Raw genomic sequence first — 54,862 nt, 5'->3', positions numbered from 1 at the left:
CGATCTGTGTCCGTTGCCGCCCGAGACGAAATTGCTGGCGCTTGTCGACCAAAGGCCGAGAATGAAGCCGTCATCGAATTCGAAGCACTGGTATGTCGGAAAACCTTGGGCAGGCTTTCCAAGAAGCCCTTCATAGAATTTCGCGCTTTCGAGCGGGTCGGAAACATAGAGGATGATCAGGTTCGGCGTAATCATGGGATTGACCTCGTTGGTTGTTGACCAGTCTTTCCTAATCGTTGCCTGTGACAGAAAATGGCAGTATGTGCAGGTCATGCGAACGGCCCGGCTCCTTAATCTGCTTCAGATTCTCCGACAGTCCCGAACGCCGGTCAGCGGCCATGATCTTGCGCGGGGACTGGGGACAAGCATTCGCACTCTCTACCGGGACATTGCCACGCTTCAGGCAGAAGGCGCGGATATCGAGGGGTCACCGGGCGTCGGCTATGTTCTGAACAAGGGCTTCTTCTTGCCTCCCCTGATGTTTTCCGAAGAGGAGATGCTCGCCCTCATGCTGGGTATGAAATGGGTTTCAGGCTACGGCGACAAGCAGCTCTCTCAGGCCTCGAAGCAGGTGCTCGCCAAAGTCGAGCGCGTGGTGCCCGAGGCTGCTCTGGACGCGGCCTCGGCAATACCCTTTGGAATTGGTGAGGCGCATTCGGACAGGCGCGCCGAGGAAGACCTGAGCGACCTTCGGGACGCAATCCGGCGGGAACGAAAACTGCGGATCATCTATGAAAAGCCGGACCAGACGGTTTCGGAACGGATCATCTGGCCGATAGCCATTGGTTACTTTGCCAGCGGACACGTCCTTGTCGGTTGGTGCGAGACCAGTCGCGGCTTCCGGCATTTCAGAACGGACCGGATACGGGACCGCGAGTTGCTGCACGACAGGATCTCAAAACGGCGCGCCGATCTGATGAAAGAATGGCGATCGCGACGCCAATCCTGACTCCCGACATCCCGGCATTGATCGGTTGGTTTCCATCATATTTTGCAATCTCCGGCAGGAGGTGGGCGCTTGATGAGCAAGATCTTTTGCCGATTGGCCCCGTGCCTTTTACGCCTCAATTGCACCAGCTGGATCATTTTAAGCCAAACGCTTGCAAGCCTCGTTTGGTGGGCAGATCGCGCATATTTCAACCAATGCACAGAGCCTCATTTTTTCAGCCCGTCGACAAAGATGTCGAGGATGCGCAGGACATTTTCGCGCCAGTCAGGGCCGGGCTGGCGCGCATAGCAGATGGCATAGAGGGTTTGCATGAGGTCTTCGGCGCTGACCCCTTCGCGGATTTCTCCGACATTGCGGCCCTTGTCCAGAAGCCGGTCAACCGCGGCGAGCACAAGGCTGGAGCGTTCGGTATAGCCCTGTTTCAGGTCCTCCGTCATGACCAGACTCATTGCGCCCAGCATGCCGCGCTTGGTTTCCACCAGGTCGACATTGGCGTGCAGCCAGCTGCGGATGGCCTCAAGGGGGGCATCCCTTTCAACCAGGTCTTCGGCGGTGACAATGAGCTGGTCCAATTCGCGGCTGAAGACCGCCATGAACAGTTCTTCACGGGTGGGAAAGTGCCGGTAAAGCGTGCCGATGCCAACGCCGGCGCGCCGTGCGACGGCCTCCAGACTCGCATTTGGCCCGCCGCGCCCCAGAATTTCCTTGGCCGCTTCGAGCAGCAGCTCGCGGTTCTTTTGTGCGTCGGCGCGCGGCTTTCTTTTGCGAACTTCTGCCAAAATCTGCCTTTCATCTTGAAAACGGAGGATGCCTCCGTATATTCTACTTTAGACGGCGGCACCGCGCCGCTTGATTTCTTATACCGGACCTCGCCTGCGAGTGACCACACCTAGAAAATAGCATAACAGGGAGGACATATGTCACTCTTCATCAGCCTGACCCTCAACGGGGAGGCGCGTGACGTCTCCATTGATGACCCGCGCGTGACACTGCTTGATCTGCTTCGCGAACGTCTGGCGCTGCCCGGCACCAAGAAAGGCTGCGACCGTGGCCAGTGTGGTGCCTGCACGGTGCTGGTGAACGGGCAGCGTGCGAACGCCTGTCTGATGCTTGCGGCGGGTCTCGACGGTGCAGAGATCACCACAATTGAAGGCCTTGCAAGGGGCGAGGATCTGCACCCGGTGCAGGCCGCCTTTATCGAGCATGACGGGTTCCAGTGCGGTTATTGCACGCCGGGCCAAATCATGAGCGCCGTCGGGCTGATCGCAGAAGGGGATGCCGGGAATGATCCGGAGCGCATCCGCGAGGGCATGAGCGGTAACATCTGCCGCTGCGGGGCCTATCACGGGATCACCCTTGCCGTGCAGGAAGCGAGCCGCCGGATGGCTGCCAAGGACGAGGGGGACGCGGCATGAAGCATTTTGACTATGTGCAGCCAAAAACCATGGATGAGGCGCTGGCGAGCTGGGAACCGGGTGCGGCCTGGCTTGGTGGGGGGACCAATCTGGTTGACCTGATGAAGCTGGGCGTTGCCCAACCGCAGCGGGTGATCGACCTGACCCGGATTCCCGACCTGGGCGAGATCACCTTTCAACAGGATGGATCGGTGCGGATCGGGGCGATGGTCAGCAATGCGGCCCTGGCCCGCCACGCGGGCTTCGCCCAGCACTTTCCGATGGTGGCCGAGGCGCTGCTTTCGGGGGCCTCGGGGCAGCTTCGCAATATGGCGACGGTCGCGGGCAACCTGATGCAGCGTACCCGTTGTGCTTATTTCCAGGAGGAAACGGCTGCCTGCAACCGTCGCAATCCCGGTGCGGGGTGTGATGCGCGCGACAGTGACGAAGAGCTGCGCGCGCTGCTGGGGGCGAGCCCGGCTTGTGTGGCGACAAACCCGTCGGACTTCTGCGTGCCGCTTGCGGCGCTGGAAGCGCAGGTCGAGGTGCGCGGCGTGAATGGAACGCGCCAGATCCGCTTTGCAGAGTTCCACCTGCTTCCGGGCGACAATCCGGCGCGTGAGACGGCGCTGGAGGAGGGCGAGTTGATCATCGCCCTGCACCTGTCCGCCGAGGCGGCCGGGTTTGCCGGACATGCGCGGTATCTGAAGGTGCGCGACCGCACGTCCTTTGCCTTTGCCACCACGGCAGCTGCCGCTGCGCTGCGGATGGAGGAAGGCATCATCGTGGAGGGACGACTGGCGCTTGGCGCGGTTGCGGCCAGGCCCTGGCGGGTTGCCGAGGCCGAGGCGCTGCTGGTCGGGCAGGCCCCGGATGCGGCGCTGTTTGCGCGCGTCGCCGAGGCGGCGATGGCGGGGGCAGAGGCCCCGGCGCATCTGGAATGGAAGATCGACCTTGCCCGCCGCACTGCTGCGCGCGCACTTGCCATGGCTGCGGCCGGAACACCGGCACAGATGCCGGCGCTGCCCGCATCCCCCTTTGGCCCACAGAACGGAGACCTCGCCCATGTCTGACACGCTTTCACCGCAAATTCGTTTCGGCTCCAACGCGGGTCAGCCTGCCACACGGCGGGATGGGCTTGCCAAGGTCACCGGTGTTGCAACCTTTGCCGCCGACAACACGCCCGAGGGGTTGCTTTATGCGGTCTACGCCCCGGCAAAGATCGCGCGTGGCCGGGTCAGCCAGCTTGACGTTGCCGCAGCAGAGGCGCACCCCGGTGTGACCCATGTCATCACGCCGCAAAACCGGCCCGAGTTGCAGGGCGACCCTTCGGCCAAGCCGACGATGTTCTCCTTCCGCACCGAAGTCTTGCAGGACGACACAGTGCGTTATGCCGGACAGCCGATTGCACTGGTGCTGGGCGAGACATTGGAAGCCGCCACCGAGGGCGCGCGCCTGCTGGCCCCGCAGTACGAGGTCGATCCGGTGCGTGTGGCGCTGGATGACAACCCGGCCACCAGCTTTGAGCCGGCCGGCTTTGGCCTGCCGGGCGGGGCAAGCCACGGCGATGTCGAGGCGGGGCACGCGGTTGCCGCACGCAGCATCGACGTCAGCTATGAGACAGCGGCGCAGTATCACAATGCGATGGAAACCCATGCGATTGTGGCGCAGTGGGACGGGGACCGGTTGACGCTGGATACGCCCAGTCAGGCGCTGAACCTCTCTTGTGCGGGCTTTGCCTATTTCTTTGGAATCCCGCCCGAGAATGTGACGCTGCGCAGCCCCTATATCGGAGGCGGGTTCGGATCAAAGGCGATCCCGACCGGACCGCAGGTGCTGGCGATCCTCGCTGCGCGGATGACGCAGCGGCCGGTAAAGCTGATGTTCACCAGACAGCAGATGTTCGGGCCTGTCGGTCACCGCGGTGCGACGCGCCAGCGGCTTCGGATGGGTGTGGACGAGAACGCAGCATTGACGGTGATCGACCACGAAGGGTTGGCGGAAACCTCGACCTTTGATGATTTTGTGGAACCGGCGGCGAGTGCTTCGCAGGGCCTTTACGCAGCCGGTGCCTTGCGGGCCAGCCACCGGCTGGTGCGGCTTGATGTCGGCACGCCCGGACCCATGCGCGCACCGGGCGAGGCTTCCGGGTCCGCTGCCCTGGAATGCGCGATGGACGAGATGGCGGAAGCGGCGGGGATGGACCCGCTTGAATTCCGCCTGCGCAACTATGCCGAAACCCAACCCGGCACCGGGCTTCCCTATTCCTCCAAGGCGTTGCGGGAGTGTTACGCAGAAGGTGCTGCGCGGTTTGGCTGGGAAAGGCGACCGATGGAACCACGGCAAATGCGGGACGCCGATGGCCTGTTGACCGGCTGGGGCATGGGAACGGCGCTGTTTCCCTGCCCGATGTTCGCCGCCGAAGCGCGGGCGACACTGCGTCCCGACGGGACGGCCCTGTTCGAGACCTCTGCCGTTGACATGGGGCAGGGGGCCTGGACCGTGCTCGCCCAGATTGCTGCGGACAGCCTTGGCCTGACGCTGGATCAGGTCGAGTTCCGCGCCGGACATTCGGCATTGCCGGACGGCGGCGTCGCGGGCGGGTCAGGGCATACCGCCACGGCGGGCGGTGCGCTGCACGCTGCGGGTGGGGATGTCCTGCGCCAGCTTGGCGAACTTGCCACTGCGGATCCGCAGTCGCCGCTTTATGGCGCTGGCAATTCAAGCCTTGTGGCGCGGGACGGGTGGTTACTGTTGGAGGAGGACGAGAGTCGCCGGGAACGCTTTGCTGACATCCTGATACGTGCCGGACAGACAGAGATGACCGGAACCGGCCACGGCGGGCGCGCGCCAGAGGCCGCCGGTCGCCATGCGATGAACTCCCACGGCGCAGTCTTCGCCGAGGTGAAGGTGGACCCGGATCTGTGCCAGGTTCGGGTGACCCGGCTGGTAGGGGCCTTTGCCGCCGGGCGGATCATCAACCCGCGGCTGACCGAAAGCCAGCTTATGGGCGGCATGATCTGGGGCACGTCATTTGCCCTGCATGAGGCCGCCCGGCACGACCGGCGCAGCGGGCGCATCGTGAACGCGGATTTCGCGGGCTACCATGTGCCGGTGAACGCGGATGTGAGCGGGCTGGAGGTGATCACGGTGCATGAAGACGATCCTTACGTGAACGCCCTTGGGATCAAGGGTGTGGGCGAGATTGGCATCGTCGGGACGGTCGGGGCCATTGGCAACGCGATCTGGCATGCGACCGGCAAACGCGTGCGCCATTTCCCGATCCGCATCGCGGATTTGCTCGCGCCCTGAGCGCCTGCGCTATCGTCACGAGTGGCGCGAATACGGCTGATCTGAACCGGATGAACATTGCGCTTCAGAAGGCCGGATCGGCAATAGCGACCTTATGGAGTGCGATCACCGGCACATCACGCGTGACCGCGACAAGGGATCTGCAAGAACCTGTCGGGATGGGTGCCCTGACGCGTGGCGGCGAACGCCGGTACAGGCGTTACTGGCTGAAGCTTGATGGGCAGGGTGGGATGGATCAGGCCATGCCGTCTGCAATTCTCGGCGCGGCAAAATCGAGGAACGCACGGAGCTTCTGCGGGATCAGGGCGCGCGGCTCATAGACAAGGTGAACGGGCCAGGGGGCAGGCTCAAAACGCTGCAAGAGCGGCACGAGTTGCCCCGCCCTGATCGCAGCGGCAACCTGGTAGGACAGAACACGCGTGAACCCCAGCCCGTCAATGGCCGCGTCGATCGCTGCCTCGGCGGTGTTGACGATCAGGCGCGACCGCATCGGCCCGACTTTCTGCGGCCGCTCCGATCCGAACTGCCAGTTCGGCGGCGACATCAGGCTCTCGAAGGTAATTGCATCCAGCTTCGCGAGATCGCCGGGGCTCTCGGGCATTTGGTGTGTTTCGAGATAGGAGGGGCTGGCGCAGACGACGCGGCGCACCTCGCCAACCTTGCGCGCAATGAACATGCTGTCGGAAAGCGGGCCGATGCGCACCGCCAGATCGAGGTGTTCTTCGTGGAGGTTCACCGGCCGGTCCGTCAGTTCCATCCGTATGTCGACCTCCGGATAGGCGCGCAGAAAGGCGGTGACCGCAGGCAATACATGCAAGCGGCCAAAGACGATGGGGGCGGTCATCGTCAGCGTTCCGCGCGGTGCCGTGAATTCACCTCCGGCGTTGCGCTCGGCTTCGGCAACCTCTTCGATGATCCGGCGGCAGGCCGCGAGGTAGGTCTGCCCGGTATCGGTGAGCGTCAGCCCCCGGGGAGAGCGCAGCAATAATTCGGCGCCGAGCTTGTCCTCCAGTTCGGAAATCCGGCGGCTGACCGTGGCGATGGGCATTGCCAACGCCCGGGCACCGGCAGTCAGACTGCCTTCGTCCACGACGCGCACAAATATGGACATGGTCTCCAGACGGTCGGTCATGTTGTTTCCAGAAATTGGGAATCTTCATTCCATTAATGTGGTCTACCGCCAATTTTTGGAAGTCCCTAAGTCTGCCTCACACAGCAAGCAGAGGAGCTTTCACATGTCCCGTATCACATTTCCCGCCACCATAGCAGCAGCGCCCGAGGCATCGCAGCCGCTGTTGCAAGCCGTCGAGAAGCAGCTGGGTTCCGTCCCCAACCTGTTCCGTCTCGCCAGTGTCAGCCCCACCGCGTTGCAGGGCTATCTCGGCCTGTCAGGGGCGCTTGCCAAGGGTCGCCTGCCGACCGCCACCCGCGAACGCGTGGCCCTGGCCGTGGCACAAGCGAATGGCTGCAGCTATTGTCTTTCGGCCCATAGCTATCTCGGCAAGAACCTTGCCAAGCTGGATGACGCCGAGATCGCGGCGAACCGGGCCGGGCGGTCGACCGACGCCAAGGCGGACGCTGCCGTGCAATTCGCCGTCAAGGTGCTCAATGCGCGGGGTCGCGTTGCGACAGAAGATCTTCGCGAGGTTCGCGATGCCGGTTACGACGACGGCCAGATCATCGAGATCGTGCAGCATGTCGCGCTGAATATCTGGACCAACTATCTCAACGAACTGGCCCAGACCGAGATCGACTTCCCCGTGGTCGATGCTGGCGTTCTCGCCGCATGACCTGGCGTGGTGGCCGGGCCCTGTCCCGGCCGCCCGCCCTTGATACCCGCCCCTGACCGCAAAGGATGCAGCGATGACCCGTCCCCCGCTTCCCCCATTCACCGAAGACAGCGCCCGTGAAAAGATCCGCCTGGCCGAGGACGGCTGGAATTCCCGCGACCCGGCCAGGGTGGCGCTGGCCTATACGCAGGGCAGCCGCTGGCGCAACCGCGTCGAATTCCCGGTGGGCCGCGCCGAGATCGAGGCTTTCCTGACCCGTAAATGGGCGCGCGAACTGGAGTATCGCCTGATAAAGGAACTTTGGGCTTTCGCGGGCAACCGCATCGCCGTGCGCTACGCCTATGAATACCGCGACGACAGCGGGCAATGGTTCCGGGCCTATGGCAACGAGAACTGGGCGTTCGCGGCGGATGGCCTGATGGCGCAGCGTCATGCCAGCATCAACGAGCAACCGATCCGTGAGGATGAGCGTAAATTTCATTGGCCGCTGGGCCGTCGGCCTGACGATCACCCGGGCCTGTCCGCTCTTGGTCTTTGAGCCATGACCGGTTCCGTTTTTCACGCCGGAGAACGCGCGGTGCAGGATCGCGCTGGTGTTCCGTCGGATTGGCGCCAACGCGCCGCCCGCGCGATCCGGCCGGAGATACCCCTGCTGCTGCAGCCTTTTTTCGAAAGCCTGCCTGTGCTGTTTGTCGGTCTGCAGGACATGCGGGGAAGGCCGTGGGCCACGGTCTGCCCGCTGCCAGCGGGAGCACAGGTGACCCGCAACCGGCTGACGGCCCGCGGCCGCCCGGTGCTTGCCGAACTGCTCGGCCTTGATCTGCGGTCCGGCAGCAAGGCGGCGGTGCTTGGGCTGGACTTCGCAACCCGGCGGCGCAATCGCGTGAATGGCACTGTCGTCTCAGCGACAGAGGTTATTCTGTCGATCGCGGTCGAACAATGCTACGGCAATTGTCCGCAATACATCCGGATGCGCGACATCTGCCCGCCCGCCGCGCCAGTACCGCTTGCGGAAGGCAAGCCTGTTGCCATTGGCGACGCACGCGCGCATCGGATCATCTCGCAAGCGGATACGTTCTTCATCGCGACCCATGCAACTGACGGGGCGGATGTGTCCCATCGGGGCGGGGTGCCCGGCGTCCTGCGCCAGAATGCAGACGGCTCGCTTTCTTTTCCGGATTATGCCGGCAACCGCTACTACAACACGCTGGGCAACATCGAGGTTTCGGGCCGCGCGGGGCTGTTGATCCCGGATTTTGCCAGTGGCGAGGCGATCTTTCTGACCGGCAGGGCGAGCGTCGATTGGTCCCCGGCCCGTGCCGTCGCTTTCGCAGGGGCTGAGCGCGTGGTGGATGTTCAGCCCGAGGAGGTCTGGTATGCGCAGCATGGGGTGCCGCGCGGTGTCTTCGGACCGCACACAGGATGATGACAGAAGGGAAATGGTGGCGTTTGAAGGGCTGTTTTCCTCGCATGGCAGATCCTTTCAAAGCCACAGTTCGAGACTGACGGCGGTTCATGAACGGTCCCGTTTCAAAGCTTGCCGTGCCTGGATCAATGCCATGCCCGATTGCAGCAGCACCACTCCGATAATCAGCAGCAACAGTGTCAGGCTGATCGGACGCTCGACAAAGATGGCGAAACTGCCGTCCGACAGGGAAAGGGAACGCCGGAAGTTTTCCTCCAACATCGGCCCCAGCACAAGGCCCAGCACCAGCGGCGGTGCGGGCAGGGCCAGCAGGCGCATCACCCAGCCGACCATGCCGAAGGCCAGCAATTGATATACGTCGAAAACCGAGTTCCGTATGGAATAGGTTCCGATGAGGATGAGAACGATGATCATCGGATAGAGCAGACGGTAGGGTATGCGCAGCATCGACACCCACAAGCCGATCAGCGGGATGTTGAAGATCAGCAGGATGAAGTTGCCAAGCCAGAAGCTCATGACAAGACCCCAGAACATCTCGGGCTCGGTGGTGATCATGCGCGGACCGGGTGCGACGCCATGGACAATCATTGCGCCCAGCAAAAGCGCCATGACCGCATCGCCCGGCACGCCCAGGGTCAGGGTCGGGATAAAGGCGGTCTGCGCGGCCGAGTTGTTGGCCGCTTCCGGCCCGGCGACGCCCTCGACCGCGCCCTTGCCCATGTTTTTCCGGTTGCGGGAGGATTTGTTCTCGACCGCGTAGGAAAAGAACGACGCGATGGTCGATCCGGTGCCGGGCAGGGCACCGAAGAAGCTGCCGATGGCAGAGCCGCGCAGGATCGCCGGAAGCGCGTCCCGGAATTCCGTCCGCGTCGGGATCATCGAGCGGAACGACACTTTGGCCGTTGCGATGCGGTTTTCCTTGCGGCCGATATTGGACAGCACTTCCGACAGGCCGAACAGACCCATGGCCGAGGCGACAAGGCTCACGCCATCCATCAGCTCCATCTGGCCGTAGGTGAAACGCATGGTGCCCGAGGTCAGGTCAAGCCCGACAATCCCGATGACGATCCCGACAACCACCATGGCGAGGCTGCGGATCGCGGATCCTTCTGACAATGTTGCCGCCGCGATCAACCCCAGGGCCATCAGCATGAAGAATTCCGGCGAGCCGAAGCGCAGCGCGATCTGGGAAATCTGTGGCGCGAACCCGGTCATGATCAGGATGCCGATGCTGCCACCGATGAAGGAGGCGACAGCGGAAATGAACAGGGCAACGCCGGCACGGCCGTTGCGGGTCATCTCGTAGCCGTCCAGACAGACAACGGCCGAGGACGCTGTCCCCGGCATCCGCGCTAGAATCGAGGCCACGGAACCGCCATATTGCGCTCCGTAGTAAATGCCCGCGAGCATAACGATCGCATCTGTCGGGGAGACGTAATAGGTCAGCGGCAGCAGCATCGAAATCGCCGCCATCGGGCCGATGCCCGGCAGAACACCGATGAACATACCGACCGAAACGCCCAGCAGGCAAAACAGGAAGGTCTGCGTTGAAAGGGCAACCTGCGCGCCGAGGATCAGGTTGTCGATCATCGCATCAATCCCGGCGGCAGGAACTTGAACTGCAAATCAAGAGCCAGGCCAAAGATCAGCCATATCCCGAAACAGATCGCCAGGGGCAACAGCACCCATTCGACCATTTTCCGGCCCGGCTCTGCCATGGCCGCGATCAGAGTCACGACGATGATAGCGATGATCCCTCCGACGATCTCATAGAGGACCGCGAAGGCGACGATAGCCGTCAGCAGAAGGGCAGGAGGGCCGAGCGGGCCTGGTGTCACGCGGGCTTCGGGTGTCCGCCAGCCCTCGACCAGGAGGACGAGGCCGAAGACGGACAGGATGACGCCGAGGGCGGTGGGGAAATAGCCCGGCCCCATCTGGCTGGTGCTGCCAAAGGGCATACGGGACGCTTCGAGGATGACGACAGCGGACACGGCGATCAGGGTCAGGCCGCTCAGGCTGCCGCGCGATGTCAGCCTGTACAGAAAGCGGGTTCGGGGAAAGAATTGAGCCACGACAGTCTCCGGTGAAGAGGTATGAAACGAAATCGGGCCGCCCTGTGGCGAACAGCCCGTGACGGTTCACTGCAGTTCGATACCGGCGCTTTCCCCGATGTTGCGGAACAGCTTGGAATGGTCCTGGATGGTCTGCCTGAGTGTCGCATTGTCCCGGTATTTGGGGAACAGCCCGGTCAGCAGGGCGGTTTCGCGGAATTGCGCATCTGCAACGACCTGCTCCATCGAGGCAGAGAGCTTTTGCACGATGTCATCGGGTGTCCCATCGGGCACGAAAACGCCGAACCAGCCCACAACTTCCACGTCGAAACCGGCTTCCGCCGCGGTCGGGACGTCGGGGGCCTTGGGATGGCGCTCTGCTGACAGGACGGCAAGAACATCGAGCGTATCCTGACCGTATTGTTGCAGGATATTGGGCGCCATCAGCATGTCGATCTCACCCGACATGACCGCCGCCATCGCCTCGTTCGTGTCGTTGTAGGGGATATGCTTGCCCTGACCTTTGACCGCATCCAGAAACAGAAGTGTGGTGAACTGGGCCATCGACCCGATCCCGGTAGAACCGTAGGTGGTGCCTTCCGTCTCGCGCAGATGGTCGACCAGATCGCCGAGGTTTTCGAACCCGAGGCCCTTCGAGGTGCCGACGAAGACCGACGCATCGGTCAGGCTGGCGACCGGCTCGAAATCCGCGACGGGGTCGTATTGCAGGTTGGGGTTGATCAGCGGCTGGATGACATGTGTGGAATTGTTGGCGAAAAGCAGCGTGTATCCGTCATTCTCCGCGTTTGCCGCAAGCATGGTCCCAAGGGACCCGCCCGCACCGGGTTTGTTTTCGACGATGACGGGCTGTCCGTATTCCGTCGACAGGCGGTCAGCCGCAAGACGCGCAATCCTGTCGGTCGCCCCACCGGCGCCATAGGGAACAATCAAAGTGACGGGGCGTTCGGGCCATTCACCTGCGACCCCTGATGTGGCCAGCACGGAAATCCCGAGGGCAGCAGCAATAGATACGATAACTCGCATGGAAATTCCTCCCTTTTACACGCCTTCTTCGAGCGGGTCCGTTCCGGTCTCCCTCCCGGTCCGGCCAGTTTCTGCGTGTTTTCATATTGGTACTGCCATGCCGCGGAAGGCCGTTATGCTAATTACTTATAGGCTCCGAGGGTCCCTTCTCTTTGCCGTGGAGGACCCTCGAACGCGATGAAGCACACGCCGGGCCTCTCAGTCAGAAAATCATTGTGGCTTTTCGTGCTGCGGACGGCCAAAGCGCTGCCGATCCCGGTGCCGCTCTTGCCGACCGCTCAGGCCTTCGGCAAGGAACTCCTCCAGATCCCGATATGAAACTCCGTAGCGCAAGTAGACGAAAACCGCGTTGCAAGTTCACGTCTTTCGGAAAATGCGCTCCCTAAAATGAAATTGACACGGTTTGCTCCTGTCATCTGCCAGCACGCGCAACCAGAACAGCGTTTGATCTGACAGTTGGGGACGGAGTTTGCGACAGGCCTCTTGTCAGTCGCAGCGTGCGCTCATGCCGCCGTCGACCACGATCTCGGTGCCGGTGACGAAGCGTGCCTCTTCCGAGCAGAGGAAAAGCGCGGCATTCGCTGTGTCGCGGCCATCACCCATCCAGCCCAGCGGAATCCGCCGGACGCGCGATTGCAGCAATGCGTCGACGTTGCCCCCCGTGCGCTGCCCCGCCAGCCGTGTCTCGACCATCGGTGTGTGCAGCTGACCGGGGACCACGGTGTTGACCCGCACACCCTTTGGCGCGAATTCCACCGCTGTCACCTTGGAGAAATGGATGATCGCGGCCTTGGCCGAGGCATAGGCGATCTGCGGCGAGCCGGTAAAGCGGGTGCCCGAGGTCGAGGAGGTATTGACGATGGCCCCGGCGCCTTTCTCAGCCATATGCGGCAGCACCGCGCGGCAGGTCAGGTAGACGCTCTTGAGATTGAAATCCATCTGACGGTCCCAGCCGGCCTCGTCCAGGTCGGTCGCGCCGCCCTTGGCCGAGCCGCCGACGTTGTTGACGAGGATGTCGACGGTGCCGAACCTTTCGATGCAGGCGGCAACCATCGCCTCGACCGCCGCGCTGTCGGTCACGTCGCAGAGGTAGGGTTCGATCTCTCCCCCGGCGGCGCGCACCCGCTCAAGCGTTTCTTCCATCGTGTCGGCGCGCAGATCGACGGCAAAGATCCTGGCACCTTCTTCGGCAAAGCGCACGCAGGTAGCGCGGCCGTTGCCCCAGCCCGGCCCGACACAGCCGGCCCCGGTCACGATTGCGATTTTGCCTTCCAGACGTCCGGTCATGTCAGCTCTCCTCAAAGCGGTAAAGTTTTGTCGGGTTATCGACCAGCAGCGCCTGAAGCGCGCAGGCATCGGGTGCGATCTGCGGCAGCAGGTCGAACAGGTCTCCGTCATCCGGCGGGTCGCTGCGGTAGTTGGGGTGCGGCCAGTCCGTGCCCCAGACCACCCTGTCGCCGAAGCGTTCGACGATGGTGCGGGCAAACGCCACCGCATCCGCATAGGGCGGATCCTGGCGCGAGGCGCGTTCGCAGCCCGATACCTTGCACCAAAGGTTGTCGTGATCGAGCAGGCGCAGCAACGTCTGGAACGGTGGCTGGTTGACACCGAGCGCGGCATCCACCCGGCCGAAGTGATCGACGACGACAGTTACGGGCAGATCGGCCAGCAGCGGCGACAGGGTTTCGATCAGGCCGGGGCCCATATGCACCTGAAGATGCATGCCACGATCGGCAAGACGCGGCGCAAGTGCGCGCAGCTCCTCGGGGCTGGCGCCCGGCGCGAGATGCGCCATGTAGTTGAACCGCATGCCGCGAAAGCCCTGGTCTGCCAGCTTGTCCAATGCCGCGTCGCTGACATCCGGAGGTGCCAGCGCGATGCCCAGATAGCGGCCGGGGCGGGCCTGCATGGCATCCACGACCACCGTGTTGTCATTCCCGTGCACCGCAGATTGCACAATCACGCAGCGGTCGATCCCCATCTGGTCGTGCAGCGCGAACAGGGCTTCCTTCGGCGCGTCGGCAGGCTTGTAGCTGTTGGCCTCGCAATAGGGGAACTGGTCGCGGGGGCCGAAGACGTGGCAATGGCAATCCGTCGCGCCCCCGGGCAATTCTGCGCGGGTCGTGCGTGGATAGCGTTTCCAGGTCAGGGGACGTTCATTCATTGGAAAGCTCCGGGGCCGGGTTGTCCCCCATCGGGGGCACTTTGAAGATGTTGATGGTCAGCGAAATCAGCGTGTAATAGCCAAGCATCCCCACGAGATCGACGAGCGCCTGCGTGCCCAGAACCTCTGTCGCGCGGGCATAGAGCGCGTCATCGACATTGCGTGTTTCATGCGCGGCCCGCGAGACGTCATAGACCACGGCCTCTGCCGGATCGTCGAAATCGGGGCGGCGGTTTTGCCGGATGTCCTCGATGATGCGGGGGGAAAGGCCGGCTTGCAGCGCGTGCCCCTTGTGGATCTGCCATTCGTATTCCGAGCCGAACACCCGGCCCGTCACAAGGATCGCGAGTTCGGAAAGCCTGGGGTCGAGCACCGTGTCGTAACGACAGTAGCGACCGAGATCCTGCGCCCTGGCCGCCAGTTCGGGGCGGTGCAGCCAAACGGCCAGCGGACCGCGGACCCCGCCGCGCGGGCCGCTGGCGATGGCATCATGAATTTCCTGCTGCCGGGCGTTGTAGGTTGTGGGGTCTGGTGCGGGTAGGCGTTGGTCGGGCCAGAGGCTCATTCCTGTTTCCTTTCGGTTCTTGTCCAGCAGGGGTGATTGCGGGCGAATTCCTGCAACCATTTGTCGAGTTTTGGATGGGCATCCTGCCAGGCGAGGGGCCGCCGCCAGTTCAGATAGCCAAGCGCGGCGGCAAGGGTGATCTGGACCAGCTCCGCACGGGCGGGATCCGGCAGATCGTTTTCAAAAGCAGCAAGGGCGCGGGTCATCTTGCCCTTCTGATGGGCCAGCCAGCGTTCGGAGGCCTGATCCGGCCCGCGAAAGCGGCCTTCATAGGTGACCAGAAGTGCCGCGTCGGTGATCCCGTCCGCCAGCCGCGCCCGGGTTAGAACGCGAAACCGTTCGGGCCCCTCACGGGGCATCAGCCGACCGCCGCCTGTGAGCGCATCGAGCATCTCAAGGATGACATGGCTGTCGAAAAAGGCCTCCTCTCCGATCAGGAGACAGGGCATTTTACCCAGTGGATTCTGCAGGCGCAGACAATCGGTTTCGGCCAGCGTGTCGGCAGGCTCCAGCCGGATCCGCGCGTCCAGCCCGAGGGCGATCAGCGCCATGCGGACCTTGCGTCCGAAGGGCGAGGTTTCGGTGCTGCGCAGAACGACGGCAACCGCCGGGTCCTCCCAGAATCTGCGCAGCTCCGTCATTGCATACGCTCCGGCAGGAAGAGCGCGATTTGCGGAAAGGCGCAGAGCAGCACCAGCATCACCAGGCCCGCGATCACGAAGGGCAGCAGGCCGCGGAACACGTCTTCGAGCTGGACCCGGCCATTCGAGGCAGATTGCACCACGAAGCAGTTGATGCCCACCGGTGGCGTGACCGCGCCGATTTCCACCAGCAGCACCACGAAGATGCCGAACCAGACCGGATCGAAACCCAGGTTCATCATGACCGGATGGGTGATCGGCAATGTGATCGCCAGCAGCGCAGGCGCATCCATCAGCATGCCCAGGGCGAGATAGATCATCGCGACCAGCGCAACGATGATCCAGCGGTTGACCTCAAGCCCGGTCAGGAAGCCGCCGACACTGTTGGTGACACCCGAGAGCGCGAGGAACTTTGAAAAGACCAGCGCACACATCAGGATGGCAAAGATCATCGCGGTTGTCCGCATCGTCTCCATCAGCGTGTCCTTAAGCGCGATGCCCTTGAACCCGCGATGTCGGATGAGCGCCAGGATCAGCGTCAGCATCGCGCCGATCCCGCCCGCTTCGGTCGGTGTGAAGATGCCAAGGTAAAGGCCCGAGACGATGGCCGCGATGATCAGCACCAGCGGGCCTGCCATGCGCAGCGACAGGACCTTTTCGCGCAGCGAATAGGTCGTGGTTTCCATCGGGGCAAGTTCGGGGTTCATCCGCACCCGCACCCAGATCGCCACGCAGAGGATCAGGGCAAAGAGAATGCCCGGGATGAAACCCGCAATCAGCAGCGCGCCGATGGAACTGTCGGTGAGGATGCCGTAAACGACAACCAGCGCGGAGGGCGGGATCATCACCGCAAGCGTGCCGGCAATGGCAATCGACGCCGAGGCAAGGCTTTTGTCATAGCCGCGATTCAGCATCTGCGGCAGTGCAAGTTTGGTAAAGACGGTCGCGGTGCCGACCGAGGAGCCCGATGCCGCACCAAAGGCGGCGGCGCCCAGCGTTGTCGAAATCGCCAGCCCGCCGCGCAGCCCGCCCAGCCATTTCGACGCGGCTTCGAACAAGTCCTCGCCCAGCCCCGCCCGCATGGCGAAAAAGCCCATCAGCAGGAACAGCGGGATCACCGAGAAATGGAACGAGTGTGTGGTGTCGAAGAATACCGTCGAGAGCAACGCCGTGGCGGCGTGGAACCCGACCAGCGCGGCGAGGCCAAGCGCCCCGACAAGGCCGAGGACCACCATCACATTGATGCCGAGCAGGATGCCGGCAAAAAGGCCCAGCGTCCCGATAAGGCCGATAACCAGATTGCTCATTCGATTTCCTCCGGTTCGGCATCGGGCAGCGCCCCGCCAAGCGCGGCCAGAACCGCGTCAATCAAGAATTGGATGGTGAGAAGCGCCATGCCAAAGGCGATTGCGCCCTTGACCGGCCAGAGCGGATAACGGATCGAACCACGCTCGATTTCGCCGATGGCAAAGGATTTCGCAGCCAGCTTCCAGCCCGCATAGGTTGCCCAGGCAAACAACCCGGCCCCGGCCAGCATTGCCAGAACGACGGCGGCGCGGCGCAGGCCTTGTGGCAGGGTTCGGGTCAGCAGCACGACCTTGATGTGCCCGCCCTCGTATTGCGTCATGGCAAGCGACAGGAACACGATGATCGGAAGCGCGCCCTCGGTCAGTTCCAGCGTGCCCGCAACAGGCGTATTGAACAGGTACCGCAGCAGCGCATTCGCAACGACCAGAACCATCACCGCCATAAGTGTGATGCCCGCCAGCAGCCCACAGAGGTTCAGCACACGGCCGAAACCGGCGCGCAGTTTCATTGTATATTGCATCGGAATTCTCCTGCGACATTGGCGCGGGCGCGGCCCGCGCCAATATGCGACGTTCAGAATGTCAGCTTGGCGACGATGTCATCGACTGGAAGGTCCAGGGCCTTGGCCTTTTCGATCCATTCGTTACGGACCGCCTGGACCTTGTCGTCGGCAACCAGCGCTTCAAGCTCGCCCGCCGGGAAGTCGATCACTTCCACGCCCAGATCGCCCTGCCAGAGCTCGCGCACCCGCGCGTCATCCTCATCCAGCATGCGGCTGTATTCCAACAGGTAATCATGCCCGAGCTGATCGACCACGGCGCGGGTTTCCGCGTCCAGCGCGTTGTAGCTGTCGAGGTTCATCGCGATGATATGGCCGAACGAGGCACCGAAGGGCACTTCGATGTAATATTTGGCCACCTCGTCATATTTCCAGCCGCGCGCCAGGGCGGGTCCGATCGGCGTGCAGTCGATCACGGAACGCTGCAGGGCCTCATATGAATCGGAGGTCGAGATTGACACCGGCGTCGCCCCCATCGCCTCGATCAGCGCGGGATAGGCAAAGCCGTAAGAGCGGATCCGCAGACCGGCCATATCGTCAATCGAACGGACCGGCTTGGTGCAGAGCAGGCCGTAGTTCTCAAGGGGCCGAAAGCCGACAGCGTGAAGATTTTGCTGTGCAAGCTCCTGACCGAATTGTGGATAGTCCTTGTGCCAGGACGCCATCGCTTCACCCACGCCCTGGGTCTTCATCGGCTGCGGGATGTAGAAGCCGACGGCGTTGTTCAGCGGCAGAAGGTCCGGAAAATAGGGCGTGATCACATCGCCGAAGTCGCCCACGCCTGCGGCCAGCGCCTCGGGGATCTCGCGGGCCTTTGCAACGGAACCGCCCCAGAAGATGTCGATTTGATGCTTGCCGCCGGTCCGCTCTGCGAACTGATCGGCAAACCATTGTGTTGTGATCGCCTGTGCATCACCCGCGCCTTGCGGCTTGTAGGTGATCCACTTGAAAGTATCGGCACATGCGGCGCTGGCCAGAGCAGTCGCCACAATTGTCGCGGAAATCAGGGTTCTCATGCAGTCTCCTCCCATTTCAGCGATTCCTCCAATCGCTGTACCGGTAAATGACTGCCAGAACGGAAGGCATGCGAAAAATGCTAGATTAACATGACTTTCATGCTGTCAGGGTATGGCTAGTGCCAGATGTTGCGCTCCACCAATTCCCCGACGATTTCCGCGATGACGGTTTCAACTGCCTTGATCGCCATATTCTGCCGCTGGTCGGATTTGATCGCGGTGCAAAGCCGCCACTGAACTTCCGGTTCGACGATCGGAACGGCAATCAACGTCCCCAGGTGGAATTCGGTAAGAACACCGCCGAACGTCAGAAGCGTGAAGCCATGCCCGTCCCGGACCAGTGCTTTCAGATGCCAGACGCCATCGACCCTTTGGGTGACGTTCAACTTGCGACCGATCTTTTCCGCGTGTTGATCGGCCAGCAATCGCAGATAGTTGGAACGAGATGGCATGATCAGCGGCAATGATGCGGCTTCTGCAAGCGTGTAAAAGGGCTTGTCGAGCGATCCCGTCTGCCCGATCAGGTGAAGCTTTTCGATCAGCAATTCCTGGGCGGTGATATCCGCGCGGTCCGGCGGGTTGTGCATGACAGCCAGACTGATCTGACCGGTGAGCAGCCAATCCTCCAGATCGCGGCTGAAGCCTTCCTTGAATCGCAGTTCAATGTCCGGAAAACGCGCTGTGACGCGGCGCAGCAAGGGCGGCGCGATGAATTCGCCCGGGGTCGGGGGCATGCCGATGACGACCGTGCCGACCGGCCGTTCGGAACTGGCGGTGACGTCGTGATAGGTCTGGGCGAGCTGCCCGAAGAGCGTATAGGCACGATCCAGCAGGATTTTCCCTGCCGGTGTCACCTCGACCCCCCTGACCGAACGTTCGAAAAGCGCGAGATTCAGATCGTGTTCGAGATTGGCGATCTTCCGGCTGAGCGCCGGTTGCGCAATGTTGAGGCGTCGGGCGGCGCGCGTGATGTTCCGCTCTTCAGCGACGGTAATGAAACACCTCAACGTACGAATGTCTGGTTCCCAGTCTGGCAAACTATCTGTCCGTTCATCTTTTGCGGTCAGGGGCTCATCGGACGTGCTGGTGTGGCTTTTGAAAGTTCTGTCAGGGGGATGAGCACCTGCGACCTGTATAAACCCAACCGCACATCCTGCCACTATGCAACACAGGAGGCGGAGAAAGGGAAACCCGGGGTGCCCGGCCTGAAAAGGAGCGGGAAAGTCCCTTGAAGGGTGATGCGTGACAGCGGCCCTGCTTTTTGCTTTTGCCGCGACCTATTGGTGCATTTGTCTGGTCCAAGGTTTCCTTAGAAGACGTTCGTTTCCCGTGGGTATCCGTTCAGGGCCGAAGTTGCGTATTCGGCGGAAGCCAGCCCGATGGTGTCCTGCAATTGAACAGCACGTCCGCCCGGGATCAGCTTTTCCGTCGTAGCTTCGCGCTTACCTGCCAGCGGTTTTCTGGTGCTGACGGCTGTTCCATTCCGTCTCGGACATGGTCGGAAGATCGAAGGTCGCATTGGAACGGCAATAGCCATGACCGCCCATGCGCCCCAAAGCGTCGAGGGCCGCTGCATCGACATGAAAACGGTCATTCACGAGACCGGGCCTTGCGTGCATCGCCAGCACTTCGCCCAGAATGATTTCCCGCGATTTGCCGATGTTGAGCGTCACATGGCGTTTGCATTCGAACCGCACCGGCGCTTCGGCGATCTGCGGAGAGGAGACGAATTCGCCCGGGATCATTGTCAGCCCCGCCATCTCCAGCTCGTTCACGCCTGCGCCGAAGGGCACGGCGGTCACATTCATTGCATCCAGGTTGTCGAAGCCGACGATATTGACGGTGAATTCCTCAGTGACGCGGATGTTGTGACCGGTGTCCTTGAACCGCATGTCGGAGTGGTTTTCCACGCCAAGCGCGAGGATCGCCGGATCCGACGACAGGCAGTTGAAAAAGCTGAAGGGTGCGGCGTTGGGGCGGCCCTGTTCATCCACCGTCGTCACCCATGCGATGGGGCGCGGCACCACCGATCCGATCAGCAGCTTGTAGCGGTCGCGGGCACCGAGTTCGGCAAAATCGAAACGGTCGGAAACTGGGGCAGTGCGGTTCATGGGCATCTCGAATGTTGAAAACGGCAAGAGGCGCGCGGCAGCTCAGTCGTTCGGGGTGACATAGCGGGCGAGGATATCGCTCACGTTGTTCTTTTCCGCGTCGTCGGGTTTGAGCAGGGCGCGGTCCTGTACGCCGTGCAGGTGCCGGTGCATCCGGGCTATGGCGCGTTCGGCATCCCTGTCCGCTATGGCGGCGATGATCTCTGTGTGTTCATCCAGCCCGCATTTCGCTGAATGCGCCTGGGCGAAACGCGCCATTATCAGCGAACAGCGCGATACGATCTCGTTGACGTAGTTCGCGAGGATCTTGGAGCCGGTCAGCTCTGCCAGCAGGATGTGGAATTCACCTGCCAGCCGGATCGACCGTGTGGTGTCCACGTGGAGATATTTGTTTTCCTCGGCCAGATGCGCCCTGAGCGCCTTGACGATGGGCTTTGGGTCCATCGCGCAGAGCCGCTGCATCACTTCGCGTTCAAGGCATTGCCGCATTTCGAAGATGTCGTGTGCTTCTTCGATGGTAGGCACCGCGACCGAGGCGCCCCGATTGGGCTGCAGATCGACCAGCCCCTCGGCATCGAGCCGGACCAGCGCATTGCGCACGGTTGTGCGGCTGACGCCGAAGGTTTCGCCAATCGAATCCTCGGGCAGTTTCACGCCGGGCTTGAGCGCCTGTTCGATGATTGCCTGCCGGAGCGAATCATAGACCGGAAAGCTGCGTGTCGCGGATTTATACATGTCGGACCTATACCATATCGCCTTCGGAAGTCAGCGGTTAGTGCATTCATCCTATTGGATACAATGATTGAATACAATAATTAACTTTTTTGTAGTCATAACGGAATTTTCTCGCTAGCTTTCGGGAAATAAATTGCTGCATGGCGGAGAATCTCCCAGTTTTCCAAGGGAAATTCGACGTCACTACAGAAAAGTCCGACATAAAATGTATACAATTGATCAAGTGACCGTATGCAAAAAACTGGGAGAAACACGATGAAACGACTTCAAACCATCCGGCGCGCGGCCATCTGCGGGGCCGCCGCAGCCTTGCTGGCCGGTGCTGCCAGCGCCGAAACGATCCGCTGGGGCGCACCCCGCGATATCGTCTCGCTTGATCCGTATTCCTACGGCGACAGCTATACGATCAACTTCCTGAACCACATTTACGAAGGCCTGGTACGCTATAACCGGGATCTGGAGATCGAACCGGCACTGGCAACCGAATGGGAAATCGTTTCCCCCACCACTTGGCGCTTTACCCTGCGCCAGGGTGTCAAATTCCACGACGGTGCCGATTTCACCGCCGAAGATGTTCTGGCCTCGCTGGAGCGGGTGAGTGACGAGACATCGCCGCTCAAGGGGAACCTGCCGGCCTACAAGAGCGCCACGGTGGTCGATGACCACACCATCGACATCGAGTTGACCGGCGCCTATCCGCTGTTGCTGAACGACCTGACAAACATCCACATCTTTGACAAAGGCTGGCTGGTTGCCAACAACGCCGAAAAGCCCACCGATGTGAGCGCGGGCGTCGAAGGTTATGCCACTTTCAACACCAATGGCACCGGCCCGTTCCAGCTGGAATCCCGCACTCCGGAGGCCCAGACCGTGCTGACCGTCAACGGCGATTGGTGGGACGATCCCGCGCATAACCTGACACGGATCGAGTTCCAGCCGATCTCTTCCGCGGCGACCCGGGTTGCGGCGCTGTTGTCAGGCGAAGTCGATTTTGTCGACAGCGCCCCGGTGCAGGATCTGCCGCGCCTTGAGCAGGCGGACAATCTGACGGTGCTTGAGCGCACCGACCTGCGCACCGTGATGCTGGGCTTCAACCGGCGTGACGCGCTGGTGGCCGGCGGCACAAACCCGATGAACGATCTGCGGGTGCGCCAGGCGATGCAGATGGCCGTGGACATGGAGCTGATCCGTGACAAGGTCATGCGAGGCAAGTCACGCAATGCCGGTACGCTGGTTGCGCCTTCTATCCCCGGCTATTCCGAGGCGCTGGACGTTCCCGTCGCCTATGACCCCGAAAAGGCCAGGGCGCTGCTGGCCGAGGCGGGTTTTGCCGAGGGGTTCGAGTTCGACTTTGTCTGCACCAATGAAAGCTATGTGAACGAAGAGCAGTTCTGCCAGGCGATTGCTTCGATGTGGTCTCGTATCGGGCTCACGCCCAAGCTTGATATCGGGCCGACCGCCAAGCAGACGCCGAAACGCGCGAACGGCAAGGCAGATGTCTACACCATCGGCTGGGCAACTTTGCCGATGCTGGATACCTATTCGATCCTCGTTCAGATGCTGCATTCAAAGGACGGCAACTCGGGCGTGTTCAACTGGGGCGACTGGTCCTATCCCGAACTGGACAAGCTGACCCAATCCGCAGCGGTGGAACTGGACCGTGACACCCGGCTCCAGATGGAAACCGATGCGCTGAAGATCGCCAAGGACGAGATCATCATGATGCCGATGCACCAGCAGCCGATGGCCTGGGCGGTGTCAAAGGGCTTCAGCGATTTCCCGCAGTTCCCCGACAACAAACCACGGATGTGGTACGTCACCAAGTAATCTCCCTGACTGGGGCGGCGCATCGTCGTCGCCCCGTTTTTGCACCTGAACCGGAGACCATCACAATGCTGGCATTCATCATCAAACGCCTCGCCAATGCCGTCTTTGTCATGCTGTCCGTCACGTTTCTGGCCTTTGTCATTTTCACCGCCGTCGGTGATCCGGTCGACCAGATGCTGAACGAACAGGCGACGCAGGCGCAACGCGACGATCTGCGCGAAAGGCTTGGGCTGGATGACCCGTTCCTCGTGCAATATGCCAAGTTCGTCGGGCGTGCGGCGCAGGGCGATTTCGGCATCTCCTTTCGCAATCAGCAGGACGTTCTGGCCATGATCGGCGAACGCTTCCCGGCCACCTTTGAACTGGTGCTGGTGGCGACCTTGATTTCGCTGGTTGTCGGCGTGCCGATGGGCGTGATTACGGCGATCAGGCGACAGACCTGGTACGCCGAGGCGATGCAGTTCACCTCGATCATCGGCGTGTCGCTGCCCAGCTTTGTGGTGGGGATCGGGCTGATCCTGGTGTTTTCGGTCTGGCTGGGCTGGTTTCCGGCATTCGGCCGGGGCGAAACCGTTGATCTGGGCTGGTGGACCACCGGCCTGTTAACGCCGTCGGGGCGCATGTCCATCATCTTGCCCGCATTGTCGCTTTCACTGTTCCAGATCACCCTGGTGATGCGGCTTGTGCGCGCCGAGATGCTGGAAGTGTTGCGATCCGATTTCATCAAGTTCGCGCGGTCGCGCGGCATACCCGCCCGGTCGATCCACTTTCGCCACGCGCTGCGCAACTGCCTGATGCCGGTTGTCACGATGACAGCCATGCAGATCGGCGGGCTGATCGCCTTTGCGCTGGTAACCGAGACGGTCTTCCAGTGGCCGGGCATGGGCCTGCTGTTCATCCAGGCTGTCACTTTTGTCGATGTGCCGATCATGGCCGCGTACCTCTGCATCGTTGCCCTGATCTTTGTCGCGCTGAATGCCATCGTCGACATGACCTATGCCGTGATCGACCCGCGCCTGAAAGGAGCCGACGCATGACCGATCAGACCGATACCAAGGTGCCCTCGCGCGCCGAACGGTTCTTTGACAGCGATCTATGGTGGTCGTTCAAGTCGCATAAATCCGCCGTTGGTGCCGCCATCGTGCTGGTACTGGTAATCCTGACCGCGTTTCTGGCACCGCTGCTGTCCCCGCAGAACCCCTATGATCTGGCGGCACTTGAGCTGTGGAACGCCGAGCTGCCTCCGATCTGGATGGAGGGCGGGCAAATGCCGTATCTTTTGGGCACGGATGTGCAGGGGCGCGACATCCTGTCCGGCATTCTTTACGGCACGCGCATTTCCATCATCATCGGCATCGCCTCGGTGGCGGTATCGCTGGTGGTTGGCATCGGCCTGGGATTGATGGCGGGGTATTACGGCGGCTGGATTGACAATGTGCTGATGCGGATCGGCGACGTGTTGCTGTCAATTCCGATCGTGCTGGTGGCAATCCTTGTCAGTTCCGTGGCGCAGCAGTTCCTGTCACCGGCCTGGCGCGAGGCTGGCGTGGCTGCGGTTCTGGTGATGGCCATCGCGATGTATTCCTGGGTGCAATATGCCCGCGTGGTGCGGGCGCAGACCATGGTGGAGCGCCGCAAGGAATATGTCATGGCCTCGCGGCTGGTCGGCACACCCGCGCGACGGCTGATGCTGAAGCACATCCTGCCCAACACGCTGACACCGATATTCGTTGCGGCCACGCTGAACTTCGGCCTCGCCATCCTGATCGAGGCAACGCTGTCTTTCCTCGGCGTCGGCATGCCGCCGAACCAGCCGTCGCTGGGCACGCTGATCCGGGTTGGCAACCAGTACCTGTTCTCCGGCTCCTGGTGGATTGTGCTCTTCCCGTCGATCCAGCTTTGCATCCTTGTGGTTGCTGTCAACATGCTGGGCGACTGGCTGCGCGATGCGCTGAACCCGAAATTACGTTGAAGGAACAAGACAATGAGCGATCTGCTGATCAAAAACGTCCGTGTGCTGGACGGACAACCGACCGAAATCCTGATCCGGGACGGGCGCATCGCCGGGATCGGTGCCGATCTGGACGGTGCCGGAGCCGCAGTCGAGGACGCAGGCGGGCGCATTGCGCTGCCCGGCCTGACCGAGGCGCATACCCATCTCGACAAGTCGCTGCTTGGCTACCCCTGGTATCACAACGATGTCGGCGGCGGGAACCTGATGGCGATGATCGACAACGAGCGCCAGATGAAGCAGCGCCTTGACCTTGATCCGCATGTGCAGTCGATGCGCCACGCGCTCCAGACAGCGAGCTTTGGCGCGACATTGATCCGCAGCCATGTGGATGTTGACACGACCGGCGGTCTGCGGGCGCTGGAAGGGGTGATGGAGACCGCCGAAAAACTGGCAGATGTGGTGGAGATTCAGACTGTCGCCTTCCCGCAGTCAGGCCTGATGATTGCACCCGGCACCGCGGAACTGCTGGACGAGGCAATGAAGATGGGTGCCGACCTGATGGGCGGGCTTGACCCTTGCGGCGTCGATCACGACCCCAAGGGGCATCTGGATACGATCTTCGGGCTGGCGGAAAAGCACGGCAAGGGCATCGACATTCACCTGCATGAGCGTGGCGAGTTGGGTGCGTTTTCGATGGAACAGATCCTCGACCGGGCCGAGGCGCTGGGGATGAAGGGGATGCTGACCGTCAGCCATGCCTTCTGTCTCGGGATGGCGGACGCTGGGCGGGTCAATCCGCTGCTGGAACGCCTTGGGGCGCTGGAAGCGAGCATCATGACAACGGCGCCGGCGTCCAGCCCCGCACCTCTGGTCAGGCAGATGGCGGAATATGGCATTCGCTTTGGCGCGGGCAATGACGGGATTCAGGATACCTGGGGGCCTTATGGCAATGGCGACATGCTGGAACGGGCCAAGTTCGTTGGCTTGCGCAGCAACCTGCGCTCGGACGCCGAGATGTACATGGCGCTTGACGTCTGCGCGGGTGGCGGGGCCGAGGCGATGGGGATGGAACGGCGCGCGTTGAAAGTTGGCGCGCCGGGTGATCTGGTCATCGTCGAAGGGGTTGCGGTGGCCCATGCCATCGTCCGCCACGCGCCGCGCAAGCTGGTGGTGAAGGCGGGTAAGGTCACCGCCCGCGACGGTGCCACGCTGATGGCTGCGCCGTGATGCGGTTTGGCGACCTTCCCCTTGGCAAGCGGCCTGAAGGCCGGTGGAGCCTGACTGCCGATTGGGTGGTTGTGGACACCCCGGCGGGGCGGCGGCTGGTGCAGGGCGGCGAGGTCGTGATCGAGGGCGACCGGGTGCTGCATGCAGGCGGCCGGTTCGGGGGCGAGCTGCAGGCGCGGTTCGACATTGGGGCGGCGCTGATCGCTCCGGGCTTTGTCGATCTCGACGCATTGAGCGATCTGGACACGACGCTGCTGGCACATGACAACTGGCCCAGTGAGCGCAAGGGCCGTGTCTGGCCACTGTCCTACATGGATCGTGGCCCCTATGAAATGTACACACCCGACGCATTGGTTGCGCAGAAACGGTTTGCCTTCGGGCAATTGCTGCTGAACGGGATTACCTCTGCCGCGCCGGTTGCCTCGCTGTTCTATCGCGCATGGGGCGAAACGGTCGACGAATTCACCGCCGCCGCGGATGCGGCAGAGCAGATGGGCCTTCGGGTCTGGCTTGGCCCGGCCTACCGGTCGGGTGGCATGGCGGTGGATCAGCAGGGCCGGTTGAGCGCTGTCTTTGACGAGGCGCGCGGGTTGCAGGGGTTGCAGGACGCAATTGTCTTTGCCGAAGCGATGCAGGGCAGGGACCTGGTTTCGCCGATGCTGGCGCCGGACCGGGTTGAGACCTGCACCGAAGAACTGTTGAAACGTACCATGGCGGCGGCGGATGACCTGGATTGTCCGGTGCGCCTGCACATGGCGCAGGGGCAGATGGAATTGCAGACGGTGCGGGCGCTGCACGGCAGGACCGCGCCGGAATGGCTGGACGTGCTGGGCTGCCTGACGCCGCGGCTGCTGGCGCCGCATGCGACCGTCGCTACGGCTGAGGACCTCGACCGCTATTGCGACAATGGCGTGACGGTGGTGCATTGCCCGCTGGTGTCGGCCCGGCACGGTGGCGCGCTGCGGTCCTTTGCCAAATTGCGTCAGATGGGCATCAACGTGGCCATGGGCACCGATACCGCGCCGCCCGATATGGTGCTGAACATGGCCGTGGGCATGATGGCCTGCCGCCTGAACGACGGGCTGGAGTCTGTCAGCTCGGGCCAGATGTTCGATGCGGCGACCCTGGGTGGGGCGAAGGGCCTGAAGCGCGACGACATTGGCGTGCTGCGCGCCGGGGCCAAGGCGGATGTCGCGGTTTTCGACATGGCCGACAGCTATATGGCCCCGCGCATTGATCCGGTTCAGACCCTGATCCTAGGAGCGACGGGCCGGGTCACCCGCGCCACCATCGTGGATGGCCGCCTTTCCATGCGGGATGGCGACGTGGCCGGGATCGACATGAAGGCGGCGCGCCGGCAGGTGCAGGAACAATTCGACGGGCTGATCGCGAAATACCCCGAAAGGACCCTGGGCCATCCGCCTGTCGAAGAAATCTTTCCGCCCACCTTTCCCCTTTTGATCGGAGACTGAAATGATGGCGCAACCCATTGCGGCAAGCAAAGAGCCCGAGGCGGCAACCCCCGCGCTGGATGTGTCGGGGTTAAGTGTTGAATTCCCGTCCCGGCGCGGAACGCTTTTGGCCATCGACGATGTTTCCATGCAGATCGCACCGGGCGAGATCCTGGGTGTCGTGGGTGAATCCGGCGCGGGCAAATCCATCACCGGGTTGGCGGTTCTCGGGTTGCTGGAAAGTCCGGGCCGCATATCCGGCGGCGCGATTCACGTCGGTGGCAGGCGCGTGGATACCCTGTCGGAAAAGGAACTGACCAAGGTGCGCGGCCGCGAAATGGGGGCGATTTTTCAGGACCCGCTGACCGCGCTCAACCCGCTGTTCACGGTGGGCAAACAGCTGGTTGAAACCATCCGGCTGCACAGCGGCATGTCAAAGGAGGCGGCAAATGACCGCGCGCTGGCGCTTTTGCAAAGCGTCGGTATTCCGGCGCCCAGGGAACGCCTGCGCCAGTATCCGCATCAGTTTTCGGGCGGGATGCGCCAGAGGGTCGTGATTGCATTGGCGCTTGCGGCTGGCCCGCGTCTGATCATTGCGGACGAGCCGACAACCGCTCTCGACGTGTCCATCCAGGCGCAGATTACCGCGCTGCTGCGCAAATTATGCGACGAGACCGGCGTGGGGATCATGCTGGTGACACATGATATGGGCGTGATCGCCGAAACCGCCGACCGGGTCTGTGTGATGTATTCCGGTCGGGTGGTCGAAAGCGGCCCTGTAGCGGAGGTGATCCACAACCCGCAACACCCCTATACCAAGGGGCTGATGGCAGCGATCCCCAGCCTGCATGACCGGGTTGAGACTCTGGCACAGATCGATGGGTCGATGCCACGCCTGAACGCGCGCCCGACCGGCTGCGCCTTTCACCCGCGTTGCCCACATGCCGGTCCGAAATGCAGCGCCGCGCCGCCGCCGCTGGTCTCGGTAGGCGTGACGCGTTCTGCATGCTGGCTGCAACAGGGAGGCACACAATGACTGCATATGTTCCCGCGCTGACCGTCGATGGCGTCAGCAAGGTCTTTGACGTTTCCGCCCCCTGGCTGAACCGCGTGATCGAACGGCGCCCGAAACTGTTCGTCGAGGCGGTGTCGGAGGTTTCCTTCACGGTCGAGAAGGGCACCTGCTTCAGCATCGTCGGTGAATCGGGATGCGGTAAATCCACGGTCGCCCGACTGGTAACCGGGCTCTACAAGACCACGCGCGGTGACATTTCCTTTGGCACCGGGGCGACGGGACGTCCGATCCGGGTCCAGATGATCTTTCAGGACCCGCATTCCAGCGTGAACCCGCGCTGGCGCGTCGGCGATATCATCGCCGAACCAATTCGCGAGATGAAATTGCGGGACACCGAGAAGGAAACCATGGCGCGGGTCCGCGAGCTGCTGGAAACGGTGGGGCTGGGTGCCGATGATGCGCAGAAATTCCCGCATGAGTTTTCCGGCGGCCAGCGGCAGCGCATTTCCATCGCGCGCGCGCTTGCGTCGGAACCGGAATTGCTGGTCTGCGACGAACCCACTTCGGCGCTGGACGTGTCGGTGCAGGCGCAAATTCTGAACCTGATGCGACGGCTGCAGGATGAACTGGGGCTGACCTATCTTTTCATCAGTCACGACCTGAGCGTGGTACGCCACATGTCCGACCATATTGCGGTCATGTATCTTGGCCGCATTGTCGAACAGGCACCGGTCGAGCAGCTTTTCACAGCACCGCAGCACCCCTATTCAAAGCTGCTGCTTGCGACGATCCCTGACATCCAGAACCCCAAGCGTCGGGTGGAGGCGCAGGCAGGCGAACCGCCCAGCCCGTTGAATCCGCCAAGTGGATGCGCATTTCATCCACGCTGCCCCATCGCGATGGAAAAGTGCGGCAAGGTGATGCCCGAATTGCTGCATGCCGCGGGACATGCAAAAGTCTCCTGTCACGCGGTGGCGGAGGTCTGAGGATCAGCGGCGCTGAACCCTTCGCGCTCTTTCGGTTGCTGTTCTCTGCCTGGTTATTCCATCCCACCTGTGCCCCATGATCGTGCCTGGGTGCCACTTCGCCCCTGGCGGCACCCTTGCCCGGACTGGCCGGAAAGCGTCAGATCTCAAGAATGATCGGGCAATGGTCGGATACTTCCGGCTCATGGATCACGTCAGCCGCGCGATTGATGAGCAGGTAGTCGGCAAATCTGCCGGGTTTGTTGTATTGCGAATTTCGCGTCCCTTCGAACGCCCGGCTGGTTACAAGTTCGGTCAGCCCGGCGTGTCGCAGCAAGGCCAGCGGTGTCTTGCCTGTCGCTGCAATCCGCAATCCACCAGTACCGGCATTGTCGATCACGACCTGCCGCTGTTGACACCGGGATCGGCTGCTGACTTTTTGCAAGGGGGTGCAGTTTTGATTGTCTGGACCACCGCGGAGGATGATATGACCGAAACCACAATTCTTGCATTTGCGCTTGTAGCCTTCATTGGTATTGCAACACCCGGGCCGACTGTTTTGCTTGCTTTGACGAACGGTTCGAAGTTCGGAACACGGCGCGCATCTGTCGGCATGATCGGTGCGGTACTCTCCGATTTTGTCCTGATCGGTGCCGTTGCCCTTGGGCTGGGCGCGCTGCTGGCCGCATCGGAATTCTGGTTCAGTGTCGTCAAATGGATCGGCGTCGGCTATCTCGCCTTTCTTGGCGTCGTGCTCCTGCGTTCCAAGGGAACCCTTGATGAATCGCTTCGATCCGCGAGCGGTGGCGGTTCGGGATCGGCGCGGTCTATTTTCCTGAAAAGCTTCCTCGTGGCGGTGACAAATCCAAAGGGCTACCTGTTCTTTTCAGCTTTCCTGCCGCAGTTCATCGACCCAGCGGCACCGCAGATTCAGCAATATGCACTGCTCGCCCTGGTCTTTGCGAGCGTGGATTTCATGGTCATGTTCGGCTACGCCCTGCTCGGCTCGCGGGCGGTCAGGATGCTTCGGAAATCCGGCGCGCTCTGGCTTGACCGGATTTGCGGCAGCGCGCTGTTGATGCTCGCCGGCTCCTTGGCGTTCTATCGACGCGCGAGTGCCTGAGCATTTGCGCAGGTATTCCCCACGCGACAACACCGGTTCCGGTATCACTCAGTTCAGGATCAGCGACCGCAGAAGGCGGCGTTGGCGGACTTAAGCCTTCGTTGTGTTCCGCCGGCGGCGCATGGCCCTGAAGATGGGCCAGACGATCACGAGCAGGGTCGCGATGGCAAATGCCGCGGAGATCGGGCGGGTCAGAAGTTCGGTCGCGTCGCCCCGGCTTATCAGCAGGGCGCGGCGGACGCTCTGTTCGGCCATGGGGCCGAGGATCATGCCGAGGATGATTGGCGCCAGCGGCACGTTCACTTTCTCCAGGATGTATCCCGCGAGACCGGCGACGAGCATCACCCAGAGATCGACCGGGCGGCCATTGATGACGTAGACGCCCACGCACATCAGGATCAGGATCGAGGGCACAAGGAGCACGCCGGGCAGGCGCTGGAACTGCGCAAAGACGCGGGTCGCGACGGCGCCGCCGAGGGCGAAGATCAGGACCGAGGTCAGCAGCATTTCCATCATGAAGCCGCCAACGAGAACGGGGTTCTGGTGGAAGAGTTGCGGGCCGGGTTGCAACCCGTGGATGGTCAGCGCGCTCAGCACCAGCGCCGCGACGACGTTGCCGGGGATGCCGAGCGACAGCGCGGGGATCATCGAGGCGGCGTTGTCGGCGTTGTTGCCGCATTCCGCTGCCGCCACGCCCTGCGGGTTGCCCTTGCCAAAGCTCGACGGGTCATCGGAAGCGTTCTTGGCCGCGTTGTAGCTGAGGAATGCCGCGATATTGCCGCCCGCGCCCGGCAGAATGCCGACGCCGATGCCGATGCCGGAGGCGCGCAGCCATGTCGGGATCAGCCCGCGTATCTCGCCGGGTTTGAAAGGCACGTTGGTCAGCCTGAGCTGAGCGGCAGAGAGCCCCTTGAGATCGGCCTTTTCGGCGAGTTGCAGCACCGGCGGCAGCGCGTAGAGCCCCACCAGCACCACGATGAGGTCGAGCCCGCCCAGAAGCCAGGTCTGGCCAAAGGTAAAGCGCGCCTGACCAGAAAGGTTATCGATGCCCATGGTGCCGATCAGGAGCCCCAGCACCGCGGCCATGATGCCCTTGACCGGATCGGAACCGACCATGACGCCGACCGAGGCCATGCCGAAGATCGCGATCCAGAAATACTCGGCCGGGCCGAAGAACAGCGTCACCCGCGCCAGGAGCGGCCCCATTGTCATCAGCGCAATGGCGCTGGCGATGCCGCCGATTGCGGAGGACCAGCAGGCGATTTTCAGCGCCTTGGCGGCCTCTCCCTTGTCGGCCATCGGGAAGCCGTCGAAGGTCGTGGCGATGGAGGCGGGCGTGCCGGGAATGCGCAAGAGGATCGCCGGGATCGCGCCGCCGTACATCGACCCGTTGTAGATGCCCGCCACCATGGCCAGCGCCACAAGCGGATCCATCGAATAGGTCAGCGGCAGCAGAAGCGCGATGGCCATCACGGGGTTCAACCCCGGCAATGCGCCGATGAGAACGCCGAGCAATGTGGCGCCGATCATCGCCGTCAACGGCCCGAAGGACAGGACATGAGTCAGGGCGTTGGTGTAGAATTCCATGTCAGGCTCCGGACCCGAAGAGCGACAGGAGAGCTTCGCGCGGCAGCGGTTTTTCCAGCAGCACCGAGAAGACGAGGTAGATCAGCGCCATGAAGACCAGCGCCACGATCAGCGCATAGACCGCCTGGCGGAACCCAAGCGCTGCCGGCAGCGCCAGCATCAGCAGGAAGGAGGCGGTGTAAAAGCCCAGTGGCACCACCAGCGCCACATAGATCGTCGCGATCACCGCTGCGATGATCATCTGCGCGGGCGCGTCAACCAGTGCCCGCACTTCGTTTCGGGTGGCGCGGACGGCCCTGACCGTCACCGCCCCGCCAAGAAGCGCCAGGAGCAGGCCCAGCACCATCGGGTAATTCCCGCTGGCCCCGGTGTAGCCGGTCGCCATCCAGGCCGCCGCTATGCCGAAAGCGGCAAAGAGCAGCCCGAGTGCGATATCCTGACGCTTCTCCATTTCTCAGAGCCCGAGGTTCTTGGAAACTTCGGCGAGCGCGTCGTATTCGGCCTGCAGCCGCGCGCCGAGGTCGTCACCCCTGACCACATTGGGCACTTCGCCCTTGGTGGCGAGGAATTCGACATAGGACGGATCGTTGACCGCCTCTTCGATGGTATCGGCCAGCTTGTCGACAATCGCCTGATCGAGACCCTTCGGCCCGAGAATGGCCCGCCACAGGAGCGTTTCCTTGTCAGCCAGCCCCAGCGCGTCCAGACCAGAGGCGCCCGGCAGTGCCGGCACGTCAGCGGCGGAGGTCACCAGCGGGCACTTGGCCTCGCCGTTCTCGACATAGGGCAGCACGGTCGAGATCGAACCGCCGTAGATGTCCACGTGGCCGCCGAGGAAGTTCTGCAGCGTCTCGCCCGCGCCGCCGAAGGGGATGGCGATGGCGTTGATGCCCTTGGCCTGGAAGATGCGCTCGGCGGCAAGCTGCATCGTGCCGCCGATGCCGTCATTGCCGTAGGTGTACTTGCCCGGGTTGGCCTCCAGTTCGGCCAGGAATTCCGCGCCGGTGGTGGCCGGGAAATCGGCCTTCACGCAGAGCGTGTAGGCGGTTTCCGAAGTCGAGGCGATGGGGGTGAAACTGTCGAGCGCATAGGCCACGTTCTGCACCTGTGGCACGGTGGTCAGCGGGCTGTTCCAGGTGGCGAACAGCGAATAGCCGTCCGGCTTGGCCTGCATGAACTGGGACGCGCCGACCGAGCCGCCGCCGCCGCCCACGTTGAGGATGGCGATGGAGGTGCCGAGTTTTTCCTCAAGCAGGATTGCCAGCTTGCGGGCGCTGGTGTCGGTGCCGCCACCGGCACCGGCCGGAATGGTCAGTTCGATGGCGCGTTCGGGGTATTCCGCCAGCGCCGGGGCGGCCAGCGCCGCGGCTGCGGTCAGGCCGAGCAGGATTGTCTTGATCTTCATGGTCTCTCTCCCAATAAAACTGAAGTCGTCAGTTGATTTCGCTGCGATAGCGGAAGCCCTCGGCGCTGCCGCTGGCGATGCGCCATTCGATGGGCTTGTCCTTGACATCGAAGGCAGTGCGCCGGATCACCGCCAGCGGATCGCCGGACTTGATGCGCAATTGCTGCGCCACGGTGTCGGTGGCGCGCCCGAAGGACACCTCGTCGGTTGCGCGTCTCACCAGCACGCCGAAATGTTCGAAATAGACAGGATACAGTAGCGGGCCGAAGTCGGTGTCGCGCAGTTCCTCGAACCCGGCGAAGCGTGCCTGCGGAATGTAGATTTCCTCGAACAGCACCGGCACTTCCGACAGGCTGCGCAGACGCACGATTTTGATCACATCCTTGCTGCCAAGTGCTTCGGCCGCCTCGGCGGGGGCCTCGGCCCTGCTGCGCAGGATCATCTGGCTTTGCGGGATGGATGGCGGCGCGCCGTCGCTGTCGCGCATCGGAAAGAAGCGGAACAGGCTGGCATTGAAGGACGGCGCGCGCATGAATGTTCCCGAGCCTTGCCGCCGTTCCAGCAGGCCTTCGCTGACCAGCCCGTCGACCGCCTTGCGCACCGTGCCCACGGAGACGTCGAATTCCGCCGCCAGCCGCGCCTCGGAGGGGATCGGTGTATCCGGCGTCCAGTCGCCGGCAGCAATGCGCGCCGCCAGCGTGTCGCGCAGCCGGGCATAGGCCGGCAGCCTTGCGTCAGTCGTGGCGAATCCGTTGTTCATTGTCATCCTCCCTCGGGAGCTTCTAAACGATATTGACCCATTCAGTCAACTGGTCATATATATGAATTATTCCGGGAGGGCCTCATGATCCAGTTCGACTGCCACGCGCATGTCTATGAAACCGTCACCGCCATCGACGGCGCGCGCTATGTTCCCGCCCATCCGGCGCCCCTGGATGACTGGCTGGCACATCAGGAGGCGCATGGGCTGCGCGGTGGCGTGATCGTGCAGGTCAGTTTCCTCGGCGCCGACAATTCCGAGATGTGTGCCGCGCTCGCCAAGCTGGACCGCGCGCGTTTCGCCGGTGTCGGTGTCGTGCCGCTGGAGGTTTGCGATGCGGAACTGGATCGCCTGGTGCAGGCCGGCATGCGCGGTGTCCGCTGGAACCTCGTGCGCGGCGCGGCCATGTCGGACCTCGGCGCCGCACCGACCCGGCGTTTCCTGACCCGGCTGAGAGACCGCGACCTGCACCTTGAGATCCATCTCGAAGGTCCGCGCCTTGCCCCGGTCCTTCCTGCGCTTGCCGATCAGGGCGTGAACCTGGTCATTGACCATTTCGGCCTGCCTTCCGACCCGGATCCCCGCAGCGATCCCATGATCCGGGCAGTTGCCGATCTGCACGACAGAAGCGCCCTCTACTTCAAGTTCGCCGCCCACTACCGCACGTCTTTCGACGTCACCCCCCATGCCGGCGAACTGTTATCCCTGCTGCCCGACAATCACGTCGTATGGGGCAGCGACTGGCCCCACACCCAGCACGAGCACCGCACCGGCTATGCCGACGTCTGTTCCCGCGCCGCTGAATGGCGTGACCTGTCGGACGGAACCGCAGCACGAAGGTTGTACGACATTGGCTGAAAGCAGCTTCGGTTCTGCAGTTCTGCCGGCCCCAGCGATCATCAATGCAGGCTGAACTGAAATGCGGCCGCCATTCTCAGCCGCTTTCGCGAAAGCCCGATCTCCCGTCGTGGATCAACGTCGCGGCGCAAGCCGCAAAATCATCTGGGGTTGGCCCATTTCACCGGAACGCGGGCCCGTGCGCCCAGACGGTCAGCGAATGGCGCACGCCGCTGCGTACTGGTGTCACCTGATGCAACATAAAGCTGGGAAACACGGTCACGGAGCCTTGCGCCCGGCTGGCTTCCAGCACCTGCGCACCCGGCATCACCTCCAACGTGCCGCCCTCATAGTCGCCCGATGGCGACAGTTGCAGCACCAGCGTCAGCTTGCGCTTGGCCGAGATCGGTCCGCCGCCAATGTCCGAATGCCACACGAAATGCCCCCCGGCGGTGGCGCGGTAGATCGCCACCTGCGGGCTTTCCTCAAATGCGGTCAGATCGAAACCAAAGTGATCGCGGTTCGCCACCCGCACCAGATCAATCAGCCGGTCCATCACCCAGCCCAGCCCGTCCACCTTGTCGGTCCACACCAGATCGGCATTGCGCATGTTGTGGTCGCGGTTGCGACCCACAAGCAGCGCCGGATCGGCGGGTGCCTGGGATATGGCGGTTACGATCGCGTCGCATTCTCCGACGTTGAAGGCTTCGGGTATCGCATGCATGGAGAGCATTATCTGGGTCTTTCAGACTAGGAGACTCCGGCCCCAAGCCACCTGTACGGGGGCAGAGGACCGGCCGCGCAATATAGCACCGCGCCGGGTCCTTGTCCGAAAATTCAATCGCCCCGTCGGTGCGCGGCAGGCGGAGACCTGCGCATTCCGTCCCGGGAGGGCGATACCCGATGTGTGCACAGGCAGCGGCTGGGCCAATGTCCGGTTCTTCCTTGGTCGGCGCTACTCCACGATCACCACCTGTCCAGTCCGAGCCCCCTCGACACATTTAGAATAAGCCAAACCGACGTCATGAGATGACACCGGCTTGTGACCACGGAACCATGCGCCGTAACGCGGTGCGGATACCTCCAGCATTCCGGGGCTGACGACATTTATCCTCAAACCGCGCGGCATTTCTATTGCGGCACCGGTGACGAACCCCGCCAATGCCCCGTTCGCGGTTGCCGCGTTTGTTCCCATTCGGATCGGGTCGCGATCCAGAACACCGCTTGTCAGGGTGAACGAACCTGCATCTGATATGACCCCCAGTCCGGCAAGGACGAGGTTGACCTGCCCCATGACTTTTTGCCGGAGACCAACCATGAAGGTCTCTTGATCCATTTCCGCCAAAGGCGTGAAGGCCGCGTCGCCCGCACATGACACAACGGCATCAAACGCACCGACCGCCTCATACAGTGCCTTCACCGCATTCAGGTCGCCTATATCGACTTGAAAGTCGCCGGTCGTGCGGCCAACGGTGATGATTTCATGCCTCTGGCCAAGTTCGTTACAGGCTGCCTGTCCGATATCGCCAGCTGCACCAACCACAATTATTCTCATGCTTTATCCTTCTCTATCTCGTCGTACATCTGGAGTTTCCGGTTGAGGATCACCCGGCAAGGCTCCAGTTCCGCCTGTCGCCCATAGGCATTCCGGCCGCGGCGGCCCATACCGATAGCATCGCCAAGGCGCGTGCCTTTGTCGATGGCAACAAGCGCGGGGCTTGCGTGGCAACGTTTACCTTCCTGCGATTGAACGGTGTTCCCCTCAGGCCGGATCCCGGCATCGGTGTCCGGATGATGGAAGAGCTGGCGTCCTGCCAGGTGAGCGAAGATGCTATTGCCGCCTGGTTGCGCGGTCTTGCCGCGAGGGCCGACACGGGGTGATACAGGCGCGCCCACCGAAAAATGAGGTGACGCATCACGGGGTGCCCTGCGTAGCTGACCGGTACTGGACGATCTGACGCAAACTGCCGCGCATGCGAAGCCGAATACCGCTCTTGAAACCCGAAACTGGTGGAATTCCTTACCTTTGATATCCTTGTAACGGCCATGGGGTCGGCTGTATCAAATGACCAATCGGACCAGGTCATTGATGAGGGGCCCAGCCATGAAAAAATTCACCCGGCGCGCGGCCCTGTTGGGCGCAGGCGGTGCTGCAGGCTGGACCCTGTCGCGGGCGTTTGGACCAAATCTGCCGGTTTATGAGGGCACCCGGCGCATAGCCTCCGGGGCAGGTGAAACCACCTTGAACGATGCAAGCGGCCTGTCGCCAACGCCGATCCACAAACACATGGTCGTGAAACAGGATCCCGATGACGCCCTGATTGCCCTTGTTCGACAAGAACTTGCCGCAGCGCGTAAAGACGGGCGGCCCCTGAACGTGGGGGCGGCGCGCCATTCCATGGGGGGTCAGGCCATTCCCCGCAACGGCACGGCCATCACCTTTGACAATGGATCGGTGGAACTGGACAGCGCCAGCCGCAGCTATCGTGCCCATGCCGGGGCACGTTGGTCTCAGGTGATTAACGCGCTTGATCCTGCCGGGTTTTCCCCTGCGGTGATGCAATCGAACCATGATTTCGGTGTCGCCGCGACGTTTTCGGTCAATGCCCATGGGTGGCCGGTGCCCTTTGGGCCAATGGGGTCAACCGTGCGGTCCTTGCGGATGGTCATGCCAGATGGTGAACTGGTGACCTGTTCGCGGTCGGAAAACACGGATCTCTTCAACCTCGCGATGGGCGGCTACGGGCTGATCGGCGTCATTGTTGATCTTGAGGTCGACATGGTGCCCAACAGCCGGCTTGCCCCGCAGTTTGACGTGATTGACGCCCCGGCATTTGCCGATGCTTTTGACGCGGTGATCAGGGATCCGGATGTGACAATGGCCTATGGCCGCCTCAACGTCGAACGCGAAAGCTTTTTCACCAAGGCCTTGCTGGTCAGCTACCGCGAAACACCGGATCAGGCCGCGCTGCCGCCGGCCTCAGGCTCGGGCTGGATGGCGCATGCCGCCAGCCGGATCTATCGCGCACAATTGGGCAATGAGAGGATGAAGGCGTTCAGATGGTGGAATGAAACCGCCGTTGGCCCGGCGCTTGGCGGGGGGGAGGTCACGCGCAATACCCTGATCAACGAACCGGTGATGACGCTTGATGACCGCAACCCGGACCGGACTGATATCCTGCACGAGTATTTCGTTGGTTTCGACCGGTTCGGCGAATTCCTGACGGCCTGCCGCGATGTGATCCCGGCGAGTTATCAGGAATTTCTGAATGTCACGCTGCGTTACGTGGCGCAGGACGATCAAAGCATGTTGTCCTATGCGAAGGTGCCGCGCATTGCGGCGGTGATGTCCTTCAGCCAGGAAATGACCATCCGCGGCGAGGCCGACATGGCGCGCATGACCCGCGACCTGATCGACAGGATCGCCGCCATCGACGGGGCCTATTACCTGCCGTATCGTCCGCATGCGACCGTCGCACAGCTGTCGCAAACCTATGAAAATGCGGTCCGGTTTTCCCGGGCAAAACGCGATCTGGACCCGGACCTGGTCCTGCGCAACAATCTCTGGGACAGCTATTTGGGGCAATTATGAGCAACTTGCAGAAACTTTCGCTGGGATATTTCGCAGCGCTGATGATCGCGGCCTCGCTGAACTACATACCCGGGCTGACCGATGAAAACGGGCTGGCATTCGGTATTTTCGCACTGGATATCTACGATGACGCCCTTCATGTCGCCTCGGCGTTATGGGCGCTTGTGGCCGGGCTTCTCTCTTACCGGGCGGCCCGGACCTTTCTGATCCTGTTTGGACTGGCATATCTGGGCGATGGTATTTTCGGGTTCTTCACGGGCTACGGATTCCTTGATCTGGGGATTTTCACCAACCCCTCTGCCGGGCTTGATTTTTCGTTGCTGCGCGTTCTGGCCAACCTGCCGCATCTGGGGCTCGGTGGTCTGGCGGTCTGGGCGGGGTTCAGGTCCGCCCCGGCATGAAGCGGTTGTGGACATGGGTGAAACGGGTCGGGGTCGTCCTGCTTTTGCTTGTCGCTGGCCTTCTTGCACCTGTGGCATGGGTCGAAACCATGTGCAGGGGGGACAAGGTGCAAACGCCTTACGCGGCCTTGCTGCCACCCGCAGAGCATCGGGTGGAATCCCGCACTCTGCTGACCTATCCGGAATGGCACATCGTTCACGCCTATGACGATTATGCCGAGGTCATCCGAACGGGGAACCCGCATGAATTTGGTTTTTTCAAAAGCATTGCCGGATTCTGGTCGTCCCTTTGTGTCCTGAATGAAACCGCTTCCGGTGTTGGCGACGTCGATTCCGCCACCAAACAGATGGTCTATGTCATCGGGGTCAGCTTCACCGCCGAACTGATGGTGAAGGCGGCCTACGAAGAAACCATCGGCCGCCTGTTCGCCTGGCAACGGGGTGCGGGCCGCGCGCCGTTGGATGATCTCTCTGCGGTTCAGGCCGCTGACTATGCAGCGTTCCTGCAGCAGGTGCCGTGGTATCGGTGGCATTTTCGCGAAGACGCAGAGGCCCTGCGCCAGGCAGCCACCGGCAATTTGCGGGATCGCGAGCGGCGCCTTGCGCTCGGGCTCGAATATGGTGCCAAAGCAGCATATGCCGATCTGATCGCCCGGGCGGTTGCCGCAACCGGATTTGACGAACTTCGCCTGCGCATGGTTGTTTCCGGCAAACCCGCCGAAGACCTGGCTGCCTATGACGGGATAACAATTGGCGAGACGATCCCGGAAGGTATCGTCATTGAAACACCACGTTATCGTATCCTGACACATCTGCTTCAGTCCATGGCGCTGGACGGCTGGCAATTCCGCGAGATTGCCGGCAATGACGACATTCTCTTTACCGCCCTCTCGGATCAGCCAGGTCATCAGGATGCAATTGTCAGCCTCCCAAGGCAGGGATACGGCGACTTTCGCCATCTGGTGCTGGTGAAAGTGACTGAACTTGCGGACCAGATCCGGAACCTTGCGGCATCCGGTGCCCGGCTGGAGCATGTCCATGACTATTAGAGGCATCCTTTGTACGGTGCCGCTGGTGTTCACGGGCTGGATTCTGACGCTGATCACGGTCAGCCTTCTGACCGATGAGGCGCCCGCCCAGGTGGTCCTGTTTCCCTCTGCCAGCTTCATGCAATCCCTGTCAGATGATATCGCCATCCTGGGAAGCAATGGCTGGAGCGTCACCCTCGCCGCGCCGCGCAGCGGTTTTGCGGCATCGCTGTATCGTACCGGCGCCCACATCGTCCTGCCCGCAGGCTTGCCCGGATGTCTGCCTTTGCCACGATAATACGTTGCTGCGGTTACGGGGTCCGCCTTTCACAGGGTCTCGGCCAGCGCCGCCTCAAGCTGGGTCTGCGCGCTTTGGATCAGCGCATGGACACGGGAGGCGGACAGGTTCATTTCCCGGGCGATCTCTGTCTGTTGCTTTGCTTTGAGACGCGCCTCCACAAAAGCGTAGCGCCGTTTCGGGCATAATGCGCCGAGTGCGCGCATCAGATGCACAAGGTCCTCTTGCGCAGAAAGTTTCTGTTCCACTGGGGTTGCCGGGCAGACAAGCGTCTCGGCAAAAGCATCGCAGGGAATTTCCCGTTTCTGCTTTCGATAATGATCGAGCGCGAGATTGCGCACCATGCGCCGCAAATAGCTGCAGGGACTGTCCGGGGTCCGCTGCAAGGCCTGACTGGACAGGCAGCGCAGGACCGCGTCTTGCAGCACGTCTTCGGCACGATCGGGAGAGCCCAGGATGCGCATGGCTTCACACATGAGCATGTCGCGATCATGTACCAAATGGTACAGCAACTGCCGGCGGACGGCTGCGTTTTCCGGTGATACGACAGGCGTCGCGCTCGACAATGGATCGACGGGCAGACTCTCAGACATTGTGGCCTCATGTAGCGGCTAAAAGCGATCTACCTGGCACAAGCTGAGTGAATGAGCGCTTGGTACATGAGAAGCCGAGACACGCCAAGCGTTAGTTCCGCGACCGGCGAACATCCCCCGCGTGTATGGCGCGGGGGCGTCCGTGTCATTCGGCGGCGATGGCCTGCGCCTCGTTGACCAGCGTGCCGAGCACCGCGACAATCTCGGCCGATCTTTGCGCCAGCACCGACAGCAGGGTATCGCTCAACCCGTGGCTGCTTTCGCTGTAGCCTTGAACGAAGACAGCGGGCCGGAAGCCGGGCTTCATGGACAAGCGGTAATCCCGGCGGGTTTCCGTGGCTTCACACAGTGGGGCCAGCCCATGCAGGACACTGGCATCGAGTTTTCTGGAATAGCCGGTCGCAAAAACAACCTTGTCATAGAGCTTCGTATCGCGCGCCTTGCGGCCGCGCAGCTCGACCCGGAGCTTCGCATCCTCCGACGACATGGCAACAACCTGTGTCTGACTGCGCAACCGCAGCCGACCCGCGCCGCTCACGGATTGCTCGTAAAGCATCGCATAGATGGCACAGATCAGATCCTCGTCGACCACCGCGTAATTTGTCCCTGACAGCTCATCGAGCAGACCGCGCCGGAGACTTTCGGACATCTCATGGAACCGGTCGGTTTGTTCAGGGGCGAAAATCTCGTTCACGAAGGGGGAATCGTCGGAGGGTTTCATCGCCGATCCGCGCAGGATGAGATCAACCTGCGGCGCTTCCGTTCTCTGGGCGAGATCGGCAAAAATCTCTGCCGCGCTCTGGCCCGCCCCCACGACGGCAATCCGGTCCCCCGCCTTCAGCGCCGGCACGACCCGGCTCATGTAGTCTTTGGAATGGAACAGGCGGTCATCGCCGCGCAGGCCGTCACATACCGGCGGCAACTTCGGCGCGCCGCCCGGCGCAATCACGAGGTTTCGTGCATGGTAGACATGTTCAGCCCCCGCGCTGTTGCGCGCGGTGACGCAGAGCGTCTGAACAGTGCCGCCCGCGCCGACATTGCCCAGCGGTTCGATACCGCACACGTTCCGATCATAATCACAGTAGTCAAACTGTCCGGCAACCCAGCCGAGATAGTCGTTGAACTCGACCCGCGACGGGAAAAACGTCTTGCGATTGATAAAGGCGTTCATCCGCCCCTTCTTGTGCAGGTAATTGAGAAAGCTGTAGCGGCTTTGCGGATTACGTTGCGAGACGAGGTCCTTGAGGAACGAAATCTGCATATCCGTGCCGGGGATCATCATGCCGGGATGCCAGGCGAATGCGGGCCGCGCTTCAAGGAATTTCACCCGGATCGGCAGCCCCGCCTCTTCGATCGCAATCGCAAGCGACAGGTTCGAAGGGCCGAAACCGATGCCGATCAGGTCGTAGATCTCATCGTCGTTCCGGGGGGGTTGGGTGGGTGCAGTCATGTCCAGTCTCCTGTTGAGGGAAGGCGGGCAGGGGCAAAGCAGAGCGGTGCGCCCCCGCCGGTCTCTGGCCGCGCCCAGAGGCGGGCCTCGAAGAAATGCTGGCGTTCGAGAGCGACGAGGCTGGCACGTTTGTGGGAAAAGTCGAACTGGCGCAGATGGGCAAAGCCACCGCGCGACAGATTGGCAAGCTGTCGGGCGTGGCTGGCTTTCGGCTCGCCCATCACGGTCTGGGTACGCGGTTCCGCGAGGAACATGTAATGCATGAGCGAAGGCATCCATGCGGTGACGTAATCGGCCCCGCGAATATCCTCTTCGCCGATCAGGACATGCCAGCCACGATCCCATGCGGCGGCGTCATATTGCGCGCCCAGCCGGTTCTCCCGGCACCAGTATAGCTCGAAATAGCCGAAATCGCGACCGTCCAGCGCCCCGATCAGCGGCAGCATATGCGGGTCGGCCAGGAGCCGCGCGATATAGTCGCGGTGTTCATCCAGCGTCCCCGCCTCTTCGAAAAACTCCGCCACGCGCGGATCGTTCTGCCAACGATGGAATGTTTCGAGATCGGAGATGTCGAGCGCCCGCAGCGTCAGCCATTGGTCGAGCCAGGGGATATGACGGCGATACAGCACCCCTTCGGACCGGGGCGGGCGGATCGGATGACGGCCATGCGGACCTTGCGTCCAGAGCGTCGGATAGGTCGGCACGGTTCGGGTCAGCCAGCGGTCCGTCACCTGCCAGAAGGCAGCGGGCAGAACCAGGGGGCCGATCTCTGTGGCAAGTGCGATCCCCTTTTGCATCAGCTCTGGCAAAAGCGGTGCCCAATCGGCCCCCTTGAGGCGGATCGCGACCTCCGGACCTTGCGTGGTCAGCGCCTCGAAGGCGGCCAGCGCCCGGGCGCAGGCATCCTCGCCCGGCGGGGCAGAAAGCTCAATCCGCCCGCCCCCCAGATCCCGGAGCCGCTGCGGCTCATATCCGGCGATTTCGATACGCTCGCCGATCCGGCGCGCAAGAAGCGGTTGTTCAGTCAGGTCACGAGGCATGGCGGCTCTCCTTTGGTGTCTCTCTTGGCAGGGTCCGGAGCAAAACCCGGCAGAAGTTGCCCATTGTTTGATCCGCGTCCCTCATGCCGCGACCTGCCCGGCCCGGTTGAGCGCCTGGCCGAGATCGGAGAGCAGGGCCCCCACCGGCTCCAGCCCCACGGCGAGGCGGATGGTGCGCGGGCTGACGCCGAAGCGTTGGAAGGAATTCGCCGCCCCGGCGAGGCCACAGGCGGCCTGCCCCGGAACAATCAGGCTTTCCGGTCCGCCCCAGCTCACACCCAGACGGATCACTCGCAGCGCATTGCAGAACCGTTCGACATCAACACCCTCCGCAAGGTCAAAGGCGAACAGCCCGCCGCAGCCGGTCAGCCCTTTGGGCATCTCCGAGAGGCCGGGGTGATGCACCGCGGTGACCCGGGGATCGTCAGCCAGTGTCCGGGCGATGGTCAGCCCGCTCTCCATATGGGTGCGCATCCGAAGCAGCAGCGTCCTCATCCCGCGCAGCACCAGAAACGCATCCATCGGGGCCATGCGCCCGCCGTAAAGATGCGTTGCTTCGTGGTCGATCCTGGTGATCAGCTCTTTCGGCCCGGCGACCAGCCCGGCCAGCGTGTCACTGTGCCCGGAGAGGTATTTCGAGGCGGCATGAACGATGAGGTCGATGCCAAGGGCGGCAGGTTTCTGGAACACCGGGGTGGCCCAGGAATTGTCGATCACGGAGAGCACCCCAAGGCGCCGCGCTGCGGCGGCAATGGCGGCAACATTCTGGGGCTGGAACGTCCAGCTTGTCGGGCTTTCCAGATAGACCAGGCGCGCGCCCGGCAAGGCGTCGATCACGGCCTGCGTGTCGGTGCCGTCGACATAGATCGTCTCGACCCCGAACCGGCGCAGAACCGTCTCAAACAGGCGATAGGCATCGGAATAGAGATGCTCGACCGTGACGATCCGGTCTCCGCTTTGGACAAAGGGCAGTACCGCGCCGCAGATCGCGGCCATGCCGGAAGAGAACCCGCGCGCGGCCTCTGTCCCTTCGAGCCGGGCGATCAGCCCCTCCAGCTCGCTTACCGTCGGGTTGTCACCGCGCGAATAGACCAGGCGGTCCGAGCGTCCGGCAAAGACATCGGCGATCTGCGCGTAGCTGTCGAACAGAAAGGAAGAGCTTTGAAAGATCGGCGGGGCGCTGGCCGAAAAGGGCGGCTGGTGAACCGGGCTGATGAGGTCAGGAAAAGTCGGATCAGATGTGGTCATGCGGAAACTCCCGATGTGGTGGCGGAAAGGCGGCCCTGACGCATCAGCATCAGCGCCAGAAGAGCGGAAAGGCAGGCGGCAAGCGCCATGGAAACGGGCAGGGCGGACAGCCCGAAAGGCGGCACCAAGAGCGCCAGCAAAGGCCAGAACAGCCACCCCATCGGGGCCAGCCCGAGGAGAAGCGCGGCACGGGGGCGGATCGCCGCCTGAAGGCCGATCTGCGCCACCAGGCGCAGCGCCACGGCAGGGACACACAGGGCAAGCCAGCCAAGTGCGGCAACGCAATGCGCCTGAACATTCGTGTCAACGCTCAGAACCCGGCTCACCGGCACCGCGCCGAGCCACAGCACGATGCCCAAAGCCGCCCCCACGCCCAATGCGCCCCGGAGCAAGAGCCGCTGCGCATCAGCCGCGCGCCGCGATATACCGGCCCCGAAAGCATGGGCGAGAACGGGCTGAACGCCGATGGCAAACCCTTCCAGCGGCAGGGTCACGACAAACACGAGGCGCAGGGCAAGGCCCAATCCGGCCACCGCCGCGACGCCGCCCAGATCGGCAGCGAGGCGCAGCAGAGCCGTGAGGCCGAATGTGGTCACAGCCAGCGCCGCCGCCTCCGGCAGGCCGACACGCAGCATCGGCGCCAGCAGCGAGAGGGTTCCCGGCTTCGGACGCCGGGCGGGGGCGCGGAACCAGACGGCCCAGACCGACAGCGTGACGATCTGGGCGGTCAGCGTTGCCCAGGCCGCGCCGTTCAGCCCCAGATCAAGGCCAAAGATAAACAGCGGATCGAGCGCCATGTTCAGCCCGAAACACAGAGCAAGTGTCTTGAGGCTCATCGCTGCGTGTCCGCGCCCGATGGCAAGAAAGTCGCACAGGATCTGGATCAGCCCGAAGGACATCGTGAGGGTCAAAAGCGGGTAGTAGGCGCGGGCAGGTGCCAGGCTTCCCTCGGGTGTGCCAAGCAGGTCCAGAACCGGCGCGCGCAGGATCTGGAGCAGGCACCACAGGGCAACCGCCAGAACGCCAGCCACGCAGAAGGCAAGCCCCGCGATGCGGCGGGCGCGTTCCGGATCACTCGCACCAAGCGCCCGCGCCGATGTGCTTGCGGCCCCGACGCCCAGCCCGACACCCAGAGCCGCGATCAGGCCCGCGAAAGGCGCCAGCAGCGTCAGGACCGCCAGAGGTTCCGCGCCCAGCCGCCCGACAAAGCCCGCATCCACCACCTGATGCGCGGCGTTCAGCGACAGCCCGGCCATGGCGGGCAGACCCAGACGCAACATCAGTCTGGGCAGGTTCGGATCGGCAAGGTCGAGTGCGTTCATTCTGTGGTCCAGCATGCGGGGTCTCACACCAAGACGTGCGGGCAATCGGGAAATTCACAGCCAGAGGAGAAAAAATCGAAAGAAGCGAAAATTTAATCCGCCAAGGTGAATTTCGCGCTGCCCCGCACGTCTGAGAGGAAACAGTTCACATTCGGACCGGAGGTTTTCGATGTCGCACCCACCCCAGACCAGTTTGCAGATACAGGCCAGCTTGCAGGCAGATTCCCTGACCCATCCTCAGGCGCAATGGTGCATCCTGCGCAATCACGAAGGCCGGTATTCCGTACATCCCGCAGCCTATGATCCGCCCGCGGGCTGGTACCTTGCCGGTGGCCCGGACACGCGCGACGCCTGCCTGGCTCAAATCGCGGAAACCTGGACCGACATGCGCCCCGAGGCGTTGAAAGCGGCCATGCGGGCGGAGGCGTCGGCATGAGCAAGGATCTGGTCATCGACACCTCCGCCGTCACCCTGCAGCCGCGCCGCCTCGGCGATCTGGAAAAACGCATTTTCGCGCATGAACAGGTGGGCGAACTGGCGGCCTTTGTCCCGGAAGTTCTCATCCTCGGATTGGATGCGCGTCATTCTGAGGCACAGATTGTCAATGCGCTCGACGCGGTGCTCAACCACCACCCCGCGTTCACCTCCCGGTTCGAACAGCGCCCCGGCGGCGAGGTCTGGCGGCATTTTGACTGGGGAACGCCGCTGACGCATTGCGGCATGGGTCTGCGCGCGGATGTGCGCCACCGCTGCACCGCGCAGCGCCCCGTGTTGCGCGGCCAGATGGCGTTTGCCGATCTCTGGACGGCACGATCCGGGGGGCATTTCCTGGCTCTTACGCTGCATCCAATTCTTGCAGATGACGGTGTGTTTGCCACGATCGAGGCGGCGCTTTGGCGGGAGCTCGGGATCATGGAGGGGCCCGAGGTGGCGCCTGCGCCCACACCGGCCAAAGACCGGGTCACCCGGGCGCGCGATCTGAGCGGCTGGCAAAACCTGCTCGACAGCTATGCGATTGCCCGTATTCCCCCGCGTCCGGCGACGACGGAGGACACCGCCCGCCTGCGGGTTTCCCGTCTGTTGCCAGCGCCCCTGTCGGCGCGCCTGCAAGCGGCGGGGACCGAGAGTGTTCTGGCCACAGCACTTGCGCTTGTGTTGCACCGTTACACCGGGCTGCGGAACCTGCGCTTTGCCCTCGGCTCGCCCGCTGTATCCGACCATCGTCATGCCGGTGTCATGCCGCTTTGCGCGGCCCTCGATCCGTTCAAGGGCTTTGGTCAGGCGCAGGCCCGCATCGCCCGCGCCATTGCAGAGGGCCGCGCGCATCTTCTGCCTGCCGAGGTGCTTATTCAGGATCGACTGAGCCGCGCCGATGCGGACCGGCATCCGCTGGGCGCGGTGTCGCTGCACGTCTTGCCGGTCCGCGACCTGCCCGAGGGGATCACCCGCATTGCCCGGCCTCTGCCGCCCCTGGCCGAAGAGGTGGTGATTGTCGCGGAACATGCGTCAGAGGGTCTGCGGCTGATCGCCGATGTGGAGGCGGGATTGTTCACCGAGGCCCAGATTGCCCGGTTTCTTACCCATCTTGAGCGGATGATCACCGACGGGCTGGACAGTCCCGAGGCACCTACGGCGCGCATCGCGCTGGTGTCGCAACAGGAACTGGACGCGCTCTCTGCACCCTACCAGGATGACACGCCCATCGACCGGCGCGCGACCCATGAGATCATTGCGGATCACGCCCGCGCCACGCCGGACAAGATGGCGGTGATCTGCGGCGAAGACCAGTTTACCCATGGCATGCTCGACGCACGGGCCAATGCCCTGGCGCATCACCTCGTCACGCTCGGTGTTTGCGCCGAGGTGCCAGTCGCGATCCTGATCGAACGCGGGGCCGATGCCATGGTGGCGATCCTCGCCGCGATGAAGGCGGGCGGGGCCTATATCCCCGTGGAACCGGATCATCCCGAAAGCCGCAATCACCACATCCTTTCCGATGCGGGCGTGCGGGTTGTGCTGACCCGCCGGCGCTATCGCGACAGGCTGCCGGATGGGCTGTCCGCGACGGTGCTCTGCCTTGAAGATTTCGCCGACCCGCTGCGCCTGGACGCGCCGCAGGTGGTGATCCACCCCGACCAGCTCGCCTATGTCATGTATACCTCCGGCTCGACCGGAAAGCCCAAGGGCGTTGCCGTCGAACACGGTCCGCTCACCGACCACAACCAGACCACCGCGCGTGTCTATGAGATGAGTTCGGAAAGCCGCGAATTGCCGTTCCTGCCGTTCTCCTCGGACGGCGGGCATGAGCGCTGGATGGTGCCGCTGATGATGGGCGGCTCCGTGGTGGTGCCCGACGGGCCGCTCTGGACCCCGGAACAGACGCTGGGCGCGATGCGCGAACACGGCTGCAACAACGCGTCGATCCCGACCACCTATCTGCAACAGCTCGCCGAATGGGCCGAAGAGACCGACAGCGCCCCGCCAATGCGGCTTTACAGCTTTGGTGGCGAGGGCTTGGCGCAATCGACCTTCGATCACCTGTCCCGCGCGCTCAAGGCCGCGACCCTGATCAACGGCTATGGCCCGACGGAGACGATCATGACACCGATGGTGTGGAAAGTCGCCGCCGGCACGCGGTTCGAGGGGGTCTATGCCCCCCTTGGCCGGGCCGTGGGCGACCGGCGCGCCTATGTGCTCGACCCCGAGATGATGCCCTGCCCGCAGGGCGTTGTCGGTGAGATCTATCTTGGCGGCACGGGCGTGGCACGCGGCTATGTCGGCAAACCCGATGTCACCGCCGACCGGTTCATTCCCGATCCCTTTGGCCCGCTGCTCGACGGGACCTCCGGCGCGCGGCTTTATCGCACCGGCGATCTGGGACGCTGGCGCGAGGATGGCACCATCGAATTCGTCGGCCGAGTCGATCTTCAGATCAAGGTGAACGGCTACCGTATCGAACCGGGCGAGATCGAGGCCGCGCTGCTGACCGATGCCGATGTGAGCGAGGCCCTGGTGCTGCTGCGCGAAGATGGCGCGGCAAAGCGGCTGCTGGCCTATGTGGTGGGGCCGGAGCTGTCGGCAGGCGAGGCGCTGCTGGCCGGGCTGGAGACGAAACTGCCAAGGCACATGTTGCCCGAGGCAGTGATCGTTCTGGAGAAGATGCCGACCAATCCGAATGCGAAACTTGACCGTGCGGCCCTGCCCATGGTGCCGGTTCAGACCCGCAAGGGCGCGGGTGTGCCGCCTGTGGGCGAGGCCGAGGAGGCGATCCTCACGCTCTGGCGCGAGATCATCGGCGCGCCGGAGATGGGGGTCACCGACGATTTCTTTGCCATGGGCGGCAAGTCTCTCCTGGCTTTGAAAGCCCTCGCGGGGATGCGCAAACGCTGGCCCGGCACGGCGCTGACCATCGCGGACCTCTTCGATGCGCCCAGCGTGCGCGCCATCGCGGCGCGGATCGAGGCGGGCGGTCAGACCGGGCGCAGTGCCATTGCACTGCGCGCTAGCGGCACGAAACCCCGGCTCTATTGCTTTCCCGGTCTGCTCGTGTCCACGCGCGAATATCTGCGGCTCACCGATTACCTCGGCCCGGATCAACCGGTGACCGGCTTCCTGTGCCATTCGCTCAACGAGGAGAAAAGGCTCAATGTCTCCGTCGAAGAGGTCGTGGCGCAATATGCCGACCACATCCGCCGCGAAAGCGCCGGGCAGCCGGTTGCCTTCCTCGGCTGGTCCTGGGGCGGGTTGCTTGCCTGGGAAGCGGCGCGCCAGTTGCAGGGGGAGGTCGACCTGCGCCTGACGGGCATGGTCGATGTCTGCGATCTTGGCACGGATTTCATGCCGGGGGTCACGCCGGAGTTTGCCCCGGGCGAACGCGAGGCTCTGGCGCAAGACCTGCAGGTCTGGCTCGGCAAGACCAGGATGCGCGCGCAATGGGACAGGCTCATCGGCGCGATGGATGCGGAATGTTACGACCAGTTCCTGCGTTTTATCGGCAATGAGGCGGAGCCGCTGCCGTTTGACGGGCCGGAAATTTCGAGCCGGGAACACACCTTCTGGGTGCTGATCGACAATGCATTGGTATTCCGCCAACACCGCCCCGCGCCGCTCGACCTGCCCGTGGCCTCGTTCAGCGCGGGCGACAGTCTCAGCCGGGGGCTCAACCTCATGGATTGGCGCCGTCTGTCGCCGCGGGCCACCCCGGCCGAAGTGGTGAACGGCACCAACCACCTGCATATCATCGGCGAGACGCGGTTCCACAGCCGGTTCAAAGCACGGCTGGATGCGGCGTTTGACGACTGAGTGAGGGGGCTTCGGCCCCCTTCCGGCATTGCCGGCTTGCTTGCCGCCTGCATCGGGCGCGACGGGTCAGCCGCCAACAACAAGGGGCATCCCGGCGGGTGGTCGTGACGGCCAAGGGGGTGAATTCTGGCTCTGACGGGCCTTCGATGCAAACGGAGGTGCCGGCCTCTGCCATTCATTTTTGCAGCCTTTGACCAACTTCTGCTCAGTTTCACGGGCAACGAAAAACAATGACACTGCGCCTGTCTTTGTCGCACCTGCGACGTTCCGCTCTGAGGAGGAGAGCCCATGATATTTTCGTTTACACAGTCTTTGCGCGCGGCAGCCGCCGCCTGCCTGGTGACCGTATCGGCCACAGCGCTTTATGCGCAGGACAGCTGGCCTGCCGGTCCGGTCGAGGTCGTGATGCACACCAAGCCCGGCGGCACGTCCGACATTTTCATCCGCACCCTGGCCGAGTCGCTGGAGCCCGCCATCGGCCAAACCATTGTGGTCCAGAACGCCCCCGGCGGCGGCGGTGCCGCACAGATGGCCAAAGTCCGCTCCGCCAAACCGGATGGGCTGACGCTGGGCATCAACACGCTGACCCATTTCACCGGCATGGCCACCAACCTCAAAGGCACCTTCGCACCGGAGGATTTTTCGTGGATCGCGGGGGTTCAGGTTGATCCGATCCTCTACTACGTGCGCGCAGACAGCCCCTATAACACCATGGCAGAGGCTGTCGCCGCCGCCAAAGCCAACCCGGGCAGCGTGTCCATCGGCGGTTTCGGCCCCGTCGGATCCATGCAGAACCTCGGCACCTCGATGATCGAAACGGCAACCGGCGCCAAGTTCAACTGGATCGGCTATGAATCCACGCCGGACATCACGACCGCGCTTCTGGGCGGGCACATTGATATCGCCGTCTCCAACCTCGGCCCCACAGCCGCGTTCTTTGAAGCTGACCGGATCAAGGGCCTGGGCGTCCTGAATGACAAACGGCTGACGGGCGCACCCGATCTGCCAACGCTTGCCGAACAGGGCATCGAAGTGGACACCAGCTGGGTCCAGGTCCGTGGCGTCTTTGGCCCCAAGGACATGCCGCTGGAGCTGCAACAGCAGATCGCTGATGCGTTCCACGATGCAATGAAAGCGGATTCCTACCAAGAATATGCCAAGAGCACAGGTGTCACGGATTCCGATATGGGCCCCGAAGAATATGCCAAATTCGTCGAGACAATCGGCGCCGTCGCTGTGACACAGCTGACTGCGGCAGGTCTGCTCCAGTAACGTTACGGCTTGCGGCTTACCCCGTTTGCCGGTCGAGGCGGTCCTTTCGATGAAGCCGCCGCTGGCGACGGGACATTGGCTCAGCTACCTGTGAAACCGCCGACTGACCTGGTTTCCTCCGCCTCCCAGATTGGAGGCGGAGGATGTTACGCCAAGGCTTGCGCCGTTCGGTCGTCTGCCGGGAAAAATGCCTCGATCGTGACCTCGGACAGGGCAACGTCGACGGCGGTTCCGAATACCGTAGTAGTACTGAGGAAAGACAGCGGCCCTGCATCTGCCTTCAGTCTGAGCGGAATTGCGATGCTGCCCGCTTGCGCGGCGTCTGATGCCAGGTTGCCCCCGGGTCCGGACACGGGATAGGCGGCAAGCTCGTCGCGCAGCTGCGCCAGCCTGGCGTCCGCCGAATACGAGATGTCGTGATCCAGCCGGTTAAGCAGATGCGCACGCCACTCCGCGAGGTTCAGAATGCGCGGGGCCAGCCCCTCTGGATGCAGGCTGAGCCGCAGCACGTTGACCTCGCCCGTCAGCAGATGCGGCGCGGCATCTGACATCAGGCGCTGCGCTGCCGCATTGGCGCAGATCAGACCCCAGTGGCGATCTACCGCCAGGGCGGGATGCGGCAGATGGCCATGCAGGACCTTTTCGATCATCCCGCGCATGCCGGATTGTTCCGGCGTGTCCAGCCGGTGATGCGGGTAATGCGGCGCATGACCTGCCGCCGTCAGCATCGTATTGCGCGCCCGCAAAGGCACGTCGAGGTATTCGCTGAGCAGCAGCACCATGTCCCGGCTGGGACGCGCGCGCCCGGATTCGACAAAGCTGAGGTGCCGTTGCGAAATTTCGACCTCGCTGGCCAGGGCCAGCTGACTGAGCCTGCGCCGTTGCCGCCATTCCCGCAACTGCCGCCCTACGGTTTCCGATGTGTTGTTCATGGCAATTGTCTACCGCGCTGCCTGCCGGCAAACAATTACCTCCCAGGTAATCGACCCCAGCAGCGCTGGCGGGCAAATTCCAGACAGACGCCGCCGGATTGGCGCGTTGAACATCCGCAAAGGAGACAATCATGTTACATCAAAGCCAGATACCCGCGTTGCAAACCATTCTGAAACTCGATTCCGCCACCTGCGCGCTGATGGGCGCGCTGTTGGTATCTGCATCCGGGTTGGTGGCAGGGGTTACCGCAATTCCGGCAGATCTGCTGTTCTGGGCGGGGTTGCTGCTTTTGCCCGTGGCCGCGTTCATGGCGGTTCTGGCCGGGACCGTCTCGGTGCCCTCGCTGGGGACCTATCTGGTGATCGGCGGCAATGTGCTGTGGATTGCGGCGAGCCTGGCGCTGCCCGTTAGCGGCGTTATATCGCCAAACGTCTTTGGCTGGATCCTTGTGCTGGGTCAGGCCGTTGTCGTGGCCGGTTTCGTCTGGGCGGAATGGACCGCTGCGCAGCGCTGAGCGCGGGCGTATCCGCTGCGACAACCGACATGAAAAGCAAGGCCCTGCGTTCGGAGCCTGCCCGGAAACATTTGATGCAACGCCGACACCGTTTGGGGGCGTTGCATCTGCCACGTTGGCATGAAACCAACTGCTCGCTGGACCTGCCGCCGATCAGGGAAACGTCGCCTATCGGCGTGATCCATCGACGGGGCTGCGGTTCACCGCAATCCGGCAGATGCCTTTGAACGGCTCTTTGCCTTCTTTGATTTTCGCCGCCCCATGACACCGACAAGACGTCTGAAGGTCGGGCATTCCATGTGCGACGGTGCCGGGCAATCGGCCACGTGCCGCAGAGTATCGCGCAGGGCCGTCAGCTCGCGGATCTGCCGATCCAGATCGTCCGCGCGGTCGTGCAATTCCTGGCGCGGCAGGTCCGGTCTCCCGTCTCGGCCGAACATGCCAGCGATGTCTTCAAGAGAAAATCCCGCCGACTTTCCCATCGAGATCAGCGCAAGCTGCAACAGCACATCGGGCGCGAATTGACGCCGAAGCCCGTGCCGGCCGACCGATGAGATCAGGCCGATTTCATCATAGTAGCGCAGGGTCGACGCCGGAACTCCGACCGTTTGCGACACCTCGCCGATATCGAGCATTTTCATACTTGACCTCAAGTTGGCTTGAATTCGTAGGATGGCTTCCCACACCATTTTTGGCAAGCGGAGACGCAAATTGAAGGTCATGAAATCATCCGAACCGACGGCTGCAAGGCTTGGCGCATTGCTGTGCCTGTCGCTGTCGATGCTGCTGGCTTCGCTGGGCACCAGCATAGCCAATATCGCGCTGCCGACCCTTGCGGTAGCCTTTGAGGCGCCGTTCCATGAGGTGCAGTGGATCGTGATCGTCTATCTTGTTGCACTCACGCTCTTTGTTGTGCTCGCCGGGCGGCTTGGGGATCTGTTCGGCCGCGCGCGGATGCTGCTGCTGGGGCTGATTGTCTTCTCGCTGGCATCCGCCCTGTGTGGCTGGGCACCCAGCCTTTGGGCTCTGGTTGCGGCCCGCGCCGCGCAGGGCATCGGCGCGGCTTTCCTGATGACTTTGACCATCGCCCTGGTCAGGGAGATGGCTGGCGGCGAAAGTGTCGGGCGCATCATGGGGCTGCTTGCGACCATGTCTGCGGTTGGAACGGCCTTGGGGCCATCGCTGGGCGGGTTGTTGATCGGGTTGGCCGGGTGGCCGTTTGTCTTCTTTATCCTGGTCCCGATCGGCCTGGGCGCGGCAGGTCTGGCGTGGCGATTCCTGCCGTCGGCTGCGCCGGGCATCACGTCGCCACGGACGGGGCTTTCCGCGCTGCGCGAAAAAGGCGTCATCCCCGGCATGGCCGCCAATCTTCTGGTGGCAAATCTGATGATGGCCACGCTGATCGTGGGGCCATTCTATCTTGGCCTGGGGCTTGGGTTCAGCCCTGTAACTGTCGGTCTGGTCATGTCGCTTGGGCCGGTGATTTCGATCTGCGTCGGTGTGCCTTCCGGCTATCTCGTCGATTTCTGGGGCGCGCCGCGCGTGCTGCTGATCGGGCTTGCGGGGCTGGCTGCCGGTGCATTTGCCCTGTCGGCCCTGCCGACGGTGATCGGCGTTTATGGCTATATTGCCGCCATCATGATCCTGACACCG

The 54,862-nt window shown here is 62.7% G+C and carries 55 protein-coding genes (2 of these 55 running past the window's edge); 26 read left to right on the top strand and 29 right to left on the bottom strand.

Annotated elements, in window-relative coordinates; translation table 11 throughout:
- On the bottom strand, positions 1-273 hold the 5' portion of the coding sequence (locus PVW51_RS09200) for a VOC family protein (RefSeq protein ID WP_274574684.1). 171 nt of this gene lie to the left of the window's left edge; 273 of the gene's 444 nt are visible here — the first part of the coding sequence; it begins with the start codon at positions 271-273; its stop codon lies off the left edge, out of view.
- On the opposite strand from PVW51_RS09200, the gene PVW51_RS09195 reads away from it, so the two are divergent.
- Positions 272-949 carry a helix-turn-helix transcriptional regulator gene (locus PVW51_RS09195; protein WP_274574682.1) on the top strand — a complete coding sequence of 226 codons (678 nt, stop codon included), beginning with the start codon at positions 272-274 and terminating at the stop codon, positions 947-949. The genes PVW51_RS09200 and PVW51_RS09195 overlap by 2 nt on opposite strands.
- Before the next feature lie 206 nt (positions 950-1,155).
- Here the strand turns inward: PVW51_RS09195 and PVW51_RS09190 are convergent, their stop codons facing one another.
- The gene (locus tag PVW51_RS09190; RefSeq protein WP_274574680.1) at positions 1,156-1,728 is read right to left on the bottom strand and encodes a TetR/AcrR family transcriptional regulator; all 573 of its coding nucleotides are present in this window, start codon (positions 1,726-1,728) and stop codon (positions 1,156-1,158) included.
- Positions 1,729-1,866: 138 nt separating this feature from the next.
- On the opposite strand from PVW51_RS09190, the gene PVW51_RS09185 reads away from it, so the two are divergent.
- From PVW51_RS09185 to PVW51_RS09175, 3 genes are read left to right on the top strand one after another with little or no spacing between them, the layout of a single operon-like run.
- Positions 1,867-2,364: a (2Fe-2S)-binding protein gene (locus PVW51_RS09185; RefSeq protein ID WP_274574678.1), complete on the top strand. Its 498-nt coding sequence runs from the start codon at positions 1,867-1,869 to the stop codon at positions 2,362-2,364.
- Entirely contained in the window at positions 2,361-3,416 is a 1,056-nt protein-coding gene (locus tag PVW51_RS09180; RefSeq protein WP_274574675.1) for an FAD binding domain-containing protein, read from the top strand. Before PVW51_RS09185 ends, PVW51_RS09180 begins: the two co-directional genes overlap by 4 nt.
- Positions 3,409-5,655: a xanthine dehydrogenase family protein molybdopterin-binding subunit gene (locus PVW51_RS09175; protein ID WP_274574674.1), complete on the top strand. Its 2,247-nt coding sequence runs from the start codon at positions 3,409-3,411 to the stop codon at positions 5,653-5,655. Before PVW51_RS09180 ends, PVW51_RS09175 begins: the two co-directional genes overlap by 8 nt.
- Before the next feature lie 235 nt (positions 5,656-5,890).
- Here PVW51_RS09175 and PVW51_RS09165 read toward each other — a convergent pair whose 3' ends face one another.
- Entirely contained in the window at positions 5,891-6,787 is an 897-nt protein-coding gene (locus PVW51_RS09165) for a LysR family transcriptional regulator (RefSeq protein WP_274574672.1), read from the bottom strand.
- Between the two features lie 103 nt (positions 6,788-6,890).
- On the opposite strand from PVW51_RS09165, the gene PVW51_RS09160 reads away from it, so the two are divergent.
- The 3 genes from PVW51_RS09160 to PVW51_RS09150 all read left to right on the top strand — a co-directional run bounded on the left by PVW51_RS09160 (position 6,891) and on the right by PVW51_RS09150 (position 8,871).
- Positions 6,891-7,445: a carboxymuconolactone decarboxylase family protein gene (locus PVW51_RS09160; protein ID WP_274574670.1), complete on the top strand. Its 555-nt coding sequence runs from the start codon at positions 6,891-6,893 to the stop codon at positions 7,443-7,445.
- Positions 7,446-7,518: 73 nt separating this feature from the next.
- Positions 7,519-7,983, top strand: coding sequence for a nuclear transport factor 2 family protein (locus tag PVW51_RS09155; RefSeq protein WP_274574669.1), 465 nt, complete (start codon positions 7,519-7,521; stop codon positions 7,981-7,983).
- Positions 7,984-7,986: 3 nt separating this feature from the next.
- Positions 7,987-8,871: a pyridoxamine 5'-phosphate oxidase family protein gene (locus PVW51_RS09150; RefSeq protein ID WP_274574668.1), complete on the top strand. Its 885-nt coding sequence runs from the start codon at positions 7,987-7,989 to the stop codon at positions 8,869-8,871.
- 87 nt (positions 8,872-8,958) lie between these two features.
- Here PVW51_RS09150 and PVW51_RS09145 read toward each other — a convergent pair whose 3' ends face one another.
- The 3 genes from PVW51_RS09145 to PVW51_RS09135 all read right to left on the bottom strand — a co-directional run bounded on the left by PVW51_RS09145 (position 8,959) and on the right by PVW51_RS09135 (position 11,966).
- Positions 8,959-10,461 carry a tripartite tricarboxylate transporter permease gene (locus tag PVW51_RS09145; RefSeq protein ID WP_274574666.1) on the bottom strand — a complete coding sequence of 501 codons (1,503 nt, stop codon included), beginning with the start codon at positions 10,459-10,461 and terminating at the stop codon, positions 8,959-8,961.
- Positions 10,458-10,943: a tripartite tricarboxylate transporter TctB family protein gene (locus PVW51_RS09140; protein ID WP_274574665.1), complete on the bottom strand. Its 486-nt coding sequence runs from the start codon at positions 10,941-10,943 to the stop codon at positions 10,458-10,460. The genes PVW51_RS09145 and PVW51_RS09140 overlap by 4 nt, the downstream gene beginning before the upstream one ends.
- A gap of 66 nt (positions 10,944-11,009) precedes the next feature.
- Positions 11,010-11,966, bottom strand: a complete 957-nt coding sequence (locus tag PVW51_RS09135) for a Bug family tripartite tricarboxylate transporter substrate binding protein (protein WP_274574663.1) — start codon at positions 11,964-11,966, stop codon at positions 11,010-11,012.
- Positions 11,967-12,143: 177 nt separating this feature from the next.
- Between PVW51_RS09135 and PVW51_RS09130 the strand changes: the two genes are divergently transcribed.
- Positions 12,144-12,284 (top strand): hypothetical protein, encoded by a 141-nt coding sequence (locus PVW51_RS09130; RefSeq protein ID WP_274574728.1) that lies wholly within the window; start codon positions 12,144-12,146, stop codon positions 12,282-12,284.
- A 168-nt stretch (positions 12,285-12,452) separates the two neighbouring features.
- Here the strand turns inward: PVW51_RS09130 and PVW51_RS09120 are convergent, their stop codons facing one another.
- From PVW51_RS09120 to PVW51_RS09075, 10 genes are all read right to left on the bottom strand, one after another.
- Positions 12,453-13,253, bottom strand: coding sequence for an SDR family NAD(P)-dependent oxidoreductase (locus PVW51_RS09120; protein ID WP_274574662.1), 801 nt, complete (start codon positions 13,251-13,253; stop codon positions 12,453-12,455).
- A gap of 1 nt (position 13,254) precedes the next feature.
- Positions 13,255-14,130: an amidohydrolase family protein gene (locus PVW51_RS09115; protein ID WP_274574660.1), complete on the bottom strand. Its 876-nt coding sequence runs from the start codon at positions 14,128-14,130 to the stop codon at positions 13,255-13,257.
- On the bottom strand, positions 14,123-14,695 hold the full coding sequence (locus PVW51_RS09110; RefSeq protein WP_274574659.1) for a carboxymuconolactone decarboxylase family protein: 573 nt from the start codon (positions 14,693-14,695) through the stop codon (positions 14,123-14,125). The genes PVW51_RS09115 and PVW51_RS09110 overlap by 8 nt, the downstream gene beginning before the upstream one ends.
- A complete protein-coding gene (locus tag PVW51_RS09105) occupies positions 14,692-15,336 on the bottom strand; it encodes a glutathione S-transferase family protein (RefSeq protein WP_274574658.1) in 645 nt (214 codons plus the stop codon). Before PVW51_RS09105 ends, PVW51_RS09110 begins: the two co-directional genes overlap by 4 nt.
- Positions 15,333-16,643, bottom strand: coding sequence for a TRAP transporter large permease (locus tag PVW51_RS09100; RefSeq protein WP_274574657.1), 1,311 nt, complete (start codon positions 16,641-16,643; stop codon positions 15,333-15,335). Before PVW51_RS09100 ends, PVW51_RS09105 begins: the two co-directional genes overlap by 4 nt.
- Entirely contained in the window at positions 16,640-17,164 is a 525-nt protein-coding gene (locus PVW51_RS09095) for a TRAP transporter small permease subunit (protein WP_269360457.1), read from the bottom strand. Before PVW51_RS09095 ends, PVW51_RS09100 begins: the two co-directional genes overlap by 4 nt.
- 53 nt (positions 17,165-17,217) lie before the next feature.
- Positions 17,218-18,219, bottom strand: coding sequence for a TRAP transporter substrate-binding protein DctP (dctP, locus tag PVW51_RS09090; RefSeq protein ID WP_274574656.1), 1,002 nt, complete (start codon positions 18,217-18,219; stop codon positions 17,218-17,220).
- A 116-nt stretch (positions 18,220-18,335) separates the two neighbouring features.
- On the bottom strand, positions 18,336-19,379 hold the full coding sequence (locus PVW51_RS09085; RefSeq protein WP_274574655.1) for a LysR family transcriptional regulator: 1,044 nt from the start codon (positions 19,377-19,379) through the stop codon (positions 18,336-18,338).
- A gap of 282 nt (positions 19,380-19,661) precedes the next feature.
- Entirely contained in the window at positions 19,662-20,330 is a 669-nt protein-coding gene (locus PVW51_RS09080; protein ID WP_269360460.1) for a flavin reductase family protein, read from the bottom strand.
- Between the two features lie 42 nt (positions 20,331-20,372).
- Positions 20,373-21,065, bottom strand: a complete 693-nt coding sequence (locus tag PVW51_RS09075; RefSeq protein WP_114276932.1) for a GntR family transcriptional regulator — start codon at positions 21,063-21,065, stop codon at positions 20,373-20,375.
- A gap of 255 nt (positions 21,066-21,320) precedes the next feature.
- On the opposite strand from PVW51_RS09075, the gene PVW51_RS09070 reads away from it, so the two are divergent.
- The 8 genes from PVW51_RS09070 to PVW51_RS09035 all read left to right on the top strand — a co-directional run bounded on the left by PVW51_RS09070 (position 21,321) and on the right by PVW51_RS09035 (position 30,627).
- Entirely contained in the window at positions 21,321-22,892 is a 1,572-nt protein-coding gene (locus PVW51_RS09070) for an ABC transporter substrate-binding protein (protein ID WP_274574654.1), read from the top strand.
- A 65-nt stretch (positions 22,893-22,957) separates the two neighbouring features.
- Positions 22,958-23,929 carry an ABC transporter permease gene (locus PVW51_RS09065; RefSeq protein WP_269360462.1) on the top strand — a complete coding sequence of 324 codons (972 nt, stop codon included), beginning with the start codon at positions 22,958-22,960 and terminating at the stop codon, positions 23,927-23,929.
- Positions 23,926-24,864, top strand: a complete 939-nt coding sequence (locus PVW51_RS09060) for an ABC transporter permease (RefSeq protein ID WP_274574653.1) — start codon at positions 23,926-23,928, stop codon at positions 24,862-24,864. Before PVW51_RS09065 ends, PVW51_RS09060 begins: the two co-directional genes overlap by 4 nt.
- Positions 24,865-24,876: 12 nt before the next feature.
- A complete protein-coding gene (locus PVW51_RS09055) occupies positions 24,877-26,073 on the top strand; it encodes an amidohydrolase family protein (protein ID WP_274574652.1) in 1,197 nt (398 codons plus the stop codon).
- On the top strand, positions 26,073-27,545 hold the full coding sequence (locus PVW51_RS09050; RefSeq protein ID WP_274574651.1) for a chlorohydrolase family protein: 1,473 nt from the start codon (positions 26,073-26,075) through the stop codon (positions 27,543-27,545). Before PVW51_RS09055 ends, PVW51_RS09050 begins: the two co-directional genes overlap by 1 nt.
- A 1-nt stretch (position 27,546) precedes the next feature.
- Entirely contained in the window at positions 27,547-28,560 is a 1,014-nt protein-coding gene (locus PVW51_RS09045) for an ABC transporter ATP-binding protein (protein ID WP_274574650.1), read from the top strand.
- Complete coding sequence (locus PVW51_RS09040; RefSeq protein WP_274574649.1) at positions 28,557-29,525, top strand: ABC transporter ATP-binding protein; 969 nt, start codon at positions 28,557-28,559, stop codon at positions 29,523-29,525. Before PVW51_RS09045 ends, PVW51_RS09040 begins: the two co-directional genes overlap by 4 nt.
- A gap of 163 nt (positions 29,526-29,688) precedes the next feature.
- Complete coding sequence (locus PVW51_RS09035) at positions 29,689-30,627, top strand: LysE family translocator (RefSeq protein ID WP_274574648.1); 939 nt, start codon at positions 29,689-29,691, stop codon at positions 30,625-30,627.
- Positions 30,628-30,717: 90 nt separating this feature from the next.
- Here PVW51_RS09035 and PVW51_RS09030 read toward each other — a convergent pair whose 3' ends face one another.
- The 4 genes from PVW51_RS09030 to PVW51_RS09015 are packed head-to-tail and all read right to left on the bottom strand — an operon-like array spanning position 30,718 to position 34,379.
- Positions 30,718-32,214 carry a tripartite tricarboxylate transporter permease gene (locus PVW51_RS09030; protein ID WP_274574647.1) on the bottom strand — a complete coding sequence of 499 codons (1,497 nt, stop codon included), beginning with the start codon at positions 32,212-32,214 and terminating at the stop codon, positions 30,718-30,720.
- Position 32,215: 1 nt separating this feature from the next.
- Positions 32,216-32,665 (bottom strand): tripartite tricarboxylate transporter TctB family protein, encoded by a 450-nt coding sequence (locus PVW51_RS09025; protein WP_274574646.1) that lies wholly within the window; start codon positions 32,663-32,665, stop codon positions 32,216-32,218.
- Positions 32,666-32,668: 3 nt separating this feature from the next.
- On the bottom strand, positions 32,669-33,619 hold the full coding sequence (locus PVW51_RS09020; RefSeq protein ID WP_274574644.1) for a tripartite tricarboxylate transporter substrate binding protein: 951 nt from the start codon (positions 33,617-33,619) through the stop codon (positions 32,669-32,671).
- Positions 33,620-33,647: 28 nt separating this feature from the next.
- Positions 33,648-34,379: a GntR family transcriptional regulator gene (locus PVW51_RS09015; protein ID WP_274574642.1), complete on the bottom strand. Its 732-nt coding sequence runs from the start codon at positions 34,377-34,379 to the stop codon at positions 33,648-33,650.
- An 84-nt stretch (positions 34,380-34,463) separates the two neighbouring features.
- On the opposite strand from PVW51_RS09015, the gene PVW51_RS09010 reads away from it, so the two are divergent.
- On the top strand, positions 34,464-35,237 hold the full coding sequence (locus tag PVW51_RS09010) for an amidohydrolase family protein (RefSeq protein ID WP_274574640.1): 774 nt from the start codon (positions 34,464-34,466) through the stop codon (positions 35,235-35,237).
- 160 nt (positions 35,238-35,397) lie between these two features.
- Here the strand turns inward: PVW51_RS09010 and PVW51_RS09005 are convergent, their stop codons facing one another.
- Both PVW51_RS09005 and PVW51_RS09000 read right to left on the bottom strand, forming a co-directional pair.
- Positions 35,398-35,949 (bottom strand): 2OG-Fe(II) oxygenase, encoded by a 552-nt coding sequence (locus PVW51_RS09005; RefSeq protein WP_274574638.1) that lies wholly within the window; start codon positions 35,947-35,949, stop codon positions 35,398-35,400.
- Positions 35,950-36,171: 222 nt separating this feature from the next.
- Positions 36,172-36,771 carry a short chain dehydrogenase gene (locus PVW51_RS09000; RefSeq protein WP_274574635.1) on the bottom strand — a complete coding sequence of 200 codons (600 nt, stop codon included), beginning with the start codon at positions 36,769-36,771 and terminating at the stop codon, positions 36,172-36,174.
- A gap of 549 nt (positions 36,772-37,320) precedes the next feature.
- Here PVW51_RS09000 and PVW51_RS08990 point away from each other — a divergent pair.
- Genes PVW51_RS08990 through PVW51_RS08975 form a run of 4 tightly spaced genes read left to right on the top strand, consistent with a single transcriptional unit; the run spans position 37,321 to position 40,535 of the window.
- Positions 37,321-38,808, top strand: a complete 1,488-nt coding sequence (locus PVW51_RS08990) for an FAD-binding oxidoreductase (RefSeq protein ID WP_274574633.1) — start codon at positions 37,321-37,323, stop codon at positions 38,806-38,808.
- A complete protein-coding gene (locus PVW51_RS08985; protein WP_274574632.1) occupies positions 38,805-39,209 on the top strand; it encodes a hypothetical protein in 405 nt (134 codons plus the stop codon). Before PVW51_RS08990 ends, PVW51_RS08985 begins: the two co-directional genes overlap by 4 nt.
- Positions 39,206-40,258 carry a hypothetical protein gene (locus tag PVW51_RS08980; RefSeq protein WP_274574631.1) on the top strand — a complete coding sequence of 351 codons (1,053 nt, stop codon included), beginning with the start codon at positions 39,206-39,208 and terminating at the stop codon, positions 40,256-40,258. The genes PVW51_RS08985 and PVW51_RS08980 overlap by 4 nt, the downstream gene beginning before the upstream one ends.
- Positions 40,248-40,535, top strand: a complete 288-nt coding sequence (locus PVW51_RS08975; protein ID WP_274574630.1) for a hypothetical protein — start codon at positions 40,248-40,250, stop codon at positions 40,533-40,535. Before PVW51_RS08980 ends, PVW51_RS08975 begins: the two co-directional genes overlap by 11 nt.
- Positions 40,536-40,564: 29 nt before the next feature.
- Here the strand turns inward: PVW51_RS08975 and PVW51_RS08970 are convergent, their stop codons facing one another.
- The 5 genes from PVW51_RS08970 to PVW51_RS08950 form a co-directional block, all read right to left on the bottom strand.
- On the bottom strand, positions 40,565-41,128 hold the full coding sequence (locus PVW51_RS08970) for a sigma-70 family RNA polymerase sigma factor (RefSeq protein WP_274574629.1): 564 nt from the start codon (positions 41,126-41,128) through the stop codon (positions 40,565-40,567).
- 145 nt (positions 41,129-41,273) lie between these two features.
- A complete protein-coding gene (locus PVW51_RS08965; protein WP_274574628.1) occupies positions 41,274-42,578 on the bottom strand; it encodes a lysine N(6)-hydroxylase/L-ornithine N(5)-oxygenase family protein in 1,305 nt (434 codons plus the stop codon).
- Positions 42,575-43,618 carry a GNAT family N-acetyltransferase gene (locus PVW51_RS08960; RefSeq protein WP_274574627.1) on the bottom strand — a complete coding sequence of 348 codons (1,044 nt, stop codon included), beginning with the start codon at positions 43,616-43,618 and terminating at the stop codon, positions 42,575-42,577. Before PVW51_RS08960 ends, PVW51_RS08965 begins: the two co-directional genes overlap by 4 nt.
- Positions 43,619-43,699: 81 nt before the next feature.
- Positions 43,700-44,866, bottom strand: a complete 1,167-nt coding sequence (locus PVW51_RS08955) for a PLP-dependent transferase (RefSeq protein ID WP_274574626.1) — start codon at positions 44,864-44,866, stop codon at positions 43,700-43,702.
- Positions 44,863-46,188, bottom strand: coding sequence for an MATE family efflux transporter (locus PVW51_RS08950; RefSeq protein WP_274574625.1), 1,326 nt, complete (start codon positions 46,186-46,188; stop codon positions 44,863-44,865). Before PVW51_RS08950 ends, PVW51_RS08955 begins: the two co-directional genes overlap by 4 nt.
- Positions 46,189-46,357: 169 nt before the next feature.
- Here PVW51_RS08950 and PVW51_RS08945 point away from each other — a divergent pair, with 169 nt between their 5' ends.
- The 3 genes from PVW51_RS08945 (at position 46,358) to PVW51_RS08935 (ending at position 51,762) form a co-directional block, all read left to right on the top strand.
- Complete coding sequence (locus PVW51_RS08945) at positions 46,358-46,624, top strand: MbtH family protein (protein ID WP_274574624.1); 267 nt, start codon at positions 46,358-46,360, stop codon at positions 46,622-46,624.
- Positions 46,621-50,490, top strand: coding sequence for an amino acid adenylation domain-containing protein (locus PVW51_RS08940; RefSeq protein ID WP_274574623.1), 3,870 nt, complete (start codon positions 46,621-46,623; stop codon positions 50,488-50,490). Before PVW51_RS08945 ends, PVW51_RS08940 begins: the two co-directional genes overlap by 4 nt.
- A 288-nt stretch (positions 50,491-50,778) precedes the next feature.
- On the top strand, positions 50,779-51,762 hold the full coding sequence (locus PVW51_RS08935) for a Bug family tripartite tricarboxylate transporter substrate binding protein (protein ID WP_274574620.1): 984 nt from the start codon (positions 50,779-50,781) through the stop codon (positions 51,760-51,762).
- 146 nt (positions 51,763-51,908) lie between these two features.
- Here PVW51_RS08935 and PVW51_RS08930 read toward each other — a convergent pair whose 3' ends face one another.
- Positions 51,909-52,694 carry a helix-turn-helix domain-containing protein gene (locus PVW51_RS08930; RefSeq protein ID WP_274574618.1) on the bottom strand — a complete coding sequence of 262 codons (786 nt, stop codon included), beginning with the start codon at positions 52,692-52,694 and terminating at the stop codon, positions 51,909-51,911.
- A 131-nt stretch (positions 52,695-52,825) separates the two neighbouring features.
- Here PVW51_RS08930 and PVW51_RS08925 point away from each other — a divergent pair, with 131 nt between their 5' ends.
- On the top strand, positions 52,826-53,209 hold the full coding sequence (locus PVW51_RS08925; RefSeq protein ID WP_274574617.1) for a hypothetical protein: 384 nt from the start codon (positions 52,826-52,828) through the stop codon (positions 53,207-53,209).
- 200 nt (positions 53,210-53,409) lie between these two features.
- Here the strand turns inward: PVW51_RS08925 and PVW51_RS08920 are convergent, their stop codons facing one another.
- Positions 53,410-53,850: a helix-turn-helix domain-containing protein gene (locus tag PVW51_RS08920; protein ID WP_274574727.1), complete on the bottom strand. Its 441-nt coding sequence runs from the start codon at positions 53,848-53,850 to the stop codon at positions 53,410-53,412.
- Positions 53,851-53,929: 79 nt separating this feature from the next.
- On the opposite strand from PVW51_RS08920, the gene PVW51_RS08915 reads away from it, so the two are divergent.
- A protein-coding gene (locus PVW51_RS08915) for an MFS transporter (RefSeq protein ID WP_274574616.1) crosses the window boundary here: on the top strand, positions 53,930-54,862 show its 5' portion. Its footprint extends 270 nt past the window's final position; only the first 933 of its 1,203 coding nucleotides appear in the window; it begins with the start codon at positions 53,930-53,932; the stop codon falls past the right edge of the window.

Source organism: Sulfitobacter sp. PR48, assembly GCF_028807335.1.
Classification (GTDB): domain Bacteria; phylum Pseudomonadota; class Alphaproteobacteria; order Rhodobacterales; family Rhodobacteraceae; genus Sulfitobacter.
This window is presented reverse-complemented; position numbering and strand designations above follow the sequence as displayed.

What these genes read in the sequence shown, in the direction of transcription:
- PVW51_RS09195 (WP_274574682.1), top strand. Translation starts at nt 272, where the DNA reads ATGCGAACGGCCCGGCTCCTTAATCTGCTTCAGATTCTCCGACAGTCC.
- PVW51_RS09185 (WP_274574678.1), top strand. Translation starts at nt 1,867, where the DNA reads ATGTCACTCTTCATCAGCCTGACCCTCAACGGGGAGGCGCGTGACGTC.
- PVW51_RS09180 (WP_274574675.1), top strand. Translation starts at nt 2,361, where the DNA reads ATGAAGCATTTTGACTATGTGCAGCCAAAAACCATGGATGAGGCGCTG.
- PVW51_RS09175 (WP_274574674.1), top strand. Translation starts at nt 3,409, where the DNA reads ATGTCTGACACGCTTTCACCGCAAATTCGTTTCGGCTCCAACGCGGGT.
- PVW51_RS09165 (WP_274574672.1), bottom strand. Translation starts at nt 6,787, where the DNA reads ATGACCGACCGTCTGGAGACCATGTCCATATTTGTGCGCGTCGTGGAC.
- PVW51_RS09160 (WP_274574670.1), top strand. Translation starts at nt 6,891, where the DNA reads ATGTCCCGTATCACATTTCCCGCCACCATAGCAGCAGCGCCCGAGGCA.
- PVW51_RS09155 (WP_274574669.1), top strand. Translation starts at nt 7,519, where the DNA reads ATGACCCGTCCCCCGCTTCCCCCATTCACCGAAGACAGCGCCCGTGAA.
- PVW51_RS09150 (WP_274574668.1), top strand. Translation starts at nt 7,987, where the DNA reads ATGACCGGTTCCGTTTTTCACGCCGGAGAACGCGCGGTGCAGGATCGC.
- PVW51_RS09145 (WP_274574666.1), bottom strand. Translation starts at nt 10,461, where the DNA reads ATGATCGACAACCTGATCCTCGGCGCGCAGGTTGCCCTTTCAACGCAG.
- PVW51_RS09135 (WP_274574663.1), bottom strand. Translation starts at nt 11,966, where the DNA reads ATGCGAGTTATCGTATCTATTGCTGCTGCCCTCGGGATTTCCGTGCTG.
- PVW51_RS09130 (WP_274574728.1), top strand. Translation starts at nt 12,144, where the DNA reads ATGAAGCACACGCCGGGCCTCTCAGTCAGAAAATCATTGTGGCTTTTC.
- PVW51_RS09120 (WP_274574662.1), bottom strand. Translation starts at nt 13,253, where the DNA reads ATGACCGGACGTCTGGAAGGCAAAATCGCAATCGTGACCGGGGCCGGC.
- PVW51_RS09115 (WP_274574660.1), bottom strand. Translation starts at nt 14,130, where the DNA reads ATGAATGAACGTCCCCTGACCTGGAAACGCTATCCACGCACGACCCGC.
- PVW51_RS09110 (WP_274574659.1), bottom strand. Translation starts at nt 14,695, where the DNA reads ATGAGCCTCTGGCCCGACCAACGCCTACCCGCACCAGACCCCACAACC.
- PVW51_RS09105 (WP_274574658.1), bottom strand. Translation starts at nt 15,336, where the DNA reads ATGACGGAGCTGCGCAGATTCTGGGAGGACCCGGCGGTTGCCGTCGTT.
- PVW51_RS09100 (WP_274574657.1), bottom strand. Translation starts at nt 16,643, where the DNA reads ATGAGCAATCTGGTTATCGGCCTTATCGGGACGCTGGGCCTTTTTGCC.
- PVW51_RS09095 (WP_269360457.1), bottom strand. Translation starts at nt 17,164, where the DNA reads ATGCAATATACAATGAAACTGCGCGCCGGTTTCGGCCGTGTGCTGAAC.
- dctP (WP_274574656.1), bottom strand. Translation starts at nt 18,219, where the DNA reads ATGAGAACCCTGATTTCCGCGACAATTGTGGCGACTGCTCTGGCCAGC.
- PVW51_RS09080 (WP_269360460.1), bottom strand. Translation starts at nt 20,330, where the DNA reads ATGAACCGCACTGCCCCAGTTTCCGACCGTTTCGATTTTGCCGAACTC.
- PVW51_RS09075 (WP_114276932.1), bottom strand. Translation starts at nt 21,065, where the DNA reads ATGTATAAATCCGCGACACGCAGCTTTCCGGTCTATGATTCGCTCCGG.
- PVW51_RS09070 (WP_274574654.1), top strand. Translation starts at nt 21,321, where the DNA reads ATGAAACGACTTCAAACCATCCGGCGCGCGGCCATCTGCGGGGCCGCC.
- PVW51_RS09065 (WP_269360462.1), top strand. Translation starts at nt 22,958, where the DNA reads ATGCTGGCATTCATCATCAAACGCCTCGCCAATGCCGTCTTTGTCATG.
- PVW51_RS09060 (WP_274574653.1), top strand. Translation starts at nt 23,926, where the DNA reads ATGACCGATCAGACCGATACCAAGGTGCCCTCGCGCGCCGAACGGTTC.
- PVW51_RS09055 (WP_274574652.1), top strand. Translation starts at nt 24,877, where the DNA reads ATGAGCGATCTGCTGATCAAAAACGTCCGTGTGCTGGACGGACAACCG.
- PVW51_RS09050 (WP_274574651.1), top strand. Translation starts at nt 26,073, where the DNA reads ATGCGGTTTGGCGACCTTCCCCTTGGCAAGCGGCCTGAAGGCCGGTGG.
- PVW51_RS09045 (WP_274574650.1), top strand. Translation starts at nt 27,547, where the DNA reads ATGATGGCGCAACCCATTGCGGCAAGCAAAGAGCCCGAGGCGGCAACC.
- PVW51_RS09040 (WP_274574649.1), top strand. Translation starts at nt 28,557, where the DNA reads ATGACTGCATATGTTCCCGCGCTGACCGTCGATGGCGTCAGCAAGGTC.
- PVW51_RS09035 (WP_274574648.1), top strand. Translation starts at nt 29,689, where the DNA reads ATGGTCGGATACTTCCGGCTCATGGATCACGTCAGCCGCGCGATTGAT.
- PVW51_RS09030 (WP_274574647.1), bottom strand. Translation starts at nt 32,214, where the DNA reads ATGGAATTCTACACCAACGCCCTGACTCATGTCCTGTCCTTCGGGCCG.
- PVW51_RS09025 (WP_274574646.1), bottom strand. Translation starts at nt 32,665, where the DNA reads ATGGAGAAGCGTCAGGATATCGCACTCGGGCTGCTCTTTGCCGCTTTC.
- PVW51_RS09020 (WP_274574644.1), bottom strand. Translation starts at nt 33,619, where the DNA reads ATGAAGATCAAGACAATCCTGCTCGGCCTGACCGCAGCCGCGGCGCTG.
- PVW51_RS09015 (WP_274574642.1), bottom strand. Translation starts at nt 34,379, where the DNA reads ATGAACAACGGATTCGCCACGACTGACGCAAGGCTGCCGGCCTATGCC.
- PVW51_RS09010 (WP_274574640.1), top strand. Translation starts at nt 34,464, where the DNA reads ATGATCCAGTTCGACTGCCACGCGCATGTCTATGAAACCGTCACCGCC.
- PVW51_RS09005 (WP_274574638.1), bottom strand. Translation starts at nt 35,949, where the DNA reads ATGCTCTCCATGCATGCGATACCCGAAGCCTTCAACGTCGGAGAATGC.
- PVW51_RS09000 (WP_274574635.1), bottom strand. Translation starts at nt 36,771, where the DNA reads ATGAGAATAATTGTGGTTGGTGCAGCTGGCGATATCGGACAGGCAGCC.
- PVW51_RS08990 (WP_274574633.1), top strand. Translation starts at nt 37,321, where the DNA reads ATGAAAAAATTCACCCGGCGCGCGGCCCTGTTGGGCGCAGGCGGTGCT.
- PVW51_RS08985 (WP_274574632.1), top strand. Translation starts at nt 38,805, where the DNA reads ATGAGCAACTTGCAGAAACTTTCGCTGGGATATTTCGCAGCGCTGATG.
- PVW51_RS08980 (WP_274574631.1), top strand. Translation starts at nt 39,206, where the DNA reads ATGAAGCGGTTGTGGACATGGGTGAAACGGGTCGGGGTCGTCCTGCTT.
- PVW51_RS08975 (WP_274574630.1), top strand. Translation starts at nt 40,248, where the DNA reads ATGACTATTAGAGGCATCCTTTGTACGGTGCCGCTGGTGTTCACGGGC.
- PVW51_RS08970 (WP_274574629.1), bottom strand. Translation starts at nt 41,128, where the DNA reads ATGTCTGAGAGTCTGCCCGTCGATCCATTGTCGAGCGCGACGCCTGTC.
- PVW51_RS08965 (WP_274574628.1), bottom strand. Translation starts at nt 42,578, where the DNA reads ATGACTGCACCCACCCAACCCCCCCGGAACGACGATGAGATCTACGAC.
- PVW51_RS08960 (WP_274574627.1), bottom strand. Translation starts at nt 43,618, where the DNA reads ATGCCTCGTGACCTGACTGAACAACCGCTTCTTGCGCGCCGGATCGGC.
- PVW51_RS08955 (WP_274574626.1), bottom strand. Translation starts at nt 44,866, where the DNA reads ATGACCACATCTGATCCGACTTTTCCTGACCTCATCAGCCCGGTTCAC.
- PVW51_RS08950 (WP_274574625.1), bottom strand. Translation starts at nt 46,188, where the DNA reads ATGAACGCACTCGACCTTGCCGATCCGAACCTGCCCAGACTGATGTTG.
- PVW51_RS08945 (WP_274574624.1), top strand. Translation starts at nt 46,358, where the DNA reads ATGTCGCACCCACCCCAGACCAGTTTGCAGATACAGGCCAGCTTGCAG.
- PVW51_RS08940 (WP_274574623.1), top strand. Translation starts at nt 46,621, where the DNA reads ATGAGCAAGGATCTGGTCATCGACACCTCCGCCGTCACCCTGCAGCCG.
- PVW51_RS08935 (WP_274574620.1), top strand. Translation starts at nt 50,779, where the DNA reads ATGATATTTTCGTTTACACAGTCTTTGCGCGCGGCAGCCGCCGCCTGC.
- PVW51_RS08930 (WP_274574618.1), bottom strand. Translation starts at nt 52,694, where the DNA reads ATGAACAACACATCGGAAACCGTAGGGCGGCAGTTGCGGGAATGGCGG.
- PVW51_RS08925 (WP_274574617.1), top strand. Translation starts at nt 52,826, where the DNA reads ATGTTACATCAAAGCCAGATACCCGCGTTGCAAACCATTCTGAAACTC.
- PVW51_RS08920 (WP_274574727.1), bottom strand. Translation starts at nt 53,850, where the DNA reads ATGAAAATGCTCGATATCGGCGAGGTGTCGCAAACGGTCGGAGTTCCG.